Source organism: Pseudomonas sp. OTU5201, assembly GCF_038440135.1.
In the GTDB taxonomy this organism is placed as follows: Bacteria; Pseudomonadota; Gammaproteobacteria; order Pseudomonadales; family Pseudomonadaceae; genus Metapseudomonas; species Metapseudomonas resinovorans.
Genome location: NZ_JASATC010000041.1, coordinates 1 through 50,524 on the forward strand (window position 1 = coordinate 1; position 50,524 = coordinate 50,524).

Annotated in this window: 51 protein-coding genes; 25 read left to right on the forward strand and 26 right to left on the reverse strand. The window is 64.8% G+C overall.

Annotated features, from left to right (window positions below):
* Window positions 1-131: 131 nt before the first annotated feature.
* The 8 genes from AAHM40_RS21705 to AAHM40_RS21740 form a co-directional block, all read right to left on the reverse strand.
* On the reverse strand, window positions 132-1,994 hold the full coding sequence (locus AAHM40_RS21705) for a S9 family peptidase (RefSeq protein ID WP_342246499.1): 1,863 nt from the start codon (window positions 1,992-1,994) through the stop codon (window positions 132-134).
* Entirely contained in the window at window positions 1,960-3,111 is a 1,152-nt protein-coding gene (gene pqqE, locus AAHM40_RS21710; RefSeq protein ID WP_342246500.1) for a pyrroloquinoline quinone biosynthesis protein PqqE, read from the reverse strand. Before pqqE ends, AAHM40_RS21705 begins: the two co-directional genes overlap by 35 nt.
* Entirely contained in the window at window positions 3,080-3,361 is a 282-nt protein-coding gene (gene pqqD, locus AAHM40_RS21715) for a pyrroloquinoline quinone biosynthesis peptide chaperone PqqD (protein WP_342246501.1), read from the reverse strand. The genes pqqE and pqqD overlap by 32 nt, the downstream gene beginning before the upstream one ends.
* The gene (pqqC, locus tag AAHM40_RS21720; protein WP_342246502.1) at window positions 3,358-4,110 is read right to left on the reverse strand and encodes a pyrroloquinoline-quinone synthase PqqC; all 753 of its coding nucleotides are present in this window, start codon (window positions 4,108-4,110) and stop codon (window positions 3,358-3,360) included. The genes pqqD and pqqC overlap by 4 nt, the downstream gene beginning before the upstream one ends.
* An 11-nt stretch (window positions 4,111-4,121) precedes the next feature.
* The gene (gene pqqB / locus AAHM40_RS21725; protein WP_342246503.1) at window positions 4,122-5,036 is read right to left on the reverse strand and encodes a pyrroloquinoline quinone biosynthesis protein PqqB; all 915 of its coding nucleotides are present in this window, start codon (window positions 5,034-5,036) and stop codon (window positions 4,122-4,124) included.
* Between the two features lie 47 nt (window positions 5,037-5,083).
* Window positions 5,084-5,155: a pyrroloquinoline quinone precursor peptide PqqA gene (gene pqqA, locus AAHM40_RS21730; RefSeq protein WP_072432761.1), complete on the reverse strand. Its 72-nt coding sequence runs from the start codon at window positions 5,153-5,155 to the stop codon at window positions 5,084-5,086.
* A gap of 376 nt (window positions 5,156-5,531) precedes the next feature.
* A complete protein-coding gene (gene exaC / locus AAHM40_RS21735) occupies window positions 5,532-7,052 on the reverse strand; it encodes an acetaldehyde dehydrogenase ExaC (protein WP_342246504.1) in 1,521 nt (506 codons plus the stop codon).
* A gap of 240 nt (window positions 7,053-7,292) precedes the next feature.
* Window positions 7,293-9,023, reverse strand: coding sequence for a PQQ-dependent methanol/ethanol family dehydrogenase (locus AAHM40_RS21740; RefSeq protein WP_446731604.1), 1,731 nt, complete (start codon window positions 9,021-9,023; stop codon window positions 7,293-7,295).
* Window positions 9,024-9,305: 282 nt separating this feature from the next.
* Here AAHM40_RS21740 and AAHM40_RS21745 point away from each other — a divergent pair, with 282 nt between their 5' ends.
* Window positions 9,306-10,319 (forward strand): AI-2E family transporter, encoded by a 1,014-nt coding sequence (locus AAHM40_RS21745; RefSeq protein ID WP_342246505.1) that lies wholly within the window; start codon window positions 9,306-9,308, stop codon window positions 10,317-10,319.
* A gap of 209 nt (window positions 10,320-10,528) precedes the next feature.
* Here AAHM40_RS21745 and AAHM40_RS21750 read toward each other — a convergent pair whose 3' ends face one another.
* From AAHM40_RS21750 to AAHM40_RS21760, 3 genes are all read right to left on the reverse strand, one after another.
* The gene (locus tag AAHM40_RS21750) at window positions 10,529-11,407 is read right to left on the reverse strand and encodes a substrate-binding periplasmic protein (protein ID WP_342246506.1); all 879 of its coding nucleotides are present in this window, start codon (window positions 11,405-11,407) and stop codon (window positions 10,529-10,531) included.
* 5 nt (window positions 11,408-11,412) lie between these two features.
* The gene (pedF, locus tag AAHM40_RS21755) at window positions 11,413-11,850 is read right to left on the reverse strand and encodes a cytochrome c-550 PedF (protein ID WP_342246507.1); all 438 of its coding nucleotides are present in this window, start codon (window positions 11,848-11,850) and stop codon (window positions 11,413-11,415) included.
* A gap of 257 nt (window positions 11,851-12,107) precedes the next feature.
* Window positions 12,108-12,263 carry a hypothetical protein gene (locus tag AAHM40_RS21760; RefSeq protein WP_342246508.1) on the reverse strand — a complete coding sequence of 52 codons (156 nt, stop codon included), beginning with the start codon at window positions 12,261-12,263 and terminating at the stop codon, window positions 12,108-12,110.
* A 155-nt stretch (window positions 12,264-12,418) separates the two neighbouring features.
* Here AAHM40_RS21760 and AAHM40_RS21765 point away from each other — a divergent pair, with 155 nt between their 5' ends.
* The 6 genes from AAHM40_RS21765 (at window position 12,419) to AAHM40_RS21790 (ending at window position 18,079) form a co-directional block, all read left to right on the forward strand.
* Window positions 12,419-13,612 (forward strand): ABC transporter substrate-binding protein, encoded by a 1,194-nt coding sequence (locus tag AAHM40_RS21765; protein ID WP_342246509.1) that lies wholly within the window; start codon window positions 12,419-12,421, stop codon window positions 13,610-13,612.
* A gap of 23 nt (window positions 13,613-13,635) precedes the next feature.
* Window positions 13,636-14,604, forward strand: coding sequence for a YVTN family beta-propeller repeat protein (locus tag AAHM40_RS21770; RefSeq protein WP_342246510.1), 969 nt, complete (start codon window positions 13,636-13,638; stop codon window positions 14,602-14,604).
* Window positions 14,601-15,323, forward strand: a complete 723-nt coding sequence (locus AAHM40_RS21775) for an ABC transporter ATP-binding protein (protein ID WP_342246511.1) — start codon at window positions 14,601-14,603, stop codon at window positions 15,321-15,323. Before AAHM40_RS21770 ends, AAHM40_RS21775 begins: the two co-directional genes overlap by 4 nt.
* 34 nt (window positions 15,324-15,357) lie before the next feature.
* The gene (locus AAHM40_RS21780) at window positions 15,358-16,152 is read left to right on the forward strand and encodes an ABC transporter permease (RefSeq protein ID WP_342246512.1); all 795 of its coding nucleotides are present in this window, start codon (window positions 15,358-15,360) and stop codon (window positions 16,150-16,152) included.
* Between the two features lie 378 nt (window positions 16,153-16,530).
* Window positions 16,531-17,193 (forward strand): response regulator transcription factor, encoded by a 663-nt coding sequence (locus AAHM40_RS21785; protein ID WP_028627975.1) that lies wholly within the window; start codon window positions 16,531-16,533, stop codon window positions 17,191-17,193.
* A gap of 28 nt (window positions 17,194-17,221) precedes the next feature.
* Window positions 17,222-18,079 (forward strand): DMT family transporter, encoded by an 858-nt coding sequence (locus tag AAHM40_RS21790; protein ID WP_342246513.1) that lies wholly within the window; start codon window positions 17,222-17,224, stop codon window positions 18,077-18,079.
* Between the two features lie 145 nt (window positions 18,080-18,224).
* Here AAHM40_RS21790 and AAHM40_RS21795 read toward each other — a convergent pair whose 3' ends face one another.
* Window positions 18,225-19,571 carry an MFS transporter gene (locus AAHM40_RS21795; protein ID WP_342246514.1) on the reverse strand — a complete coding sequence of 449 codons (1,347 nt, stop codon included), beginning with the start codon at window positions 19,569-19,571 and terminating at the stop codon, window positions 18,225-18,227.
* A 317-nt stretch (window positions 19,572-19,888) separates the two neighbouring features.
* Between AAHM40_RS21795 and AAHM40_RS21800 the strand changes: the two genes are divergently transcribed.
* Window positions 19,889-21,325, forward strand: coding sequence for an aldehyde dehydrogenase family protein (locus tag AAHM40_RS21800; RefSeq protein ID WP_342246515.1), 1,437 nt, complete (start codon window positions 19,889-19,891; stop codon window positions 21,323-21,325).
* Window positions 21,326-21,524: 199 nt separating this feature from the next.
* On the opposite strand, the gene AAHM40_RS21805 is transcribed toward AAHM40_RS21800, so the two are convergent.
* Complete coding sequence (locus AAHM40_RS21805; RefSeq protein WP_342246516.1) at window positions 21,525-22,805, reverse strand: OprD family porin; 1,281 nt, start codon at window positions 22,803-22,805, stop codon at window positions 21,525-21,527.
* Between the two features lie 160 nt (window positions 22,806-22,965).
* Between AAHM40_RS21805 and gcvA the strand changes: the two genes are divergently transcribed.
* The gene (gcvA, locus tag AAHM40_RS21810) at window positions 22,966-23,877 is read left to right on the forward strand and encodes a transcriptional regulator GcvA (protein ID WP_342246517.1); all 912 of its coding nucleotides are present in this window, start codon (window positions 22,966-22,968) and stop codon (window positions 23,875-23,877) included.
* Between the two features lie 97 nt (window positions 23,878-23,974).
* Here gcvA and AAHM40_RS21815 read toward each other — a convergent pair whose 3' ends face one another.
* From AAHM40_RS21815 to AAHM40_RS21860, 10 genes are all read right to left on the reverse strand, one after another.
* A complete protein-coding gene (locus AAHM40_RS21815; RefSeq protein ID WP_342246518.1) occupies window positions 23,975-25,171 on the reverse strand; it encodes a CaiB/BaiF CoA transferase family protein in 1,197 nt (398 codons plus the stop codon).
* The gene (locus tag AAHM40_RS21820) at window positions 25,161-25,556 is read right to left on the reverse strand and encodes a PaaI family thioesterase (protein WP_342246519.1); all 396 of its coding nucleotides are present in this window, start codon (window positions 25,554-25,556) and stop codon (window positions 25,161-25,163) included. Before AAHM40_RS21820 ends, AAHM40_RS21815 begins: the two co-directional genes overlap by 11 nt.
* Before the next feature lie 17 nt (window positions 25,557-25,573).
* Complete coding sequence (locus AAHM40_RS21825; protein ID WP_342246520.1) at window positions 25,574-26,380, reverse strand: enoyl-CoA hydratase/isomerase family protein; 807 nt, start codon at window positions 26,378-26,380, stop codon at window positions 25,574-25,576.
* A gap of 10 nt (window positions 26,381-26,390) precedes the next feature.
* Window positions 26,391-27,155, reverse strand: coding sequence for an SDR family NAD(P)-dependent oxidoreductase (locus tag AAHM40_RS21830; RefSeq protein WP_342246521.1), 765 nt, complete (start codon window positions 27,153-27,155; stop codon window positions 26,391-26,393).
* Window position 27,156: 1 nt separating this feature from the next.
* On the reverse strand, window positions 27,157-28,305 hold the full coding sequence (locus AAHM40_RS21835; protein WP_342246522.1) for a thiolase family protein: 1,149 nt from the start codon (window positions 28,303-28,305) through the stop codon (window positions 27,157-27,159).
* Entirely contained in the window at window positions 28,302-28,658 is a 357-nt protein-coding gene (locus AAHM40_RS21840; protein ID WP_342246523.1) for an OB-fold domain-containing protein, read from the reverse strand. The genes AAHM40_RS21835 and AAHM40_RS21840 overlap by 4 nt, the downstream gene beginning before the upstream one ends.
* Before the next feature lie 173 nt (window positions 28,659-28,831).
* The gene (locus tag AAHM40_RS21845; protein ID WP_342246524.1) at window positions 28,832-29,563 is read right to left on the reverse strand and encodes an amino acid ABC transporter ATP-binding protein; all 732 of its coding nucleotides are present in this window, start codon (window positions 29,561-29,563) and stop codon (window positions 28,832-28,834) included.
* Window positions 29,550-30,200, reverse strand: coding sequence for an amino acid ABC transporter permease (locus AAHM40_RS21850; protein WP_342246545.1), 651 nt, complete (start codon window positions 30,198-30,200; stop codon window positions 29,550-29,552). Before AAHM40_RS21850 ends, AAHM40_RS21845 begins: the two co-directional genes overlap by 14 nt.
* Complete coding sequence (locus AAHM40_RS21855; RefSeq protein WP_342246525.1) at window positions 30,197-30,862, reverse strand: amino acid ABC transporter permease; 666 nt, start codon at window positions 30,860-30,862, stop codon at window positions 30,197-30,199. The genes AAHM40_RS21850 and AAHM40_RS21855 overlap by 4 nt, the downstream gene beginning before the upstream one ends.
* Before the next feature lie 24 nt (window positions 30,863-30,886).
* Window positions 30,887-31,672, reverse strand: coding sequence for a transporter substrate-binding domain-containing protein (locus AAHM40_RS21860; RefSeq protein ID WP_342246526.1), 786 nt, complete (start codon window positions 31,670-31,672; stop codon window positions 30,887-30,889).
* Between the two features lie 283 nt (window positions 31,673-31,955).
* Here AAHM40_RS21860 and AAHM40_RS21865 point away from each other — a divergent pair, with 283 nt between their 5' ends.
* The gene (locus tag AAHM40_RS21865; protein ID WP_342246527.1) at window positions 31,956-32,657 is read left to right on the forward strand and encodes a FadR/GntR family transcriptional regulator; all 702 of its coding nucleotides are present in this window, start codon (window positions 31,956-31,958) and stop codon (window positions 32,655-32,657) included.
* Window positions 32,658-32,699: 42 nt separating this feature from the next.
* Here AAHM40_RS21865 and AAHM40_RS21870 read toward each other — a convergent pair whose 3' ends face one another.
* Together AAHM40_RS21870 and AAHM40_RS21875 are read right to left on the reverse strand one after the other, a co-directional pair.
* Window positions 32,700-34,868: a xanthine dehydrogenase family protein molybdopterin-binding subunit gene (locus AAHM40_RS21870; protein ID WP_342246528.1), complete on the reverse strand. Its 2,169-nt coding sequence runs from the start codon at window positions 34,866-34,868 to the stop codon at window positions 32,700-32,702.
* Window positions 34,865-35,347: a (2Fe-2S)-binding protein gene (locus AAHM40_RS21875; protein ID WP_342246529.1), complete on the reverse strand. Its 483-nt coding sequence runs from the start codon at window positions 35,345-35,347 to the stop codon at window positions 34,865-34,867. Before AAHM40_RS21875 ends, AAHM40_RS21870 begins: the two co-directional genes overlap by 4 nt.
* 383 nt (window positions 35,348-35,730) lie before the next feature.
* Between AAHM40_RS21875 and AAHM40_RS21880 the strand changes: the two genes are divergently transcribed.
* The 3 genes from AAHM40_RS21880 to AAHM40_RS21890 all read left to right on the forward strand — a co-directional run bounded on the left by AAHM40_RS21880 (window position 35,731) and on the right by AAHM40_RS21890 (window position 38,709).
* Window positions 35,731-37,674 carry an alkaline phosphatase D family protein gene (locus AAHM40_RS21880; RefSeq protein WP_342246530.1) on the forward strand — a complete coding sequence of 648 codons (1,944 nt, stop codon included), beginning with the start codon at window positions 35,731-35,733 and terminating at the stop codon, window positions 37,672-37,674.
* A 29-nt stretch (window positions 37,675-37,703) separates the two neighbouring features.
* Entirely contained in the window at window positions 37,704-38,129 is a 426-nt protein-coding gene (locus AAHM40_RS21885; protein WP_342246531.1) for a group II truncated hemoglobin, read from the forward strand.
* 151 nt (window positions 38,130-38,280) lie between these two features.
* Window positions 38,281-38,709: a MarR family winged helix-turn-helix transcriptional regulator gene (locus AAHM40_RS21890; protein WP_342246532.1), complete on the forward strand. Its 429-nt coding sequence runs from the start codon at window positions 38,281-38,283 to the stop codon at window positions 38,707-38,709.
* A 68-nt stretch (window positions 38,710-38,777) separates the two neighbouring features.
* On the opposite strand, the gene AAHM40_RS21895 is transcribed toward AAHM40_RS21890, so the two are convergent.
* Window positions 38,778-39,749 carry an AraC family transcriptional regulator gene (locus AAHM40_RS21895; protein ID WP_342246533.1) on the reverse strand — a complete coding sequence of 324 codons (972 nt, stop codon included), beginning with the start codon at window positions 39,747-39,749 and terminating at the stop codon, window positions 38,778-38,780.
* A 227-nt stretch (window positions 39,750-39,976) separates the two neighbouring features.
* On the opposite strand from AAHM40_RS21895, the gene AAHM40_RS21900 reads away from it, so the two are divergent.
* The 12 genes from AAHM40_RS21900 (at window position 39,977) to AAHM40_RS21955 (ending at window position 50,465) form a co-directional block, all read left to right on the forward strand.
* On the forward strand, window positions 39,977-40,249 hold the full coding sequence (locus tag AAHM40_RS21900; protein WP_342246534.1) for a DUF4242 domain-containing protein: 273 nt from the start codon (window positions 39,977-39,979) through the stop codon (window positions 40,247-40,249).
* 9 nt (window positions 40,250-40,258) lie between these two features.
* On the forward strand, window positions 40,259-41,071 hold the full coding sequence (locus tag AAHM40_RS21905) for a class I SAM-dependent methyltransferase (RefSeq protein ID WP_342246535.1): 813 nt from the start codon (window positions 40,259-40,261) through the stop codon (window positions 41,069-41,071).
* Between the two features lie 162 nt (window positions 41,072-41,233).
* Window positions 41,234-41,704, forward strand: a complete 471-nt coding sequence (locus AAHM40_RS21910) for an Lrp/AsnC family transcriptional regulator (RefSeq protein WP_342246536.1) — start codon at window positions 41,234-41,236, stop codon at window positions 41,702-41,704.
* A 483-nt stretch (window positions 41,705-42,187) separates the two neighbouring features.
* A complete protein-coding gene (locus tag AAHM40_RS21915) occupies window positions 42,188-43,534 on the forward strand; it encodes an APC family permease (RefSeq protein ID WP_446731602.1) in 1,347 nt (448 codons plus the stop codon).
* 29 nt (window positions 43,535-43,563) lie between these two features.
* Window positions 43,564-44,400, forward strand: coding sequence for a polysaccharide deacetylase family protein (locus tag AAHM40_RS21920; RefSeq protein ID WP_342246538.1), 837 nt, complete (start codon window positions 43,564-43,566; stop codon window positions 44,398-44,400).
* Complete coding sequence (locus AAHM40_RS21925; protein ID WP_342246539.1) at window positions 44,400-45,473, forward strand: C45 family peptidase; 1,074 nt, start codon at window positions 44,400-44,402, stop codon at window positions 45,471-45,473. Before AAHM40_RS21920 ends, AAHM40_RS21925 begins: the two co-directional genes overlap by 1 nt.
* Window positions 45,474-45,508: 35 nt before the next feature.
* Window positions 45,509-45,925 (forward strand): VOC family protein, encoded by a 417-nt coding sequence (locus AAHM40_RS21930; protein WP_342246540.1) that lies wholly within the window; start codon window positions 45,509-45,511, stop codon window positions 45,923-45,925.
* A gap of 26 nt (window positions 45,926-45,951) precedes the next feature.
* Window positions 45,952-46,767 (forward strand): SDR family NAD(P)-dependent oxidoreductase, encoded by an 816-nt coding sequence (locus AAHM40_RS21935; RefSeq protein WP_342246541.1) that lies wholly within the window; start codon window positions 45,952-45,954, stop codon window positions 46,765-46,767.
* Between the two features lie 36 nt (window positions 46,768-46,803).
* A complete protein-coding gene (locus AAHM40_RS21940) occupies window positions 46,804-47,820 on the forward strand; it encodes a Rieske 2Fe-2S domain-containing protein (RefSeq protein ID WP_342246542.1) in 1,017 nt (338 codons plus the stop codon).
* Complete coding sequence (locus tag AAHM40_RS21945) at window positions 47,817-48,779, forward strand: PDR/VanB family oxidoreductase (protein WP_342246543.1); 963 nt, start codon at window positions 47,817-47,819, stop codon at window positions 48,777-48,779. Before AAHM40_RS21940 ends, AAHM40_RS21945 begins: the two co-directional genes overlap by 4 nt.
* 15 nt (window positions 48,780-48,794) lie before the next feature.
* A complete protein-coding gene (locus tag AAHM40_RS21950; RefSeq protein WP_342246544.1) occupies window positions 48,795-49,694 on the forward strand; it encodes a cation diffusion facilitator family transporter in 900 nt (299 codons plus the stop codon).
* A 39-nt stretch (window positions 49,695-49,733) separates the two neighbouring features.
* Window positions 49,734-50,465, forward strand: coding sequence for a TorF family putative porin (locus AAHM40_RS21955; protein WP_446731603.1), 732 nt, complete (start codon window positions 49,734-49,736; stop codon window positions 50,463-50,465).
* Window positions 50,466-50,524 lie beyond the last annotated feature (59 nt).

Genomic DNA, 50,524 nt, shown 5'->3' on the forward strand with positions numbered 1-50,524 from the left:
TGCATTGCCCGTAGCAGCGGGCTTGCCAGCTAATGGCGGCGTTTCGCTGCCAAGCCAGCTCCTACAAGCCTCTTGGCCGAATGGGAAAACGCTCGCAACAGCTAACGCAGACATAGCCAATGAATTCGCCCCTACAGGAGAGCTGCCCGGCTCAACAAGCCTCGATAGAACCCCAGCTCCGCCTCCAGGGCGTGGGCAAGGTTCTCAGCCCGGCGAAAACCGTGTTGTTCTTCGGGATAGACATGGCAATCCGCCTGCCGCCCGGCCGCGCGTAGCAACGTGACCATGGCAGCGGTCTGCTCCGGCACCACCACCGCGTCCCGGCCACCCTGGAAGAAGATCACCGGCGCCCCGATCTCGCCGGCCCGCACTACTGGTGTGCGTTGCCGGTAACGCTCGGCATCCCGTTCGGGGTCACCGCTCAGCCAGTCCAGGTAATCGGCCTCGAACTTGTGGGTCTTCTCCCGCAGTACCAGTGGGTCGCTCACCCCGTAATAGCTGGCGCCGCCACGGAAGGGCGTGTCCCCGACCAGGGAAAGCAAGGTGGTAAAGCCGCCGGCACTGGCTCCCCGGATGAAGGCCCGCTGCCGATCCACCAGGCCCTGCCCGGCCAGATGACCAAGCAGAGCCTTGGCATCCTCCACATCCACTTCGCCCCAGGCACCGGCCAGGCGTTGGCGATAAGCACGGCCGTAACCGCTGCTGCCCCGATAGTCGAGGTCGGCGACGGCGAAGCCACGCTGGGTCCAGAACTGGATACGTGGATCGAACACGGGCTGGCAGGCCGAAGTCGGTCCGCCATGACAGAACACCAGCAGCGGCGGTCGCTGGCCCTCGGGGCCGAGGTAGCGGGTGTTGCAGGGTGAGTAGAAGAATGCGTGAGCCCACTCCCCCGCCCCGACGGCAAAGCGCAATGGCCGGGGTTTGGAGACGTCTTTTTCCGCTAGCCCGCACTCACCGCCGGCCAGCACCTGTACGGCACCGCTACCCCGATCGATGGCCAGCACGGCACTGGCGTTCTGCGCTCCGGCAGCGATGCAGTAGTCATTCCGTTCATCCGCGGCGAGTTGGCGGAAGCGGCTGAAGCGGGTTGCCAGCGGGACGCCGTTCCCGCCAGCCAGGTAGCCCTGACCATCGACCAGCCAGCTCTTCAAGCCGGTCTCCGGCAGATAGCTGCAAGCCCCCAGTTGCCAGGGTGCGGACGCGTGATCGGCCAGCACCGCTGGCAATGGCCGCCACCCCTGCACATCGAGCCTCCAGGGCTGCCACCAGCCATTGCGGTCGCTGAGGCAGTGCAGGCGACCTTCGTCATCGAAGCGCGGTTGTTGCAGGGATTCCCCACCTTCCCCGCCAGCGACGATTTCAGTCGGTCCCCAACCGCCACCCTGACGTTGGCGCAGGCACAGGCGCGTTTGCGTCCAGGGCTGCGCGGGACGGGACCACTCGATCCAGGCGAGGGTCTGGCCATCCGGGCTGATGCGGGGTGCCGCGTAGAAGTCGGCCCCCTCGACGAGTACCTGACGGGGCCCACCCTCCAGGGCGATGGACACCAGCCGGTGAACGCCCCGGTCTTCTTCCACTGCCAGTACGGCCCGCTCCCCTGGCCAGAGATCGCCGTAGCGGCATCCAGGGTTCCCGGTCAGCGCGGCAGGCACGCCGGAGAACGCCTGCCTATACAGCTGCTGGTCTGCCTCGTTGACAAACGCCACGCCCTCGTCGAGCAAGCAGAAAGCGCCGCCACCGTACTCGTAAACCCGGCTGCGCACGGAAAAGGCGGCGGGTGTGAGGCACCGTGCTACGCCTGCCTGCCAGCGCCAGAGCGTGGTACGACCATCAGCGGGGTCGAACAGACTCCAGAACAGCCCCGCAGGCCCCCAGCGCAACTCCGCGAAGTCACGGCTCGCCGCCACGGCACGTTCCGCACTCCAGTCACTGTCCCAGAAACCAAAAGGACGGTTCTCAGGCGCGGCAGATGATCTTGGAGGTGCGCTCATTGCGATAGGTCAGTTGCTCCAGGCCCTTGGCAGCGTGCTCCGCTTCTTCCCGCGCCGCCAGTATCTTGCCGTGGTGTGCCGACTTGGCGCAGACCGGATCGGCGTTGCTGGCATCGCCAGTCAGCATGAAAGCCTGGCAACGGCAGCCGCCGAAGTCCCGCTCCTTCTCGTCGCACGACCGGCAGGGTTCGGGCATCCAGTCGTAGCCACGGAAGCGGTTGAAGCCGAAGGACTCGTACCAGATGTGGCGCAGGCTGTGCTCACGCACATTGGGAAACTGCACCGGCAACTGGCGCGCGCTGTGGCAAGGCAGCGCCGTGCCGTCCGGGGTGATGTCGAGGAACAGGTTGCCCCAGCCGTTCATGCAGGCCTTGGGGCGCTCCTCGTAGTAATCCGGGGTGACGAAGATCAGTTTGCACGGGTGCTTTTCGGCCGCCAGCTTCGCCCGGTATTGATTTGTGATGCGCTCGGCGCGCTGCAGTTGCTCGTGGGTCGGCAGCAGGCCGGCGCGGTTAAGTTCGGCCCAGCCGTAGAACTGGCAGGTGGCGAGCTCGACGAAGTCCGCCTCCAGTTCCAGACATAGCTCGATGATTCGTCCGATGCTGTCGATGTTGTGCCGGTGGGTGACGAAGTTCAGCACCATCGGGTAGCCCTGGGCCTTCACCGCGCGGGCCATGGCCAGCTTCTGGGCGAAGGCCTTGCGCGAGCCGGACAAGAGATTGTTCACCTCTTCGTCGGCGGCCTGGAAGCTGATCTGGATATGGTCCAGCCCGGCGTCTTTGAAGGCGTTGACACGAGCCTCGGTGAGACCGATGCCGGAGGTGATCAAGTTGGTGTAGTAGCCCAGCTCCCGTGCCGCCCGGATCAGCGCCTCCAGGTCCTGGCGCACCAGCGGCTCGCCACCGGAGAAGCCGAGTTGTGCCGCGCCCAGCTCACGGGCCTGGCGGAACACCTCGATCCACTGTGCGGTTGTCAGTTCCTCGCCCTGTTTCGCGAAGTCCAGCGGGTTCGAGCAATACGGGCACTGCAGCGGGCAGCGGTAGGTCAGCTCGGCGAGCAGCCAGAACGGCGGCCCGGGCTGGGTTTCAGGCGTGGAGTTGCAACCAGAACTGGGCATGGGCCACCTCGATGAACGCCAGTATGTCTTCGTCCAGGCCGGGTACGTCAGGGAAGCGCCGACGCAGGTCGAAGACGATCTGCGCCACCGAACGTTGGCCATCCACCAGGCGCAGGATCTCTCCCGCGCTCTCGTTCAGCCGCACCATGCCTTCCGGATACAGCAGCACGTGGCAGCCCTGGGCCGGTTCCCATTGCAGGCGGAAGCCCCGCCGCAGGTTGGGTACCTGATGCATGTCGAAGTCGCTCATAGGGCAATCCCCCGGTGCCAGACCCGGTCACGGGTCACCGTGTGAAACGGAGGACGTTCCAGCTCGAAGGCCATGCTCATGGCGTCGAGCATGCTCCAGAGCACGTCCAGCTTGAATTGCAGGATCTCCAGCATGCGCTGCTGGGCGTCCCACGTGCGGTAGTGGTCGAGGGTGATGCGCAGGCCGTGCTCCACATCGCGGCGCGCCTCCTTCAGACGCTTCCTGAAGTAGTCGTAGCCAGTCGGGTCGATCCAGGGGTAGTGCTGCGGCCAGGCGTCCAGCCGCGACTGGTGGATCTGCGGGGCGAACAACTCGGTCAGCGAGCTGCTGGCCGCTTCCTGCCAGCTGGCGCGGCGGGCGAAGTTGACGTAGGCGTCCACCGCGAAGCGCACGCCGGGCAGCACCAGTTCCTGGGACAGCACCTGCTCGCGGTCCAGGCCGACGGCCTCGGCCAGGCGCAGCCAGGCCTCGATGCCGCCTTCCTCGCCGGGGGCGCCATCGTGATCCTGGATGCGCTGGATCCATTCGCGGCGGGTATCGCGGTCCGGACAGTTGGCCAGGATGGCGGCGTCCTTCAGCGGGATGTTCACCTGGTAGTAGAAGCGGTTGGCCACCCAGCCCTGGATCTGCTCGCGGCTGGCGCGGCCTTCGTACATGGCACGGTGATAGGGATGATGGATGTGGTAGCAGGCGCCCTTGGCGCGCAGGGCCTGCTCGAACTCGGCGGGGCTCATGGCTGGCTGGTTCATCTCGGGCTCCCTTACAACTCGATGCTCATGCCGTCCCAGGCCACTTCGATGCCGTGGCGGCTCAGTTCGGCGCGCTCGCGGGAATCGACGTCGAGGATCGGGTTGGTGTTGTTGATGTGAATGAGCACCTTGCGCGGGCCCGAAATGCCGTCGAGCACCTCAATCATCCCGCCCGGACCGCTCTGCGGCAGATGACCCATCTCGCTGCCGAGCTTGTCGCCGACCTCGCAATGGCGCATTTCGTCGTCACGCCACAGGGTGCCGTCCACCAGCAGGCAGTCTGCGCGGCGCATCCAGTCGCGCAAGGTTTCGTCTATCTGACCAAGGCCGGGGGCGTAGAACAGATTGCCGCCGGTATTCAGGTCTTCCACCAGCAGCCCGATGTTGTCACCGGGGTGCGGGTTGCCCCGGTGCGACGAATACGGCGGCGCACTGCTCAGCAAGGGAACTGCGGTGAAACGCAGGCCAGTGCAGGCGGGAATCTCGAAGCCCGGAGTGGCGAGGTCGATGGGGTTCCATACAAGCCCCCCATTCCAGTGACTGAGCATGGTGAAGAGCGGGAAGCCGGTGCTGAGGTCCTGGTGGACCATCTCAGTGCACCAGACCTGATGCGGACAGCCTTCGCGCAGGCTGAGCAGGCCGGTGACGTGATCGATTTGGCTATCCATCAGGATGATTGCGGCAATGCCCGTGTCGCGCACACGGCGCACCGGCTGCAGTGGCGGGAAGGCCTCCAGCTGGGCACGGATATCAGGCGAGGCGTTGCACAGTACCCAGTCGACGCCGTTGGCGCTGATAGCGATGGAGGACTGGGTGCGCGGCTGGGCGCGGACCTTGCCGCTGCGCACGCCACGGCAGTTGTGGCAGTTGCAGTTCCACTGGGGGAAACCCCCACCGGCGGCCGAGCCGAGAATCTGGATATGCATGGGATTAGCCCTGGGCGGGGGCCCCGGCAGGGCCGGGGCGATGCGGATCAGCGGTTGGCGAAGTACAGGGTCACTTCGAAACCAATGCGCAGATCGGTAAAGGCGGGTTTAGTCCACATGGAGCCATCCTCTTGTTATGGCGCCGGAGGATTCCGGCAAGTCCAGTTAATCACCAGGCCGGAGAGGCCCGAATGGTACTTTCGGAGGAGATACGCTCGTGATTTGGTAGGGCTTTGGGGCCGGCAGGTCGTGGGTCAGGCCGAGCTACCTGTGTAGGAGCGAGCTTGCTCGCGAAGGTCGTGGCACCGTTCGCCAGCGAGCTGGCTCCTACAAGGTGGTAACCCAGGCGCGGTCGCCAAGAAAAAACGCGGCCGAAGCCGCGTTGCGAGTAAACCCTGGCGGGCATGGGATTCGTGTGCGCAGTCCCGCTGGCAGGGCATCATCGGCAAAGGGAGTGTGGCGCCCAAACTTGCGCGCCACGGAGTCAATCGTAGATCAGAAGAAGCCCAGCGGATTGATGTCGTAGCTGATCAGCAGGTTCTTGGTCTGCTGATAGTGGTCGAGCATCATTTTGTGGGTTTCACGGCCGACGCCGGACTTCTTGTAGCCACCGAAGGCGGCGTGGGCCGGGTACAGGTGGTAGCAGTTGGTCCACACACGGCCGGCCTTGATGCCACGGCCCATGCGGTAGGCACGGTTGATGTCGCGGGTCCAGACGCCAGCGCCCAGACCGAACTCGGTGTCGTTGGCAATCGCCAGGGCTTCGGCTTCGTCCTTGAAGGTGGTGACGCCCACCACTGGGCCGAAGATTTCCTCCTGGAACACACGCATCTTGTTGTGCCCCTTCAGCAACGTCGGCTGAATGTAGTAGCCACTGGCGAGGCCGCCCTCCTGTTTTTCGGCCGCACCGCCGGCCAGCAGCTCGGCGCCTTCCTGCTGGGCGATTTCCAGGTAGGAGAGGATCTTCTCGAACTGCTGCTGCGAGGCCTGGGCGCCAACCATGGTGTCGGTGTCCAGCGGGTTGCCGCGTTTGATGGCGTTGACCTTCTTCATCACCTCGGCCATGAACGCCGGGTAGATGGACTCCTGCACCAGCGCGCGGGACGGGCAGGTGCACACCTCACCCTGGTTGAAGAAGGCCAGTACCAGGCCTTCGGCCGCCTTCTCGATGAACTCGGGCTCGGCCTGCATGATGTCTTCGAAGTAGATGTTCGGGCTCTTGCCACCCAGCTCCACGGTGGAGGGGATGATGTTCTCGGCGGCGCACTTGAGGATGTGCGAACCCACCGGAGTCGAGCCGGTGAAGGCGATCTTGGCGATGCGTTTGCTGGTGGCGAGCGCCTGGCCGGCTTCCTTGCCGAAGCCCTGGACGATGTTCAGCACGCCGGGCGGCAGGAGGTCGCCGATGATCTCTGCCAGCACCATGATCGACAGCGGGGTCTGCTCGGCAGGCTTGAGCACCACGCAGTTGCCAGCAGCCAGCGCGGGGGCCAGTTTCCAGGCGGCCATCAGCAGCGGAAAATTCCAGGGGATGATCTGCCCGACCACGCCCAGCGGCTCGTGGAAGTGATAGGCAGCGGTGTGCTCGTTGATCTCGGCGGCGCTGCCTTCCTGCGCGCGAATGCAGCCGGCGAAGTAACGGAAGTGGTCAGCGGCCAGCGGTACGTCGGCGTTCAGGGTCTCGCGTACGGCCTTGCCGTTATCCCAGGTTTCGGTGACGGCCAGCACGTCCAGGTTCTGTTCGATACGGTCGGCAATCTTCAGCAAGATCAGCGCACGGTCCTGCACAGAGGTCTTGCCCCAGGTGTCAGCCACGGCGTGGGCGGCATCCAGCGCCTTCTCGACATCCTCGGCGCCGGAACGGGGGAACTCGGCAATCACCTCGCCATTCACGGGGGAGGTGTTGGTGAAGTACTGGCCACCCACCGGCGGTACGAACTCGCCACCGATGAAGTTGCCGTAGCGCGGCTTGAAGCTGACGACGGCGCCCGGAGTGCCTGGTTGTGCATAGATCATGACGTTGCTCTCTCTGGTCGGTGCCCACCCGGTTGGGCAGGTTGTAGACCGATCTTAGTCAGCGCCCCGCGCCCGCCGGTATGCGCCCATGGCACAGACACCCTCCTCATTTGGTAGTAGTTGGCCCGTCCTCAGGCCCTTGCCAGAGCGCCCTTGCGCGGGGCCGGTGCGGACTCTAACCATCCTGCGGTACTCCTACATGAACAAGACAAAGCCCGCCGGAGCGGGCCTTGCTGCGCATCAGCGCTTGGCGACCACCGCCTCTTTCGGCAGCTTGAAAGTCCACAGCATGCCGCCCTGGTTCAGGTCCTTGATGCGCTTGGCCACCTCGCCGCCCCATAGCGGTACGGCACCGCCCCAGCCGGAGAGCACGGAGACGTACTGCTCGCCGTCCATCTCCCAGGTAATGGGCGAACCGATCACACCGGAGCCGGTATTGAACTCATAGAGTTTCTTACCGGACTTGGCGTCGAAGGCCATCAGGTAACCCTCAGGGTTGCCGGTGAATACCAGATTGCCCTTGGTAGCGAGCACACCGCCCCAGAGCGGCGCGTAGTTCTTGTAGCGCCAGACTTCCTTGCCGCTCTTCGGGTCGATGGCACGCAGCACGCCGATGTAGTCCTCGTTCAGCGGCTTGATGGTGAAGCCGGCGCCCAGGTAGGCCGCACCTTTCTTGTAGGCGATGTTCTCGTTCCACATGTCCATGCCCCACTCGTTGGACGGCACGTAGAACAGGCCGGTGTCCTGGCTGTAGGCCATGGGCATCCAGTTCTTGCCGCCGAGGAAGGACGGTGCCACGAACACCGAGCTGCCGTGCTTGCCATCGGCGCCCGGCGCACCAGGACGCTTGGCGTCGTCGTAGATCGGGCGGCCCTCCTTGTCCAGCCCCTTGGCCCAGGTCACCTGGTCGACGAAAGGGAAACCGCGGATGAACTTGCCGTTGGTGCGGTCCAGTACATAAAAGAAGCCATTGCGGTCGGCGGTGGCGGCGGCCTTCACCGTCTTGCCGCCGTCCTGGTAGTTGAAGGACACCAGCTCGTTCACGCCGTCAAAGTCCCAGCCATCGTGCGGGGTCGTCTGGAAGTGCCACTTGATGGAGCCATCTTCCGGGTTGAGCGCCAGGCGCGAAGACGAGTACAGGTTGTCACCCGGACGCAGGTGGGAGTTCCACGGCGAGGGGTTGCCTGTACCGATCAGCAGGGTATCGGTCTCTGGATCGTAATAGCCGCCCAGCCAGGGAGCGGCGCCGCCGGTCTTCCATAGATCACCCGGCCAGGTCTTGCCGGCTTCGCCGCCAGAAATGCCGTTCTCGACCTGTTTGCCGTCCTTGTAGACGTAGCCCATGTGGCCTTCCACGGTCGGACGGGTCCAGAGCAACTCGCCGTTCTTCGGGTTGTAAGCCTCAATTTTGCCCACCACGCCGAACTCGCCACCGGCGACGCCGGTGATCAACTTGCCCTTGACCACCAGCGGCGCGGCCGAGATCGAGTAGCCCGCCTTGTAGTCGGCGACGGTCTTGCGCCAAACCACTTTGCCCGTGTCCTTGTTCAGGGCCACCAGCTTGGCGTCCAGCGTGCCGAAGATCACCAGGTCGTCGTAGAGCGCCACGCCACGGTTGATCACGTCGCAGCAGGGCATGATGCCGTCGGGCAAGCGGGCATCGTATTGCCAGAGTTTCCTGCCGGTGCGTGCGTCGACTGCAAACACTCGAGAATAGGAACCCGTGACATACATCACACCGTCCTTCACCAACGGCTGGGCTTGCTGGCCACGCTGCTTTTCACCCCCGAAGGACAGCGCCCACACCGGACGCAGTTGCTGCACGTTGTTGCTGTTGAGGTCATCCAGGGTGCTGTAGCGCTGGCCTTGCAAGCCCAGGCCATTGGTCACCACCTGGTCGGTGGACATGGCATCGGCAAGAATGTCTTCGTCGGTGACGCCGGCCAGGGCCAGGCTGCTCGAGAGCATCATGGCGACGCACAACAGCGTCCGGGCGAAAGGCTGGTGGGGTGTGGCGAGCTTCATTTGCGGCTACCTCTGCGGGCTTGTTGTTGTGATCCGGGAAATTTTCCCGGTCTGCCGCAAATTCTTGGTTTGCCACGTGAGGCCAACAATTGGACACAGTGCGGATTTTCCTCGTCCGTTGGTAGCAATACCGCCACGTCCCTGCATACTTCAGCTGCCGATTGTACGGCAGCGCCTCCCACTGGCAGACTGCCGCCCCTGCTTCGTTTTCCAAGGCCCCCGGGACCTATGCAACTCTTCACAGATCGTCAATTGCTCCTGGCCAGCTGGGCCATCGCGCTCATCGGCCTGCTGCTGGTGCTGCCCTTCCACCTGTTGCCTTCCTTGCTGTCCGGCCTGTTGGTCTACGAACTGGTGGTCACTCTGGCTCCCCGCCTGCAACCGGTCATTCCCGGTGGCCGCCGCGCCCACTGGCTCGCAGTGGCCTTGCTAGGCATGCTGGTGGTGAGCCTGCTGACACTCTTCTTCGTGTGGATCGCCGGCGTGGTGACCCAGGAAGTCCACAACCCCGGTCAGTTGCTGGAGAAGTTCATCGTCCTGACCGAGCAGGCGCGGGCGCAGCTACCGGCGTCCATCGAGAACTACCTGCCGGCCAACGCCGATGACCTGCGTCGCGAACTGATGGAATGGCTGCGTGCCCACGTCGGCCAGTTGCAACTGCTGGGCAAGGGCGCGGCACACACCTTCGTGACCATGCTGATCGGCATGATCCTTGGCGCCATCATCGCCCTGCAGCCCATCCCCAATTTCGAGACCCTGCGTCCGCTCAGCCGCCTGCTGCTGGAGCGCATGGCACTGCTGGTCACCGCCTTCCGCAATATCGTTTTCGCGCAGATCAAGATTTCCCTGGTCAACACAACACTTACCGGCATCTTCCTCGCCGTGGTGCTACCGCTGATGGACATCCACCTGCCGCTGACCAAGGTGCTGATCCTGCTGACCTTCATCCTTGGCCTGCTGCCGGTGATCGGCAACCTGATGTCCAACACGCTCATCTTCATCGCCGGATTCTCGGTATCCCTCTGGGTCGCGCTGGGTGCCCTGGGCTACCTGATTGCCATCCACAAACTGGAATACTTCCTCAACGCGCGCATCGTCGGTGGCCAGATCAGCGCCAAGGCCTGGGAACTGCTTCTGGCGATGTTGGCTTTCGAGTCGATCTTCGGCTTGCAAGGACTGGTGGCGGCACCGATCTACTACGCCTACCTGAAGAGCGAGTTGAAGCACGCAGAGCTGGTGTAGCCTCCCACACCCGGCCCTCTCCCAGAGGGAGAGGGCGCTGTCCGCGCGGAGCCGCTTCCAGGCGGCGGGATGTCATTCCATTGCGCGATCAACCCTCGGTAGGCGCTCTATTTCATACTACGGGTAGCGGTGGCTGGCACTGGGGATCAGTTCGTAGCGGCTGAGGCTCGCCGAGGCGAAACGAACACCTGGGCATCCCGCACCTCCGGCTATTGAACGTCCTGATAGAGCCCCGGCAACTCGTAGCGCAGGCCGTAGGCCGCATAGAGCTTCTCCATGCGACCGTCGCGCACCATGCCGTCGAGGGTTTCCTCCAGGGCATTGGCCAACTGGCGGTTGCTCTCGTGGACCGCCATGCCGATGTCCCAGTCCGGCTGGCCGAGGTTGGGGTAGGCGTTGTCGGCGTCCTTGATTCGCGGATCGTGGGCCTGATGCTCCAGCCAGTCCAGTTCACCGCGCAACGCCATCACCGCATCCACCTCGCCCTTGCGCATGGCCTCGAAAGCTGCGGCAGGCCCCGGATAGTGATGGGTGTTGCGCGACAGCCGACCCGCGAGCACCGAGGTAAGGTAGAACGACGGTACGCTCTCCAGTTCCACGCCAATCGGGTGGAACTGGAACACGCCGATGCTTGGCACCTCGGGTAGACGGCGGCTGTCGTAGACCACCTGCCAGCGCTCACGCTGGTAGGGACCGAACATCACCACCTGCTCGTTGGCCAGTTCGCCCACGTCATTGCGCTTCTGCGAGAAATCACGGTCATAGGGCACCCGCAACATCACGTCAGCGAACACGCCGGGGCGCATGTAGTGGCCCTTCCAGATGACGTTGCGCAGGTCGTCATCCAACTTTTCGCCGGGGGTGACCCAGAGCAGCTCCAGCTTCAGGCCGAGGCCGGCGGCCAACGCGCGGGCCAGGTCGACGTCCACGCCACGTGCCTGCTCGCCTTCCTTGAAGCTATAGGGCGCGAAGCGCTCGTAGACAGCCACCCGGAGCACGCCGGAGTCGACGATGTCGTCATAGGGCCGCACCTGTGCCTGCGCCAGCGGCAGGCACAGCAGCCAGCACAATAAGACCAGCAGGCGCATGGCGATCACTCGTCCACATGCACGCTTTCCAGGTAGGTGCGGATGGCCCACAGGGCTTCCTGGCTGAGGAAGTCGGCCATCTTCGGCATGTACACCGCGCCGTCGCGCACTGCGCCGTTGATCACCCGCTCCTTGAACCATTCGTCACCGCTGGCATCGGTTTCCAGGTAGCGCAAGTCGGGTGCGATACCGCCGGATTTGGCTTCAAGGCCATGGCAGCGGGCGCAGTTCTGGTTGTAGGCCGAAGCGCCAATCTCGACGGCAAGGTCATGCTGGGGATAGGGCGCGCGGTAGGGGTTCTCGTCGCGCCACTCCTTGCCCAGTGCCTCCAGGCCTTCGGTGTTCACGGCCTGGGGCACTACGTCGCCATGGGCCAGGACCATTGCGCTGAGAGTCAGGCCGGCCAGGAATGCGAGGCCGCGCAGTGCGCTGTTGTTGTTCATCACGTACATCCTCATTGAGCTGCTGGGCAAGGCGGCGTCCCGTGGGGAGCGCTGTGGAGACATGTTAGGAAGCTCCCGGGGACGCCCCCATCCTGCTTTGGTGGCCTGACACTCCTCCCTTGGTAGTAGTGCGGGCGGAGGCCGGTGAAGGGATTGCCCGACAATGTCGATCAAACAGGCGCCAACGCGCCGGCGAACGGCGGGAAGCTGTTCGCCAGCACGCTGGCACTTAGGCGATTGGGAAGCAGGTCGGCGGCTCAGTTGGCCAGGGGGCAAGAGGTCGGGAAAGAGTGGGTAATGTCCGGCAGATGGATAGCATGCCGGGAGAGGTCGCTCGAAGCCCTGGCCAGCTCGAACTCGAGCAGGCAGCAGACGACCAGCAGTGGCAAAAGCAGATGTTTGATTACGGCCATGACGGAATCCTCTTGCAGGTTCCCCTGGATCCCAGGCTAGAGCCGGGGGCCACGCCTGGCTCTACTACCTTGGTACCGCCCGACCGGTACTTTCTGCATATTTTCCGCGCGCCTCCCGCTTCCTATGCTGGCTCCACGTTTGAAGGAGCCCTGCAATGCGCCACTACCTGCTCCATGGCCTGGCCTATCTACTGGCCCTGTCCAGCGCCGCCCTGCTTGCCACCGAGATCCGCGCCGATGAAGGCCTGGAGGTGCGCATCGGCTACCTGGCCTGGGAGCCGGAGCGCGGCCCGCTGTTGTCCAACGTGATTCCCGAGCCGGAAGATGCGGGCCTGCGCGGCGCCGAACTGGCCATCACCGACAGTAACAGCACCGGACGCTTCCTCAAGCACCACTATCAACTGGACGCGAACCCCAGCCCGACGCCCGAGGCGCTGCTGGCCAGGGCTCGGGCACTGCATGAACAGGGCCTGCGGCTGTTCGTGGTCAACGCCCCGGCCGAGCAGGTGCTGCAACTGGCGGACGCCCTCCCCGACAGCCTGCTGTTAAACGCCGGCAGTCCAGCGGACGAGCTGCGCGGCGAGCAGTGCCGCGCCAACCTGCTGCACAGCCTGCCCAACCGCGCGATGCTGGCCGATGCCCTGGCACAGTTCCTCGCCATGCGCCGCTGGCAGCGCTGGTTGCTGGTGACCGGCCACACGCCCGACGACCTGGCCTATGCCGCCGCCCTGCGCCGTGCCGCCGGGCGTTTCGGCGCGAAGATAGTGGAAGAGAAACCCTGGACTTTCGATAACGACCAGCGTCGCAGCGCCCAGGCAGAGATGCCGCTATTCACCCAGGCCAGCGAATACGACGTGGTACTGGTGGCCGACGAGCGCGGTGATTTCGGTGAATACCTGCCTTACAACACCTGGTACCCGCGCCCAGTGGCCGGGACCCAGGGTCTGACTCCGACAGGCTGGCACAAGACAGTCGAAACCTACGGTGCCGCCCAGTTGCAGAAGCGCTTTGAGGCACTGGCGGGACGCTGGATGAACGACCGTGATTTCGCCGCCTGGCTTGCCGTGCGCAGCATCGCCAGCGCCGTGACCCGCCTCAAAAGTGTCGATGCCGGGGCGATCCGCACCCTCGCCCTGTCTTCCGAGCTGCCCCTCGACGGTTTCAAGGGGCGCAAGCTGAGCTACCGCGACTGGGATGGCCAATTGCGCCAACCCATTCCCCTCGTCCACCCCCGCGCCCTGGTGAGCACCTCGCCCCAGGACGGCTTTCTGCACCCGGTCAGCGAACTGGACAGCCTCGGCTTCGACCGCCCCGAAAGCACGTGCCGCCGGTTCGCCACAACCGACTGACAACAACAAGAAGGACAACCACCATGCCCGCCCCCCTTGCCATTGCCATCGGCTCCGCCGTGTTGCTGCTCGCAGGCCACACCCTGGCCGCCACTGCCTATGTATCCAATGAGAAAGACAACAACGTCAGCGTTATCGATCTGGACAACCTGGAGGTCACCGCCCACCTCGATGTCGGCGAACGCCCACGCGGCCTCGCACTGTCCAGCGACAACAAGCTGCTCTACATCTGCGCCAGCGATTCGGACACGGTGCAGGTCATGGACCTGGCCACTCGCACGATCATCAAGGAACTGCCCTCCGGCGCCGACCCCGAGCAGTTCGCTCTGCACCCCAATGACCGCTGGCTGTACATCTCCAATGAGGACGACGCCCTGGTGACAGTGGTGGACACTCAGAGCGAGCAGGTGCTGGCGCAGATCCAGGTCGGCGTGGAGCCCGAAGGTATGGCCGTGAGCCCCGACGGCAAGTGGGCGGTGAACACCAGCGAAACCACCAATATGTTGCACTGGATCGACACCACCACCCAGCAACTGGTGGACAACACACTGGTAGACCAGCGCCCGCGCCATGTGGAGTTCAGCCCGGACGGCAAGCTGCTCTGGGCCTCCGCCGAGATCGGCGGCACGGTCACGGTCGTCGACGTGGCCAGCCGTCAGGTGCAGAAGGTGCTGAAGTTCCAGGTAAAGGGCGTGCATTCGGACAAGGTGCAGCCAGTTGGGGTCAAGCTGACGCGCGACGGCAAGTACGCTTTCGTCGCCCTGGGCCCAGCCAACCATGTGGCCGTGCTGGACGCGAAGACCTATGAAGTACTCGATTACCTGCTGGTGGGCAGGCGCGTGTGGCACCTTGCGTTCACCCCCGATGAGAAGCGCTTGCTGGCCACCAACGGCATCAGCGGCGACGTTTCGGTGATCGATGTCGGCAGCCTCAAGGTGGCCAAATCGATCAAGGTCGGCCGCTACCCCTGGGGCGTGGTGGTGACCCCATGAGCGCCCTGGAACTGGCCGGAGTGGGGTTCTCTTACGGCCCTCGACGTGCCCTGGAGCAGGTAGCGTTCGAGTTGGACGCAGGCAGCTTCACCGCGCTGCTTGGCCCCAACGGCGCCGGCAAGTCCACCCTGATCGCCCTGCTCACCCGCCTGTACGACCTGCAACAGGGCGAGGTCGCCGTCTGCGGCCATTCCCTGCGCCGAGAACCACGCAAGGCCCTGGCGAAACTGGGTGTAGTGTTTCAGCAGAGCACCCTGGACCTGGACCTCAGCATCGAGCAGAACCTGCGCTACCACGCCGCCCTCCATGGCCTGCCCGGCAGACTGGCCAATGCGCGCATCGAGCGCGAACTGGAGCGCCAGCAATTGAGCCCACGCCGGAAAGACAAGGTGCGTTTGCTCAACGGAGGCCACCGGCGACGGGTGGAAATCGCTCGCGCCCTGCTCCACGAACCGCGTCTGCTCTTGCTGGATGAAGCCAGCGCCGGCCTGGACCCCGCCAGCCGCGACGGGCTGAACCTGCATGTACGCCAACTCTGCCGGGAGCAGGCAGTAGCCGTGCTCTGGACCACTCACCTGCTGGATGAAATCCAACCTGAGGATCGACTGCTTGTGTTGCACCAGGGCCGGATCATAGCCAACGGCTGTGCCGCCAGCCTGAGTGAACGGCAGGTTGGCGGGCTGGCTGGTACCTTCGCGCGGCTGACGACCTGTGCCTGACGACCCTCCCCATCGCCATTCCGGAGCCCTGCCCATGCCGACTCTCTACTGGCAATGCCTGCGCGGCATACTGCTGCGCGAATGGCTGCGTTTCGTGCTGCAACGCACACGCTTTCTCAGCGCCCTGGTACGCCCGCTGCTCTGGCTGCTGGTGTTCGCTGCGGGTTTCCGCGCGGCGCTCGGGATTGCCATCATCGAGCCTTACGACACTTACATCACCTACGAGACCTACATAGTCCCGGGCCTGGCCTGCATGATCCTGCTGTTCAACGGCATGCAGGGCTCGTTATCCATGGTCTACGACCGCGAGATGGGCAGCATGCGACTGCTGCTCACCAGCCCCCTGCCCCGCCCCTTCCTCCTGGCGTCCCGCTTGCTGGCCACATCGTTGGTGTCGTTGCTGCAGGTCTATGCGTTCCTCGCCATCGCCTGGCTCTACGGCGTACAGCCGCCGGCCTTCGGCCTGCTGGCGGCGCTCCCGGCATTGCTGCTGGCGGCCCTGCTGCTCAGTGCCCTTGGGCTACTGCTGTCCAACGGCATCCGCAAATTGGAGAACTTCGCCGGGGTCATGAACTTCGTGATCTTCCCACTGTTCTTCCTGTCCTCGGCGCTCTACCCGTTGTGGAAGATGCGCGAGGCCAGCGAGTGGCTGTACTGGCTCTGCGCGTTGAACCCTTTCAGCCACGCCGTGGAGATGGTGCGTTTCGCGCTGTACGAGCGCCTCAACGGGTTGGCGATCGGCGTGTGTCTGGGGCTGACACTTCTCTTCGCCCTGGCTGCGCTGCTGAGCTTCAACCCTCAACATGCGGCCCTTCGCAAGGCGGGGTAAACGCACTTGAGGCGAGCCACTACCACACGACCATGAGCAGCCAGTGGTTCCAAGACTGCCCTGCCGGTCCGGGCCACCTTCCAGCTGTCCTTCGATGTGAACAGTGGCGTGCTGCGTTCGGCCAGAGCCGGCCAGTCCACGCCCGACTTCCAGGTTCTCTGCGCCCATGCCGGCACTGCACCGGCATGGGCCATCTACTACTTTGGTACTGCTTCCCCCCTCTCAACGTCGAATTCCAAAAGCAGCGGCACTGGCCTGTAATAGCTGCCTATAAAAGTACAGCGCGTCCGCGATGAAGCCCGCCCGTCCCGTGCCCTTCCCCTGACCGGGCACACACGGGCCTGCCGCACCATAATGAAAACAACGAGGTGAAAGGCCGTGTACAAAATTCTGATTGCCGATGACCACCCGCTCTTCCGCGAAGCCATCCACAACGTCATCAGCGATGGCTTTCCGGAAAGCGAAGTGATGGAGACCGCCGACCTGGACAGCGCCCTGGCCCTGACCCAGGAGCACGACGACCTGGACCTGATCCTCCTCGACCTGAACATGCCCGGCATGCATGGGCTGAACGGGCTGATCAACCTGCGCAACGAAGCCCCCACCGTGCCGGTGGTCATTGTCTCCGCCGAGCAGGACAAGCAGGTGGTGTTGCAGGCCATCACCTACGGCGCGGTGGGTTTCATCACCAAATCCTCGCCTCGCGCGCAAATGACCGACGCCATCGAGCAGATTCTCAACGGCAATGTCTATCTGCCGTCCGACATCATCCGTACCCAAAAGACCTCGCCTCGCCGCCACCATGAAGATGCCGGCATCCCGCCGGAGCTGTTGCAGGCGCTGACCCGCAAGCAACTCCTGGTGCTGGAACGCATGACCAAAGGCGAGTCGAACAAGCAGATCGCCTATAACCTGGACATCGCCGAAACCACGGTGAAGGCCCACGTCTCGGCCATCCTGCGCAAGCTCAACGTACACAACCGTGTACAGGCCATTCTCTCGGCCAGCGATATCGACTTCACCGCCTATCTGCGCCGTTGAACCAACGGGTATCCCCCTAAGGACAGCCATGCCCGCCGCCCGTACGTTGTTGCTGACCGCACTGGCCATGCTGGCCTTTGCCGGCAACTCGCTGCTCTGCCGACTCGCCCTGAAGGAAACCGCCATCGACGCGGCGAGCTTCACGGCCATCCGCATCGCCTCCGGCGCGCTGATGCTCTGGCTGTTGCTGCGCCTACGTCGCAGCCCCCTGACCAGCACCGGAAACTGGCGTGCCGCGTTGGCACTGTTCGTCTATGCCGCAGCGTTCTCCTACGCCTACGTGCAGCTGGACGCCGGGGCCGGCGCGCTGCTGCTGTTCGGCGCGGTGCAGCTCTGCATGGTGGTTTTCGGCCTGTTGCGCGGCGAGCGCCTGAATCCTCAACAGGCCCTGGGTTTCGCCCTGGCCACGGGCGGCCTGGTGGTGCTGCTGCTACCTGGCGCCACTGCGCCGCCCCTGGTGGGCGGGCTGCTGATGCTGCTCGCGGGCCTGGCCTGGGGCGCCTACACCTTGCTGGGTCGCCAGGCCGGCGTGCCGCTGGCGGCGACCGCCGGCAACTTCATCCGTGCCCTGCCCTTCGCCGCCCTGCTCTTGCTGCCCTTCATCGGCCAGCTGACCCTGGACCTGCCAGGCCTAATCTACGCCCTGCTCTCCGGCGCATTGACCTCTGGCATCGGCTACGCCATCTGGTACAGCGCCCTGCCCGGCCTTGGCGCCCTGCAGGCCGCCAGTGTGCAACTCAGTGTCCCCGTCCTCGCGGCTTTTGGCGGCGCGCTGCTGCTGGGCGAAACCATCAGCCTGCGCCTGGCGCTGGTTTCGCTGGCGGTGCTGGGCGGCATTGCGCTGGTGCTGCGCGCGAAGTTGCAGGGGGTGCCGCAGAAGGCGTAAGGCGTACTCGATTTCCCACGTTCGCAGGACGTGGACTTGCCTATGGCCCCGATAAGGGGGCATCGCGGATTTCATCCGGGCTACTGCAGATAATCCGGCTTAAGGCCGAGCCCATCGGGCCCGGCCTTTCTGTGCGTCAACGCGATCAGCGCAGCGGCTGCCCCTTCATCTCCGGCATACGGATGTAGACCACCAGGCTCACCAGGCACACCGCGGCGACGTAGACCCAGAACAGATGGCCATAACCCGCGCCCGCTGCCGCCGTCATGATGTAGGGCGAAGTCCCGCCGAACAGGGTGACCGACAGCGCATAGGGCAAGGCGATGCCCGTGACCCGCACCTCGGCCGGGAACTGCTCGGCCATGGTCACGGCCGAGGCAGCGCCGAAGCCGGTGAGGATGACCATGGAGACGGTTTGTAGCAGCACCACCTCAACCAGGCTGATGCCCTGGTAAAGCAGCCCGAAGCTTGGCCAGGCCCAGAGGACGGACGCGGCGGCAAAGGCAATCAACACCGGGCGGCGGCCAATACGATCAGCCAGCATGCCGACCAGCGGCATCAGCAGCAGCGACACGCTCACGGCGATGGCCCCAGCCAGCAACGTCTCGCGGATCGACATGCCGGTCACCAGGTGAACCTGGGACGGGTAGCTCACCATCCACACGTAGTTCAGCAGGTTGCCCGCCATGGCGACGCCGATGACCCGCAGCACGTCCTTGCGGTGTTTAGTGAAAATGTCGCGGATCGGGCGCTTCTCGACAGCCTTCTTGGCCACGCGGGACTTGAACACCTCCGTTTCCTTCACCGACAGCCGGATCCACAGGGTGAGCACGCCCATCAGCGCGGCGATGATAAACGCCACACGCCAGCCCCAGTCTTCCAGGGCCGTGTCGCTACCGACCGAGGCCAGCACGAAGCCGAGCAGAAAAGACACCAGCGTGCCAGCGTTGATCGCGAACCACTGCCAGGAGCCGGCGAAGGCACGCCGATCGGACGGTGCCGATTCGATCAGGAAGGCCGAGGCGGAACCGAATTCCCCACCGGCGGAGAAGCCCTGGGTAAGGCGTGCCAGCACCAGGATGATGGGGGCGGCGATGCCGATGCTCTCGTAGTTGGGGCAGATGCCGATCACCAGCGAGGCCAGCGACATCAGCAGGATCGACAGGGTCAAGCCCTTCTTGCGGCCATAGCGGTCGGCGAACACACCGAGCACCGCACCGCCGATGGGGCGCATGAGGAAGCCCACGGCGAACACCGCCAGTACCGAGAGCAGCGCGGTAAGGCTGTTGCCGGCCGGGAAGAACTGCTTCGCGAGGATGGAGGAGAAGGTGGCGTAGATCACCCAGTCGGTGTACTCGACTATGGTGCCCAGGGTCGCGGCCACGATGGCCTTTTTCTCGGTCCGGTTCAGCTTGCGGCCGATATCGGCCTGGCCAGTGGCAGACATGGAATCAGGCATGAGGCCGCCAATCGCACTATTGTCGTTAGTCATTGCATCGCTCCCGTGAGCACACTTTTTGTTGTTGATCGCCCGAAGGCGTTCTCTTCTGGTTAGCGAGCAAGATGCAGTGTCACGCAGGGGCGGTGAAGCGAGATTTACGCCCAGTACGCTTGACTTGAAATCAAGCGAAAGCCCAGGCAAAGCCTGCGCTCCAGGCAATCTGACGCTTGAGGTTTTCTCAAGTCTTGATGGCTGAAAATTCCTTTGAAGGCACACAGCCGAAGGCCGAACCTGCCCCTGCGCCCGGGTCGACGAACAAGAATGGCACCCGATCATGATCCGGGCCTTGAATTGAGGAGTCTCGAAGCATGTTCTTGAAAGTTGAGAGCTACATCGGCGGACGCAGCCTGGCGCCTGTCGAAGGCCGCTATGTCGACAAGTTCGACCCGCGCACCGGCGAAAAGCTCGGCGAGGTCGCCAACAGCGGCCCGCAGGAAGTGGAGTTCGCCATCCAGTCCGCCCAGGACGCCCTGCCGGCCTGGCGTGACATGCGGCCTTCCGAGCGTGGCCGCATCCTGGTGGAGCTGGCGCGTATCGTGCGCCGCAGCGAAGACCGCCTGGGCAAGCTGGAAAGCGCCGAAACCGGCAAGCCCGGCCGCGAGATGGCCACGCTGATGGACCTCACCGCCCAGTACTTCGAGTTCTACGCCGGCCTGGTCAACGTGATGGACGGCGAAGTGATCAACCAGGGCCCCAACTACCACGTCTACACCCGCCGCGATCCCTTCGGCGTGATCGGCGCCATCCTGCCCTGGAATGCCCCGCTGCATCAGGCCGCCCGCGCCATCGCACCGGCCCTGGCCACCGGCAACACGGTCGTTGCCAAACCTTCCGAGCACACCTCCGCCTCGCTGGTGGAACTGGCCCGCATTGCCGTTGAAGAAGCCGGCCTGCCTGCCGGTGTGTTCAACGTGATCGTCGGCAAGGGCAGCGTCATCGGCCCGGTGATGGCGCGCCATCCGCTGATGCGCAAGATTTCCTTCACCGGTGGCATTACCGCGGGTCAGGAACTGGGCCGCATCGCTGCCGAGCGCATCCTGCCGCTGACCCTGGAGCTGGGCGGCAAGTCGGCCAATATCGTCTTCGATGACGCCGACCTCGACGCCGCCGCCAAGGGCGCGACCGCGGCCTTCACTTGGAACAGCGGTCAGTGGTGCTGCGCAGGCACCCGTCTGCTGGTGCAGGAGAACGTCCACGACCGCTTCGTCGAGAAGCTGGTGGCCGAGGTCGCAGCCTTGCGCGTCGGCCCGGACTTCGACTCCACCTCCGGCCCCATCACCACCCAGGCACAGTTCGAGAAGATCCAGAGTTACTTCGTGATCGCCGAGCGCGAAGGCCTCAAACCGGCCATCGGCGGCAAGGTGGCCAGCGGCGAGCATCTCGGCAATGGCTGGTACATCGAACCCACCGTCTACACCGGCGTCACCAATGACATGACCCTGGCCCGGGAAGAGATCTTCGGCCCCATCCTCTGCGTCATTCCCTTCAAGGACGAAGCCGATGCCCTACGCATCGCCAACGACAGCGAGTTCGGCCTGGGAGCCGGCATTTGGAGCCGTGATATCGGCCGCGTGCACCGCGTGGCCGCCGGCCTGGAAGCCGGGCGCATTGTGGTCAACGAGTACAGCGGCGGCTTCGTCCAGACGCCGTGCGGTGGCTTCAAGCAGAGCGGCTACGGTCGCGAGCAAGGCATCGACGCCCTCTCCCACTACACCCAGCTGAAGTCGGTGATCATCCGCCTCTGACCCCGCGCCAGGGATTGCCCATGCAGGATGTGGCAGGCGGCGTCCCGCTGGAGCGCAATGATACCCAGCACCTCGTATCGATGGGTATCGCAAGCTCCACCCATCCAATTACGGCCTCGGATTGAGAGCGACGCTCTTCCCCTTTCAAAACGCAACAAACCGGCCCCTTCTGGGGCCGGTTGCTTTGCGCTGATACGGATTACCAAAGCGGCAGGGTGTAGGTGACGATCAAGCGGTTCTCATCGATATCGGGACCGAAGTTGCTGCGCACGCTCGCATTGCGCCATTTGATGCCGAGATTCTTCAGTGGCCCGTCCGGCACCACATACGCGATGTCGGTATCCCGCTCCCACTCCTCGCCTTCCTCCGCCCGGCCCGTGACTTGCACGTTGTCGCCCGACAGGTAGCGCGTCATGAAGGTCAGGCCGGGAATGCCCAGCGCGGCGAAATCGAGGTCGTAGCGCGCCTGCCAGGAGCGTTCGTCCGCATTGCCGAAGTCGTTGATCTGCACCAGGTTCACCAGGTAGCCATCCGCCCCGCTGACATAGGCGAAGCCGGTATCGCCGGCCATGCGCTGGTAGCCGATTCCGAGGGCATGGGGGCCGCGCTTGTAGGTGAACATCGCCCCCAGTGCGCGGTTATCGACATTGCTGCCGCCATCGTCGAGGCTCCGCGCCCAGCGCAGGTCGGACTTGATGGAGCCGGCATCGCCCAGGTCCAGGCTGTGGCCCAGGGTGAGGTAGTGCTGGCGGTAGATTCCGTCCAGTCCGCCGTAGTGGTACGCGGTGGTCAGGGCCGGCGTCCACGTGTAGCTGGCACCGGCGAAGTCCAGCGCATCGCTGGTCTTGTTGCGGCCCAGAACGATGTTGCGCGCCCCACCGTTAAACACCTGCATTGCCTCGTTATCCGAAGAGTTGCGCAGGTTCACCCGGTCGAAGCGCCCCAGGTCCAGGGTCAGGTCTTTCACCTCGGCACTGCTGAGCCAGGCACCGCGAAAGGTCTGCGGCAGCAGCCGACTGTCGTTGGACAGGGCAACGGGCAGCTTGGGCTGCAGGGTGCCGATCTTCAGCAGGCTGCTGGAGGCTCGCAGCTTGGCAGTGAGCCCCAGTTCGCCGTACTCATCCTGGGCACGATTGGGCTTCTCTCGATCCGATTGCAGCAGGCCCGTTCCGGTGCGATCCGGGCTGGAATCCAGCTTCACCCCGAGCAGGCCAAGGGCATCGACGCCGACGCCGATCGGCCCATCGGTAAAACCCGACTCGTAACGCAGCAGAAAACCCTGGGCCCACTCCTCGGCCTTGCTCTGTGCAGCGCCGTCCTGGCGGAAATCGCGGTTGAAGTAGAAGTTACGCATTTCCAGGCTGGCCCTGGAGTCATCGACGAAATCGGCACTGGCCGTACCGCTGGCACCGCAGGTCAGGCCGAAGAGCGCAAACAGCGTGTGCGGGCCAAAGCAACAGGCCCGGTTGGGAGTGGTCATGGAGCGGCTCTCTCTTGTTGTTGTGATACGTCCGGAGCCGATCCTAGGAACCCGCCAGAGGCCGCGACAAACGATTAAAACAGGGCTTTCGCTTGAGATTTACTCAACCAGAACTAGAGTAAGATTCCGCGCAATTCCACGCGTCCAAGAAGAAGAACCGATGATGGACAGACTGCCGCCGCTCAACGCCGTAAGGGCTTTCGAAGCCGTTGCCCGGCACCTCAGCATCACCCTCGCCGCTGATGAACTGAACGTCACGCCAGGGGCTGTCTCCCGGCAGATCCGCGCCCTGGAGGACTACATGGAACAGCCGCTGTTCCTCCGCGGGCACCGGCAGATCACCCTCACCCCGGCCGGCGAGCAGTACTTCAAGGCAGTGGCACGCATCATCGAAGAACTTCGCAGCGCCACCCGCAAGCTCAAGCGCCCCGCCAAGCGCCGGCAGATCAAGGTACGCGCCTACACCACCTTCGCCATGCAATGGCTGATTCCGCGACTGGCCAGCTTCCATCAGGAGAACCCCAAGATCGAGGTGCTGCTGACCGCCTCGCTGGACCCGGTGGACTTTCAGAAGGATGACCTGGACGCAGCGATCCGCCTCGGCTCGGGAGACTGGCCCAACTGCAACTGCTACGTGCTCAGCGACAACGTGTTGGCCCCCGTGTGCAGCCCCAGCCTGCTCGATATCGGACCGGGCCTGCACGAGCCGGCGGACGTGGCCGAGTACACCATGCTGCACTCCATCGCCCGGCCGGACGACTGGAGCCATTGGCTGCAGGCCGCAGGCGTGGGCAGCGCCGTGGACGCCCGCGCCGGCATGACCTACCAGAGTTCGTCCATGGCCTATGCGGCAGCTTCCGGCGGGCAGGGCATCGCCATCGCCCAGTTGTTCCTGGTGGAAAAGGAGTTGCGTGAAGGCATCTTGGTGCGCCCGTTCCCGCAGACCGTGGACATGGGCGCCTACACCTATTACCTGCTCACCCCCAGGCACCGGGCGGAGAGCGAGGACATGAGCATCTTCCGCCAATGGCTGCTGGAACAGGCGCGCCAGACACGGCATGGCCCTTCATAGATTGGCGCTGAGCGCAGCCGAGTGGATCACACTCCATCGATCCACCATCGAGGCTCACCCTGGCCCCGAATGGTGGAAATGAGGCGCGATTTCCACCCTACGCGTTGACCACCGCTCCGGCCTCGAGCATCTGTGCTACTTCCAGCTCGCTGAAGCCCATCTCGACCAGCAGCTCGCGAGAGTGCTCGCCCTTGTCCGGCGCTGGCCTGTAGGGCTGCTTGGCGGCTTCGGCGCTGTTCACCGGGAAGCCGGGCACCCGCAGCACGCCGTGCCTGGGATGCTCAATGGTGGCGAGCATGCCGTTCTGTGCCAGCTGAGGATGGTTCAGCAGGTCGCTGTAGTCGGCCACCTTGGCGCAAAGGATGTCCGCCGCACGCAGGCGCTCCAGCCAGTATCCGGTGTCCTGGGTGCGGAACACGCCATTGAGCGCGTCCTGCATTTCGGCCCGGTGCATGACGCGTTGGGCGGAGCTGAGGAAGCGTGGATCGGTGGCCCATTCCGGGTGACCGAGCACCGTGCACAGCCGCTCCCAGCGGTTGCCGTTGTAGGCGGCGACCATCATCCAGCCGTCCGCGGTCTTGAAGGCTTCGTTGGGTGCCGAGTAAGGCGCGGCGCTGCCGATGGGGGTGGGCAGCTCGCCGTCACGCAGGTAGCTGCTGATGGAGGACTGCTGCAACGCCAGGGCGGAGTTCATCAGGCTCACATCCAGGTGCCCGCCCTGCCCGTCCTGGTGTCGAGCCTGCAGCTTGGCGAGGATGGCCATGCAGGCCATATAGCCGGTGACCACATCCACCACGGGCGCCTGCACCTTGCAGGGCGGCGCGCCGGGAATACCGATCAGGCTCATGAGCCCCGAGTCCGCCTGAAGGATGCCATCCACGCCGGCACGGTCCGCATAGGGCCCCTGCTGGCCATAAGCAGAAATGGAGCAGTAGATCAACGTTGGATCGAGCGCCGACAGCGCTTCGAACCCCAACCCGAGCCGCGCCATCACACCGGGGCGCATGCTCTCGATCACCACATCCGCTTCAGCCACCAGGCGCATGGCGACGGCCAATCCCTGGGGGTTCTTCAGGTCGAGGCAGAGGCCTTGCTTGCCCCGGTTGAAGCCGTGGTAGAGGGCACTGGAATCCCCCACCCAGGCCGGCCCCAACGTGCGGCCGAGGTCGCCTTCCGGCGGTTCGATCTTGATCACCCGCGCGCCCATGTCGGCGAGCAGCATGGTGCAGGTGGGGCCGGCGGCGATCTGGGTGAAGTCCAGCACCGTCAGGCCTTGCAAGGCATTACGCAGCATGACGGCGGTCTCCCTGCTTGAAGGTGCCCTGGGCCGTGGCGAGCACCTCGCCCTCTTCGTCCACCAGGTATGCCTCGGCGAAGTAGAGACTGCGGCCACTGCGGCTGACCTTGCCCCGGGCGATCACACGGTCGGAGCGGGCCGCTTTCAGGTAGGCAATGTTCAGCATCACCGTGACGCCGTGGACCTCTTCCTCGCCCTCGGCGGAGTGCAGGCCCGCGTAGCCACAGGCGGCATCCAGCAAGGTGGCGATCAGCCCGCCGTGCAACATGCCCTGGCGGTTCAGGTGACGCGCCTCGATGGGCATGTGGAACTCGGCCTCGCCAACGGCCCAGTGGACCAGTTCGACACCGAGGCTCTGCAAGAACGGATTGCTCAGTTGCATGAAGGCTCTCCCCGGGCCTAACGGCCCTTGTACTGAGGTGCGCGCTTCTCGGCGAACGCCGTGCGCCCTTCCAGGCGGTCCTCGGTATCCCGCAGCACGCCCCAGTACAGCTCGGTGAGACGCTGGGCGTCGGCATCGGACAGGTGCGCCGTCTGCCGCGCCAGGGATTGCAGCGCCTGAACCGCCAGAGGCGCCTGGGCGGCGATGCGCTCGGCCAGGGCGAAGGCCCGTTCCAGCAGTGCTGCCGGACTTGCCGAAACCTCGGACACCAGACCGATGGCCAACGCCTGGGCGGCCTCGATGCGCTGGCCGGTCAGTGCCATCTGCATGGCATGGGCCGGCGGCACGGCCTTGAGCAGACGATGCAGACCGGACACCGCTGGAATCGACCCCACCACCGCTTCAGGCAGGCCGAAACTGGCGTTGGCGGAGGCGATGCGCAGGTCGCATTGCAGCGCCAGTTCCAGGCCTCCGCCAAGGCAGTGCCCATTAATGGCGGCGATCAGCGGCTTGCGCAGGTCGAGGTCGGCCAGGTCCATCAAGCGGATGTACACGCCAGCATCGGCCGCCGGCTCCTTATCGAGAAACAGCGCCTCGGCATAGGACGCGTTGGACGCCCGCGTGCTCTTCAGGTCGGCGCCGACGCAGAAGGCGCGCTCACCGGAGCCGGCGAGAATCGCCGCACGAATTTCACGGCGGTCACGGACTTCCGCCAGGTGCGCACGCAGGGTGCGCAGGGATTCGATATCCAGCGCGTTGAGGGCGTCCGGGCGGTCGAGGCTGATCAACCCCACCGCGCCCTGGATCTGCAGATGTACAGGCATGGCGGTCTCCTCAGACGCTGGCCGACGACAGGCTGCGCCCGCCGCAGACATAGAGGGTCTGTCCGGTGATGTAGGCACTTGCGGGGTCGAGGAAGAACTCCACGGCATTGGCGATATCCTCCGGCGTGCCGATGCGTTTGACCGGTACCGTGTCCTTCAGGCGCGCCTGCACCTCGGGCTCGAAGGCCTGGAACAGCGGTGTGTCGACGATGCCGGGAGCAATGGTGTTGACCGTGATGCCCTTGGCCGCGAACTCGATGGCCAGGCTGCGGGTCAGGCTCACCACCCCGCCCTTGGCGGCGGAGTAGTTGGCCTGGCCGAAACCGCCCAGCCAGGCGCGCGACGACAGGTTGACGATGCGTCCGAAGCTGCGCTCCAGCATCAGCGGCAGCGCTGCCTTGCAGCAAAGGAACTGCGCCCGCAGGTTGGTATCCACCACCAGGTCCCAGTCGTCCTCGGTCATCTTCAGGAAGCGCTTGTCGCGGACCACGCCGGCATTGTTCACGAGGAAGTCCAGGCCGGCGCCGGCTTCGGCGATACGGCCGAAAGCGCGCTCCACCGCAGCACCCTCGGTGAGGTCCAGGGCCAGGCCATGGACGTTCATGCCCTCGCTGCGCAACTGAGCGACCACTTCGGTCAGCACAGCCTCATCGCGGTCCAGCAGGTAGACGGTCACGCCCTGGCGCGCCAGGCGCGTGGCGATACCGAGGCCTATGCCGCGGGCGGCGCCGGTCACGGCCGCCACCTGCCCTTCATGGAAGCGTTGTGCGCTCATCTCACACTCCCAGTACGTGAACGGAAGACGCGGCGTGGTCGACGCCGGCGATGCCGCCACCGGTGCACTGGGCAACGCCGATGGTGGGCTTGTTGTCCGCCTGACGGCCTGTTGCGCGGCCCTGCAGTTGCCACATCAGCTCGACCATCTGTGCCACACCGGTAGCGCCCAGCGGGTGCCCCTTGGCGAGCAGACCGCCGCTGGGGTTCACCGGCACCCGGCCGCCCAGACGGGTAGCTCCGGAATGCAGCAATGCGACGGCTTCGCCGTGCGGCGCCAGACCCAGGGCCTCGTAGTAAAGGAGCTCAGCGATGGTGAAGGCGTCGTGCAGCTCAACCACGCCCACCTCACGCGGGTCGACGCCCGCCTGCTCATAGGCCAGGCGCGCGGCGCGGGCGGTGATCTCGGCATCGAGGATGTCGTCGCGGGCACCTTCGCGCAGGCCGGAAACCACGATCGAACCCAGTACGCGGACATCCTTCGCGTGGGGGCCGGGCTTGGTACCCAGCACCAGGGCAGCGGCGCCATCCACCTGGGACGGGCAGCACTGCAGCAGGGTCAGTGGGTCGGCGATCATGCGCGAACCCAGCACCTCTTCCAGGGTCACTTCGGTGCGCTGCTGGGCGTACTCGTTCAAGGAGCCGTGATAGCGGTTTTTCACTGCGATACCGGCCAGGTCAGCCGGGCTGGCACCGCGCTCGTGAATGAAGCGGGTCGCGCGCATGGCATACACCGCTGGCAACACCATGCCGGCCTTGGCGAACAGGTCGGTCTTTTCGTCGTTACGCTGCATCGGGATGGTGCCGCCGCCCAGTTGGGTCAGTTGCTCGATACCGAACACCAGCACCCGCTCGTACTGCCCGGCGAGCAGCGCGTGGCGCGCCAGGTGCACCGCAGTGGCGCCGCTGGCGCACGCATTTTCGATGTTGTAGACGGGAATCCCGTCCAGGCCGAGGTCACGCAGGATCACCTGGCCGAGGATCATGCCGCCGAGGACGTTGGCGCAGTAGATCGCCTGGATGTCCTTCAGCGCGAGGCCCGAGTCGGCCACGGCTTTAACGATCGCCTGCTGCGCCAGTTCCGGCGCCATCACGCCCTGGTGGCGGCCGAAGCGGGTCATGGCGCCGCCCATTACATGCATCTGGCTCATGGGCGGGTCTCCACGGATTCGAACACATAGCCATAGGTTTCATCAGGCATGACGCGGTAGCTGCCACCGATCACCGGGCGCTCGTTGCCGGTGATCCGGCCGAACAGGCGCACTGGCCCTTCCAGGTCCAGGTAACCCAAGGCGAAAGGCTCCAGGCCACTCTTCGGGCTCGGGTTGATGATGGTGAAGCTGTACAGGCTGCCCTCATTGGCCAGCAGCTCGACTCGGTAGTGATCGGCCAGTGGCGAGTGGCTGGGCAGCATCGGGAACACCAGTTCACCGGTGGCGATATGGCGGGAGCCAAGCAGGCGCGAGGGGCTATCGGCCCCCCAGAGGGATGGCAGCGGGTTCATGTCGACCTCCTGTTGTTTTCAGCCGTGTGAACGGCTCTGGACAGGCGCTATGGTCGACATCGGGCGCAGGCCCGACAAACGATATAAAGACCACCTTTGATTGAGTTTTTATCAAGCCAAATGAGCCAGCAGCCCGGCTGGCGCAGCAGCCGGTATGCCGGATGGGTGAGGCGCTACTGCTCCACCATGCCGATGAAGTTGGCCAGCTCCGGCGTCTGCGGGGCGCTGAACAGGGTTCGCGGATCACCCACCTCATGCACTTTCCCGTGGTGCATGAACACCAGCTTGTCGCCGACTTCACGGGCGAAGCGCATTTCGTGGGTCACCATGATCAGGGTCATGCCTTCGCTGGCCAGTTGACGAACCACGCCCAGCACCTCATTGACCAATTCCGGGTCCAGGGCTGAGGTGATCTCGTCGCAAAGCAGCACCTTGGGCGACATCGCCAGCGCACGAGCAATCGCCACCCGCTGTTGCTGGCCACCAGACAGACGATCCGGGTAGGCGTCGACCTTTTCCGCCAGGCCGACCCGGGCCAGCATCTCTTCGGCGAGGGCGCGTGCCTGTGCCTTGCCGAGTTTTTTCACCACCTGGGGCGCGAGCATCACGTTCTCGCCTACCGTCAGGTGGGGAAAGAGATTGAACTGCTGGAACACCATACCGACCTTCTGGCGCAGCGAGCGAAGGTCCGCCCTGCCGGCATCCAGGTATTCGCCGTCCACCTCGATCACACCGTCGTTGATGGACTCCAGGCCATTGAGCGTGCGCAGCAGCGTGCTCTTGCCCGAACCGCTGCGGCCGATGATGGCGACCACCTCGCCCTCTTCGATGCTGAGGTCGATACCCTTCAGCACGTGGTTGTCGCCGTAGTACTTGTGCAGTGCGGAAACTCTAAGCAGGGACATGCAGCCTCCTTTCCAGGTGACGTGCGCTCAGCGAGAGCGGATAGCAGAGGATGAAATAACCCAGGGAGACCAGGCCGTAGATCAGGAAGGGTTCGAAGGTGGCGTTGGCGAGCATGCCGCCGGTCTTGGTCAGTTCGGTGAACCCGATGACGGAGGTCACCGCCGTGCCTTTCACTACCTGCACCGAGAAACCCACGGTCGGTGCGATGGCAATGCGCAGCGCCTGGGGCAGCACCACATGACGCAATTGCTCCAGCCGACTCATGGCCAGGCTTGCGGACGCCTCCCACTGGCCACGCGGAATGGACTCGACACAGCCACGCCAGATTTCGGCGAGGAAGGCGCTGGTGAACAGCGTCAGTGCCACCGCCGCCGCCGCCCAGGCGGACACGTCTATGCCGAACAAGGCGATTCCGAAGAACACCATGAACAGCTGCATCAGCAGCGGCGTGCCCTGGAACAACTCGATGTAGCCGCGCGCCAGGGTGCGCAACGTGAAATTCCCGGAAATGCGCGCCAACAGAATCAGCAGGCCAGCGATACCGCCGCAGACAAAGGCCACCAGCGACAGCAGCAGGGTCCACTGCAACCCTGTGACCAGGTTGCGGACGATGTCCCAAAGGGTGAAATCCATCAGCGCCTCCCCATGATCAGGCGGTTGCCGGCCCAGGCCAGCACCTGGCGCAACAGGATGGCCATGACCAGGTACAGGACCGTGGTCAGCAGGTAGGTTTCGAACGCGCGGAAGTTGCGCGACTGGATGAAGTTGGCAGCGAAGGACAGTTCCTCCGTGGCGATCTGCGAGCACACCGCCGAGCCCAGCATCACGATCACGATCTGGCTGGACAGCGCTGGCCAGACCTTGCCCAGCGCGGGCTGGATGACCACATAGCGAAACGCCTCGAAGCGGCTCATGGCGAGGGCTGCCGCGGCCTCCAGCTGACCCTTGGGGATCGCCTGGATGCCGGCGCGAATGATCTCCGTCGAATAGGCGCCGAGGTTGATCACCATCGCCAACACGGCCGCCTGCCACTCACTGAGACGAATGCCCAGTGAAGGCAGGCCGAAGAAGATGAAGAACAACTGCACGATGAAAGGCGTGTTGCGGATCAGCTCCACATAGGCACCGAACACCCAGTCGAACGGTCGCAGGCGCCAGGCCCGCACCGCGGCCCCGACCACACCGATGGCGACGCCGAGCAACGTACCGATGACAGTCAGCTCCAGGGTGAAGATTGCGCCCTTGAGCAGCAGGTCACCCTGCTGCAGCACCGGCAAGAAATCGAATTGATAAGCCATGGATGGCCCCCCGGCAGCAATGGCTCAGAGATCGGCAGGCAGCGGCTGCTTCAGCCACTTCTCGGCGTTGCGATTGAGGCTGCCATCGGCCTTGGCTTCGGTGATGATCGCGTTGACCTTCTGCAGCAGCGCCGGCTCGTTCTTGGCCAGGCCGATGTAAACCGGAGAGTCCTTCAGCTTGACCTTCAGCACCGGGACCTTGGCCGGGTTCTTCGCGGCGATGGCCGCCATCACCACACTGCCGCTGGCGATCAGATCAACCTGTCCGGACAAGTAGGCAGCGATGGTGGAGTTGTTGTCCTCGAAGCGTTTGATGGTGGCGTCCTTGGGTGCCACGGCGCTCAACTCCATGTCCTCGATCGAACCCCGGGTAACGCTGATGGTCTTGCCCGAGAGTGCATCGAGCGCGGTGATGGCAACGTCCTCGGGGCCGAACACCGCCAGGTAGAAAGGCGCGTAAGGCGTGGAGAAATCGATCACCGCTTCACGCTCGGGGTTCTTGCCCAGGCTGGAGATCACCAGGTCCACCTTGCCGGTGGTGAGGAACGGAATGCGGTTGGTGCTGTTGACGGGTGTCAGCGCCAGCTTCACTCCCAGCTTGTCGGCCAGCAGTTGCGCGGTGTCGATATCCAGGCCGCGCGGCTTGAGGTCAGGCCCGACGGAACCGAAGGGCGGGAAGTCCTGGGGCACCGCCACCTTCAGTACGCCGCGCTCGCTGATATCGCTCAGCGCATCCGCCTGGGCGATGGGCTGGGCCAGCGCGCCGCCGCAAAGAAGAGTCGCCAGCAGAAGGTTCCGGAATTTACTCATGGGGCTTACCTCGGGGTAGATGGCAGGACAATTTTCCTGTCAGGCCCCAGTGCACAGCCCATGCCAGCAAGCGCTCGGAAACCTGGCTGAATCGTTAAATCCAGCAGGCACAAGGTCTTACTGGTCTGAACAGTTGAAGTTGCTGACCACTTGGTCAACCGAGCCCGTGCACCCCTTCCGTGCAGCGGCTTTCAGCCGTGCGCCAGGCCGGAGCAACGCTTGCAAAGTGCACCTGTCCGGCCGTAAAAGATGTCCATTCGACGAACCAACTGGTCTGAACAGCATGCTCGACACCATCCCTCGCGCAGTCCCCGAAATTGCCCTGCAGGCCATCCAGAAACTGATTCGCGATGGGGGTTATCAGGCGGGCGACGCCCTGCCCTCGCAACGCGACCTGGCCGAGCAGCTTGGCGTCAGCCGCGCGTCCCTGCGCGAAGCGCTCTCTTCCCTCAGCGCCCTGGGGCTGATCAGCGTGCAGCCCGGCAAGGGCGTGTTCGTACAGACGCCTTCTCCGACCCTGCGCACAGCGCCCCAGGGGTTCTCCTGGCCTTATTCCGAGCAGGTTTCGGCCGCGGATACCTTCCAGCTGCGCTATGTGCTGGAAGGCTTCTCCGCCGGCCAGGCCGCCATTTCCCTGACCGCCGAAGACATCGACCAACTGGAGGCCAATGTGGCGGCCATGCGCCAGGAACTCCGTGCCGCCGATTTCGAGGCGGCCGCACGCCTCGATTTCGAGTTTCACAGACGTTTGCTGGAAGCCAGCGGCAACCGCGCCATGCTCCAGATCATCACCGCCAGCCAGGACATTTTCCTGGAGAGTCAGAAGCTCCCCTTCATCCGTCCCGAGCGGGCCATGGAAACCTGGCAGGAGCACCGCAAGATCCTCCGCCACCTCGCCCGCCATGCCTGCGGTCCGGCACAGAAAGCGATGCAGGAACACATCCGCAACGCAGCGTCGCGCACGGGCATTCTCTTCCCTGTCTGATGACGGGCTCACCAATCCAGAGGCATCGGTGAGCCCTACTCCTCAGGCCTGCTTCAATTGCGCCGGGTCGATCGGCAGGCTGCGCAAGCGCTTGCCGGTCGCGGCGTAAATGGCATTCACCACCGCCGGGGCGATGATCACGGTGGACACTTCGCCCAGGCCACCGGGGGACTCGCCGCTGTTGATGATGTGGGTCTCGATGGGTGGGACCTCGTTGATACGCAGCAGTCGGTAGCTGTCGAAGTTGCCCTGCTCGACCCGGCCGTCCTTGAAGGTGATGTTGCCGAATAGCGCAGCCGTCAGGCCGAAGACGGTGCCGCTTTGCATCTGCGCCACCACCGAGTTGGGGTTGATCGGAATGCCGCAATCCACCACGCCGGTGACCTTGTTCACCTTCACCGCACCGCTGGCATCCACGCTGACTTCCGCTACTTGCGCCGCGTAGGTGCCAAAGCAATAGGTCAGCGCGACGCCACGGCCGTGCCCGGCTGGCAGAGGTGAATCCCAGCCGGATTTCTCGCGCAGTGTTTCCAGCACCTTCAGCGCCCGTGGGTGTTTCTCCAGCAGCGGGTAGCGATACGTGAACGGATCGGCCTTATTCATCACCGCCAGCTCATCCATGAAGCCTTCCACCATGAAGGCGTTCTGGGTGTGCCCCACGCCGCGCCAGAAGGCGGGGACAATGCCTTTCGGGGGCTCATGGCGCACGTAGTGCACCGCCAGGTTGGGAAAACCGTAGGGCCCGCAGGCGTCGCGCACCGCGTCACGGTCAACGCCATCTTTGAACAAGGCCGGTGCCCAACGCGCCAGGATCGAACCCCCGGTGACCTTGTGGGTCCAGGCCACCGGCCGGCCCTGCTCGTCGAGACCGGCGGACAGGTGGTTGTAGTGGAAAGGCCGCAAGGTACTGTGGCGGGTATCTTCCTCGCGGGAGTAGATGACCTTAACCGGGTAATCCACCTGCTTGGCGACTTCCACCGCATGGCCGACGAAGTCGGTTTCCAGGCGTCGACCGAAGCCGCCACCAAGCAATTGGTTGTGCACCTGCACCGACTCCTCGGGCAATCCGGTGAGCTGCGCCGCGAGGGTCTTGGCCCGGGTCGGCACCTGGATGCCGAGCCAGAGGTCGCAACGGTCCTTGCGCACGTGGGCCGTGCAGTTGACCGGTTCCATGCAGGCGTGGGCGAGGAACGGCACCTGGTAGGTCACCTCGACTTTCTTAGCCGCCTTGCTCATCGCCTCCTGCACATTACCCTCGGCACGGGCCTGCACGCCCTCTGCCTTGGACGCCTCCGCAATGTTCTTCAGCAGATCGGCACTGGAAACCTTGGCGTTCTCACCCTCGTTCCACTTGATCTGCAGCGCTGCCAGGCCCTTGCGTGCCGCGCCGGTGTGATCGGCAATCACCGCGACCGCATTGTTCGTCCGCACCACCTTGTGTACGCCCTTGACCGCCATGGCCGGCGCTTCGTCCACCTCGGCCAGGGTGCCGCCTATGACGGGGCAGATGGTCAGCGCCGCGACCTTCACACCCTCGGGACGGGCGTCGATGCCGTACATGGCCTTTCCCCGGACCTTGTCCGGGCCATCGGTGCGTTTGGCCGGCGTGCCGATCAGCTTGAACTGGGCTGGCTCCTTCAGGGCAACCTCGCCCGGCATCGGCAGTTTCGCGGCGGCGTCCACCAGTTCGCCATAGCCCAGCTTGCGCCCGCTTTCCGCGTGCACCACGACGCCGTTCTCAGCCTTGCAGCTCTCGACCGGCACCGACCACTGCTGCGCTGCCGCCGTCACCAGCAGGGTGCGTGCAGTGGCGCCAGCCTGGCGCAAGGGGATCCAGTTGGCCGGTACCGATGTCGAGCCACCCGTGACCTGGAAGCCCAGCATCGGGTTGGCGTAGCGCTTGTCGTCGGCCGGAGCGTGCTCGATCACCACCTGGTCGAGGGCCACTTCCAGCTCTTCGGCGATCAGCGCGGGCATCGAGGTGTACGTGGCCTGGCCCATTTCCACAGGCTGGATGATGAAGAACACCTTGCCGCTGCGATCGATACGGATGTAGGCGTTCGGACTGAATTCACCCCCTGCGGCCCGTGCATCGCCCATCAGGCCCGGCACGGTGAAGCTGATCAGCAGGCCGCCACCCACCGCGGCGCTGGCCTTGAGAAAGCCCCGACGGCTGAGGCCGAGGTCGGCGATTGCGCTGATGTCGTTCATGCTGCGCCCTCCCCTTTGGCCGGCTTCGGCCCAGCCGCTACCTTGATGGCCTCGCGGATGCGCAGGTAGGTGCCGCAGCGGCAGATGTTGCCGGACATGGCGGCGTCGATTTCCGCGTCACCGGGATTGGGGTTGGTCGCCAGCAACGCTGCGGCGGACATGATCTGCCCCGATTGGCAGTAGCCACACTGCACCACCTCCTGGGCCAGCCAGGCGTCCTGCACACGCTGGCCTACTTCGGTGTCGCCGATACCTTCGATGGTGGTGATTTCCGCGCCCGCCATACTGCTCACCGGCATCAGGCAGGAGCGCACCGCCGCACCATTCATATGCACGGTGCAGGCACCGCACAGGGCCATGCCACAGCCGAACTTGGTGCCGGTCATACCCAGCACGTCACGCAGCACCCACAGCAACGGCGTATCAGGATCGACGTCGACGCTGTGCTCAGCGCCGTTGATCTTCAAGGTGAGGGCCATATCGCCTCCTGTTGGTTTTCATCAGGAGCCCGTCTGCACGGGCATTGCACGGTTCGCCAGGGCAATACGGCGGCCCCGGAAGCAAAGGCAGGGTAAGGGATTGATCAAGGAGCGCCTGAGTGGGCTTCGGGTGGCGTGCCTGGGTAGCCGACAAGCAGAACCTGAAGCATGGGTGCCTCCGTAGGTAGGCCGTTCCATCAGGGCTGGGTGGCTGGCGGCTCCGAGGCGCCAGCGTGGGGTATCCGAAGCATGCTAGAAGCGCAGGCGGAAACTGCCAAACGATTTAAACGCACCACTCGGGTGAGTTTTTTTCAAGCCTTTTCGAAGCCCGGATGCCACTCGCGGTATCCTGTTGCGCTCGCTCGCACAGGCCCGATGTTCCGATGTCCGCTGCCCTCTCCCAGGAAAACCTCCCTCCCGTTCTCGCCGGCCCCATGCTGCGCCGGATCGAAGCCCGCCGCCTGGTGTTCTGGCTGGTCGGCTCGCGCAGGTTGACGCCAACGCTGCGCCTCTCCCTGGAGGGGGGCGTCGAGTACCCGCTGGGCGCGGACTGCTGCCGGGTGATCCCCTTCGGGCGGCATGCCTACTTGCACTTGATCGACCTGCGACTGGAGACCTCCCTGCCCCTGGACCAGCAAATCGACTACGACCTGTTGATCGACGGCGCCGGCATTGCCCAGTGGGCTCCTCACCTGATTTACGGCGAGGCGAGCCAGCCCGGTTTCGTCCTGCGCTCACGCATCGACCAACTGCTTCATGGCTCTTGCCGCAAGCCGCATTATCCGGCGGATGACGGTCTGCGCTGCGCTGATCGCCTGCTGGCATCCGGCCCCGCGCCTGAACAGCGACCCGCCCTGCTGATGCTGAGCGGCGACCAGGTTTACACCGACGATGTCGCCGGCCCCATGCTGCGGGCCATCCATCAGTTGATCGCACGACTCGGGCTGTTCGATGAACGCCTGGACGGCGCCGTGGTGAACGACAGCACGGCCCTGTATGCGCACCCTGCCGGTTACTACCACCGGGCCGACCTGCTGCCGGCGCTGGAAAGCAACGAAACCCTGCGCGAGCGGTTCTTTGGCGGCGCACGCAAACCCATCTTCACCAGCAGCAACGCCGAAAACCATCTGGTGACCCTGGCCGAAGTGCTGGCCATGTACCTGCTGTCCTGGTCGCCGGTGCCCTGGACGCTGATAGATCCGCAGATTCCCGTCCTGGCGCCCAAGGAGGCCGAGCGCTACCGCCTGGAAGAATCGCGCCTGGAAGGATTCCGAGCGGCGCTTCCCGCTGCCGCGCGTGTGTTCGCCCACCTGCCGACGCTGATGATCTTCGACGATCATGACATCACCGACGACTGGAACCTTTCGGCCCAGTGGGAGCAGACCGCTTACGGCCATCCGTTCTCCAAGCGCATCATCGGCAATGCGCTGCTGGCCTATATGCTCTGCCAGGGCTGGGGCAACGATCCGGCCACCTTCGCCGAACTGCTGGACCGAACCGAGTCGCTGGCCGCCACGGCCGCTGATGACAACACCCTGAACAGCACGACCCTGGACGGACTGATTGACCGCCTGATTAGCTTCAACCGCTGGCAATACGTGCTGCCCACTACGCCGGCGCTGGTGGTGCTGGACACGCGCACCCGCCGCTGGCGCAGCGAAATCGACCTCAAGCGCCCCTCCGGCCTGCTGGACTGGGAAGCACTGAGCGAATTGCAACAGGAACTGCTGGACCACCCTTCGGCCATCATCGTGTCACCGGCACCGGTTTTCGGGGTCAAGCTGATCGAGACGGTACAGCGGGTGTTCAGTTGGCTGGGCTACCCGCTGCTGGTGGACGCGGAGAACTGGATGGCCCATCGCGGCGCGGCCCAGGTGATCCTCAACATCTTCCGCCACTCGCGCACGCCGGGCTCCTACGTGATTCTCTCCGGCGACGTGCACTACTCCTTCGTCTACGATGTGCTGATCCGCCATCGCCAGCAGGGGCCGAAGATCTGGCAGATCACCAGCAGCGGCATCAAGAACGAATTCCCGCGCCGCCTGCTGGATGTGTTCGACCGCCTCAACCGCTGGCTCTACTCGCCGCGCTCGCCGCTGAACTGGTTCACCAAGCGCCGCCCGATGAAGGTGATGCCGCGTACGCCCGAGCACAGCAAGGCCGGCGAGCGACTATGGAACTCCGCCGGCCTCGGCCAGGTGTTCTTCGATGACCAGGGGCGACCATCGCGCATCTTCCAGCTCAACGCCGATGGCACCGAGCCCACCGAATTCCTCGAAGACCGCGACGACGAGGCGGATGAACAACCCGTGGCCCGGCGGGTATGATGCCTCCTCGCTCTTCTGACGGCCCTTCCATGAGTACGACTCCCCCCTTCGGCACCGGCGACGCCTCCTACCAGGCCGCCGGTGGCATCGACGGCCTGCGCCGGCTGGTCGACGACTTTTACCGCCTGATGGACGAACTGCCCGAAGCCGCCGACCTGCGCCGCCTGCATCCGGAAAGCCTGGAACTGTCCCGCGACAAGCTGGCCTGCTTCCTCAGCGGCTGGCTCGGCGGGCCGAAGCTGTTCAGCGAGAAGTACGGTTCCATCTCCATTCCGTCCTTTCACGCCCAATGGCCAATCGACGAATCCCTCAGCGCTGCCTGGCTGGGCTGCATGGAACGCGCCATCGCCCTGCAGCCCTTCTCACCGGCGTTCGCCGACTACCTACTGGCGCAGTTGCGCGTACCCGCCCATCGCGCAGTGCAGGCCAGCCGCGCACGGCATTCAGGGACGTAATCCAACCACGTCGTTCGCGGTGTTTCCTGTGGGGATGATTTCAATCGCCCCCACAGTACCCTGACCTCCCGCCTGACCACCCATCGGACTTTTGACGGCCTCGCGAGCACGCCCCTATAGTCAGCACCGCTTATCGTATGGAGACCTTCCAATGCCCCCTCGTGAAGAGAACTTCGGCTTTCTACTCGCCGATGTCTCCCGGCTGATGCGCAGGTCCTTCGAGAGGCGCCTCACCGGCAGCACGCTGACGCTCAGCCAGGCCCGCGCCCTGGCCCATATTTCGCGCAACGAGGGCTGCCGCCAGGTGGAGTTGGCCGACCAGCTGGAGGTCAAGCCCATCACCCTCGCCCGGCTGCTCGACCAGTTGGAACAGGCCGGACTCGTGGAGCGCCGGCCCGATCCCGAGGACCGCCGCGCCTACCGCCTCTACCTGAGGGAAAAGGCCGAGCAGGCCCTGCTGGATATCCGCGAGGTCGCCGCCGCCACGCATGCCGAGGCCCTGCGCAATCTCTCCGGGGCTGAAGCCGATGCACTCGCGATGGCGCTGCGCAAGATGCGCGAGAACCTGTCCTCCCGTTGATTCCCTGAGGTTCCCCAAGCCGTCGCAAGCGTTCGCCAAGCCGGGCACCCAGGTGGTGGTTGAGTGAGCTAACCCGCAGGCTGGCGGCGTAGCTGATTGCGCCGCCAGGCCGCGGGTGGCGCGCCGAACTCGCGGCGGAACGCACGGCTGAACGCTGTGTCGGTCTGGTAGCCAACATCCTCGGCGATGCGCGCCAAGGGGGCGTTGCTGCGGCGCAGCAAGTTGGCGGCCAGCAGCATTCGCCATTGGGTCAGGTACTGCATCGGCGAGCTGCCCACCATCTGCTGGAAGCGCTCGGCCAGGACCGAACGCGACGTGCCGGCAGTGCGCGCCAGATCTTCCAGGGTCCAGGCCTGGGCCGGGCACCTGTGCAGGGCATTGAGCGCCGTGCCGACGATGCGGTCGCCCAGTCCCACCAACCAACCGGTGCGCCCTTCCGCCTGTTCGTTCATGTACAGGCGCAACACCTCGATGAACAACACCTCCGCCAGTTTGGCCAGGACCCCCTCGCCGCCCGGCCGCGGCGACTTCGCCTCGGACAGGGCATAGCGCACCGAAGCCTCCAGCCAGGGGCCGGCACTGGATTCCCGTACATTCACGCGCACCAGCGGGGGTAGCCCGGCCAGCAGCATGTCCGCCAGCCGTGCATCGCACGCCAGGTAGCCACACACCAGACGAGTGATCGCACCACCCCCGCCATAGGCCAGTTGTCGCGGCCGGCGAGCCAGCACCTGGTCCAGGCGCCCACCCGTGGCCGGCGGCAATCCGGGCTGTGACGTCATGCGATGGGCGTGCCCCTGGGGGAAAATCACCACATCACCCGCCACCAGGTGCACGGGGGAGGCGTGGCCAAGCTCGACGAAGCATTCACCCGAGGTAATCAGATGGAAGATCACCACCCGCTCGGCGCCGGGCTCCAGCAAAGGCGCTACCGAGTCGGCACGCGGCGACTGGTAGCACCAGGGCGCACTGAACCTGGCGTTGATGAAAATGGCGCCGACCAGGCGGACGACGCGCAGGGTTTCCGATAGAGCGTCCATCAGCCCTCACCTCCGGCGGCATTCCTCAAATTCTGGGCGTCCACAGGCGTTTGCAGAGCCCGGCCGGATAAATGGCCATGCTCAGGCGGACGATTGGATAGGCCTTGCCGACGCTCGGGCAGGACGACGCCGCTACAGAGGCGGATAGTTCGCCTGCACGCCCCTTGCTGCCCCATCCACTAAAGGCGTGTTTGCAACACCCGAGAAGCCAAGAAAACGAGGTCACCATGCCCAAGTTCCTCATCGAAAGAGAGATACCGGAAGCTGGAAAACTCACGGAACGAGACCTCAAAGCCATATCACAGAAGTCCTGCCGAGTACTCCGAGAACTCGGTCCAGAGGTGCAATGGGTCCAGAGCTACGTCACCGACGACAAGCTGTACTGCGTCTACATAGCCGCCAGCGAGGAGCTGGTGAGAGAGCACGCCCAGCAGGGCGGCTTTCCCGCCAATCGCATTGCCCGCATCAGCTCGATCATCGACCCGACCACAGCCGAATGAGTCCCGAAAATGACCACCGCAACTGATCTCACTGCTCTGAAAAGCCGTCAGATGGCCTCCTGGGCCAGCGGCGACTACGCCGTGATCGGCACCACCCTGCAACTGGTCGGCGAGCTGCTGGCCGAAGCCTGCGACCTTCGCCATGGTGAATCGGTATTGGACGTCGCTGCCGGCAACGGCAACGCGACCCTGGCCGCCGCGCGCCGCGGCGCCCGGGTAACCTCCACCGACTACGTCCCGGCGCTGCTGGAGCGTGGCAGGGAGCGTGCCCAGGCGGATCATCTGGAAGTAAGTTTCCAACCAGCCGACGCCGAGAACCTGCCGTTCGCCAACGCCAGCTTCGACGTGGTGATGTCGACCTTCGGGGTGATGTTCACCCCCGACCAGGCCAAGGCTGCCGCCGAACTGGCGCGCGTCTGCCGCCCGGGCGGGCGCATAGGCCTGGCGAGCTGGACGCCGGAAGGCTTCATCGGCCAGATGTTCAAGACCCTCGGTCGTCATCTACCACCACCGCCAGACGTGCAGCCGCCATCGCGCTGGGGCGTTGAAAGCCACCTGCGTGAACTGTTCGACGACAGTGCACGGGAGATCTCGGTGGCGCGCCGCCTGTTCAACTTCCGCTATCAGTCCGCCGCACACTTCATCGAAGTCTTCCGTACCTGGTACGGCCCGGTGCACAAGGCATTCGCCGCACTCCCAGCCGATGGCGCAGTCGCACTCGAGCGCGACCTGACCGAACTGCTGGAGCGCTATAACCGCGCGGGGCCGGAGTCGCTGATTGTGCCGAGCGAGTACCTGGAGGTGGTGATCACTCGCCGTTGACGGGTGAATCACTTGTAGCTCGGATGCGATCCGGGAAGCTCGTGCAGCGATCCACGGATTTCATCCGGGCTACAGGCCCCCCGTGAGACATCCTGAATTTCCACAAATCTGGTAGCCTCGGGCTTTCCGCCGTACCGGCCCAGCCAGGGAAGCCCAGGACCCATGCCCACTTCGATTCTCGACCCACTGGACTATGAAATCGTTCGCGAACTGCAGGAGGATGGACGCCGTGCCTTCCGCGAAGTCGCGCGCAACCTGTCGGTCCCTGAAGCCACGGTGCGTACACGGGTAAAGCGCTTGCAGGACCAGGGCATCCTGCAGATCCTCGCCTTCACCAACCCATCCAAGCTGGGCCAGGCCAAACTCGCGCTCTTCTTCGTTTCGGTCGCTCCGCAGGATCACGATCGGGTGGTCGACACGCTCGGACGCTGGAGTGAAGTCAGCTATCTCTCCACGACCCTCGGAACTGCCGATATCTGCGTGCAGGTCCTCTGCCGCGACGACGAGACGCTATGGGGCCTGCAACAGAAAGTACGCAGCCTTCCCGGCGTACAGGACGTGCGGATGATGCAGGAAGTGAAGGTGCACAAGATCCGTTTCACCATTCCATCGGCACAGCCTGCCGAAGAATGAGCGACAAGGGCCGGGCGGCGCTCCGCCTGAGCCCATGCTCACCGCCCCTGGTGAGCTGAACCCACCCTGCACACAGCACTCTGCCCCCTTTCCCCCCGTTCATCCACACCCTGCGCATTTTCTTCTCTTCATCTCCGCGCATTGCGCAATTCTGCACACGCTCTTGTCGCGCACAGCGTCTGCCTTGCCTACCGGCCGGAAGCCTGAACCCCCTCAAGCACGGGCCTTGCAGCGTGGGTGCCGTGTTGGTGCGCCAGGTGCGCCACTCAAGCGCAATGCGTATTTTTATTACGCACACATTGCGCAATGCGTATTTTCAATCGATCTATACGTATACATGCGCAATTAATCGGCATAGCATCCACTCATCGCGCGACCTTCCTACAAAACACAGCACAAGATGAGGGCGATGCAATGCACCAGGCCAATTCAGGCGCCGAGCCATCGGCAGTACTTGCAAAATCCATTCGCTGGTGGGATGGGGTGGCCATCACCCTGAGCCTGCCCGCAGCCCTGTTCGTCGGCCTTGGCTACTCCATTGGCGCCATCGGTGCCTGGGCGGCACTGGCGCTCTGGGCGGCGATTGCCGCTGTCGCCGTCCTGCATAACTGGGTCTATTCGGAAATGGGCGCCATGTTTACCGAGAAATCGGGCGGCATCGCGCTTTACGCCAACGAGGCCTGGAGCCAACGCATCCCCTGCCTCGGTCCGCTGGCCACTTACGCTTACTGGTTCGCCTGGGCCACGGCGCCGGCAATCTGGGGCCTGGCGGTGGCGCAGATTCTCACCGAGCAGTTCTTCCCCAACGCCAGCTACAGCCTGGACCTGGGGGTGATGCAGCTGGACCTGCCGCAAATGATCGCCCTTGGCGTGGCGCTGTTTTCCTGGGCCCTAAGCATGGTCAACCTGCGTTTCACCATGGTCATCATCACCGCCGCCGGCGTGCTGCTGATGATCCCGGTGCTGCTCTTCAGCGGCAGTTTCCTGGCCAGCGGCTGGAGCACCAGCAGCTTCACCTGGCGTATCAGCGCTGACGCCGTAGGTGTGCGCACCGTGCTCGCCTGGCTGTTCGTGATGGCCTGGTCGGCCTACGCCGTGGAAGCCGCCGCCTCCTTCATTCCCGAATTCCGTGACACCGTGCGTGACACCCGCAAGGCGTTGCGCATCTCCGCGCTGATCCTGCTGCTGGTGTTCACCCTGACGCCGCTGGGCCTGGCGGGCCTGCTGGGTGAGCAGACCCTGTCCGAGCATCCCTACGGTTTCCTCCAGGTAGGTTCCCAGGTGCTGCTGGGAGGTGGCGCAGCGCTGATCACCCTGGTGTTGATCGCCGGCATTCTGGTGCTCTCGGTCATGGGCACCGCCGATGCTGGTCGCGCCCTTTACCAGAGTTCGCTGGATGGTCTGACCGTCCGCCAGTTCGGCACCCTGAACCGCTCCGGGGTGCCGGCCCGCGCCGTCACCGTGCAGCTGCTGATCAACATTGCCCTGGTGTTGTTCGTCGGCAATGCCCTGGCCGTGATCGTCGCCGGCAACGTCGGTTACGTGCTGGCCCATCTGCTGGCGGTGACCGGTTTCGTGGTGCTGCGAAAGGACCGTCCGGACGCCGCCCGCCCGATTCGCCTGGGTCGTGGTTGGGTCGCCATTGCCATCGGCCTCGCCCTGTTCGATGGGCTGATCCTGGTGGTCGGCACCACCAGCGCCTCCATCACCGGCTACGGCGGTTTGAAGGAAGTGGGCATCGCCGTCGCCGTGCTCGCCATCTCCCAGGTGCTCTTCCGCCTGCGTCGCTTGCAAGACCGCGCCCAACCCGCGCCCGCCCCCTTTCACTGATCCAGATAACGCCAGAAGGAACCACCCTGATGAGCACCGATAACAAGGCCCGCCTTGCGTGGCCGAACAAGAGCCCTGTTGCCGTTTCACTGACCTTCGACGTGGACGCGGAAGCTGGCCTGCTGGGCGAAAGCCCGACCTTCGCCCGCCGCCTGACCAGCCTGTCCGAGGGTCGCTTCGGCGTCACCCGTGGCGTGCCGCGCATCCTCGAACTGCTGCGTCGCCACAAGATTCCGGCGTCTTTCTTCGTTCCCGGCCATACCGCAAACCTGCACCCCGGTCTGATCGAGCAACTGCTCGAAGACGGCCACGAAGTGGGCCATCACGGCCACATGCACCTGCGCAGCGACCGCATTTCCGTCGCCGAGCAGGAAGACGAAATGGAGCGTGGGCTGGAGGCCCTGACCCGCGCCGGCGCGCCGAAACCCGCAGGCTACCGGTCCTCGTCATGGGAACTGACCCCGGAAACCTTCGAGCTGGTCCTGGCCAAGGGCTTCGCCTACGACTCCAGCTGCATGGGCGACGACCGCCCCTACTACGAGACCTGGAACGGCGCTTCCATCCTCGAACTGCCGGTGCACTGGTCCCTGGACGACTGGCCCATGTTCGGCTGGGGCATCGATAACGGTGGCAACTTCACCCACCCGCGCACCCTCGCTGACACCTGGCTTGCCGAGTACGAATCGGCCCGCCGCGACGGCCGCCACACCACCTTTACCATGCACCCGGAGGTAATCGGCCGCGCTGCGCGCTTCGAGCAACTGGAGCGCTTCGTCGAGCGACTGGTGAGCGATGGCGATGTCTGGTTCGCACGCCTGGACGACGTGGCGAAGCAGGTCGCTCCGCAACTGAAGAAGGTGGCCTGATGAGCATTCGTTTCCGCTCCACTGCCGTCGAGCCGGCCGCCCGAGGCCTGGAATTCGGCCGCGTACATGCCGGGAAAATCCACGCGACGGTCGAGCGCTACAGCGCCCTGTTCCAGCGTGTGGCAACCCGGCCCTACGACATGCTCGCCCTGGGCAGCCAGTCGCTGGCGCGCATCGCCTCCTTCGCTCCGCCGCTGTATGACGAAATCCTCGCCATGGCCGAAGGCGCCGCCATCGAGCCCTCGTACCTCGGCGCCATCAACGCGCGGACCGAAATCCTCGCCTTCCTCGGCGCGCAGTTGCGTGGCGAGTGCTCCACCGTGGTCCGCCTGGAACCCTTCAGCGGCACGCCCGCTACCGCGCAGACCTGGGATTGGTACGCGGAATTCGCTGACCACTGGCTGACCTGGGAAATCCCCCATGCCGACGGCAGCCTGACCACCACCGTCACCGAGTTCGGCATCGTCGGCAAGGCGGGGGTCAACAGCCGGGGACTGGGCGTGCACTTCAACATCCTCCACCACGCCCACGACGGCCAGGGCATCGGCGTGCCGGTTCACGTGGCCTCGCGCTGGATGCTGGACAGCTGCAACGACATCAACCAGGCGCTGCAATTGCTGGGCTCGGCCAAGGTGTCCGCCTCCAGCTCGTTGACCCTGATCGCAGCGAAGGAGAACTCCAGCGCCGCCGTTTCCGTGGAACTGCACCCCGGCGGACCGGGCCTGGTGTTCCCCGACGCCGATGGCCTGCTGGTGCACACCAACCATTTCCTTTCCAGCCCGGCGCGGGAGTTCGACACCGAGCCCGCCGCCTACCCGGACACCCTGGTGCGCCATGACCTGCTGGTGCGCCGCCTGTCCGGCCGCGAGGGGCTGACGCCGCAGAAGCTGCTGACCGCGCTGAACAGCCACCTCGGTGGCGGCGCCGCGCTCTGCTGCCACCCGGCCCCGGCCCAGCCTGCGGCAGGCCAGTACGCCACCCTGGCCAGCATCGTCATCGATGTTGCCAACGGCACCCTCACCGCCCTGCCCGGCGGCCCTTGCGGCCATCCGGAATGGCTCGACAACAACTGATCGATTTCACCCCAAGGCAACCAAGGAGCCATCCCATGCTCACGCTCAAACGCCTCGACAACATGGACATCCTCACCAACGACGTCCAGCGCCTGGTGGACTTCTACCACGGCACGCTCGGCCTCGGTTTCTTCCTGCCCTACGTGGCCGAAGAGAAGTGGGCCGCCATCGAGATGGGCAACGTCACCCTGTACATCTTCCACACCACCGATACCACACCGGTTGAACGCCGCACTGCGGTGAACCTGGAAGACAAGCCCGGATTCGACTCCTTCGCCTTCGAGGTGGAGAACCTCGACGCCGCCATCGACTACCTCGACGGCAAAGTGGAATGGGTGACCGCCGAGCCCATCGAGTGGCAGCACCCCAATGGCACCCATTACCGCTACCGCCCGATGTTCGACCCGGACGGCAACATGTTCTACGTCACCGAGCCGCACAAGACCGTCTGACCGCACCACCCCATCGGAGAAACCCCATGACTGCTGCAACCCAAGGGGCCCTGGCTACCCAGGCGCCCGAGGCGGTGCTCGCCCTGTCGCCGGCCGCCCAACGCCTGGAGGGCCGCGTCGCCCTCGTTACCGGAGCCGGCCGTGGCGCCGGCCGTGCCCACGCTCGCCTGCTGGCATCCCGTGGCGCGGCGGTGGCCATCGTCGACATCGATGAAGACGTGGCCCGCGCCACTGCCACCGAGATCGAAGCCGCCGGTGGCCGCGCCATCGCCCTGGTCGCCGACGTCACCGACCGTCCGCTGGCCGAGCGCCTGGTGGCCGAGGTGGCGAAAACCCTTGGCGGGATCGACATCCTCGTGCACAACGCCGGGATGATGTATTCGCTCAAGGGGCTCGCCGAAACCGACGACGCCAACTTCGACCGCCTGCTGGCGATCAACGTCCACGCCCCGCTCTACCTCACCCGCGCCGCCTTGCCGCACCTGCGCAAGAGCCGCGCCCCGCGCGTGATCTTCATCAATTCGCAATGGGGCCAGGTACCCGACGGCCACTCCTACGGCTACATGGTCGGCAAGGCGGCCCAGTTGGGCCTGATGAAAACCATGGCCAAGGAATTCGTCAGCGAAGGAATCCTGGTCAACGCCATCACCCCCGGCGCCATCCTCACCCGCATGGTTCCGGAGGAATACGTGGAAGGCGAGAAGGCCAACATCCCGCTGGGTCGCCTGGTCCACCCCGAGGAAATCGCCGCCGCCGTGGCCTTCCTCGCATCCGACGAAGCCGCGTTCATCGCCGGCCAGGCCCTGCCGGTGAACGGCGGTGCCCTGGTCGTCGGCATCTGAACCCGAGAACAAGAAATACGCCGTGAGGAACTACCCATGAACACCCCCCTTCCGCAACGCCAGCGCGCCGAACAGGCCATGCGCCGCCAATGGTTCCCGGTCGCCCGTTCGGCGGACCTGGCCACCCCGCAATCCGCCACCTTGCTGGGCCAGCGCCTGGTGGTGTATCGCACAGAATCCGGCAAGGCCGTGGTACAGGACGCCCGCTGCCCGCACCGCGGCGCCGACTTCGCCCTGGGCAAGGTGCACGGCGAGAACATCGCCTGCCCCTACCACGGCTGGCAGTTCAGCGCCGAAAGCGGCAAGTGCAGCCACATCCCATCCCTGGAAGACCCGTGCAAGATCCCACCGCAGGCGGCCATTCGCACCTACCCGGCCGTCGAGCGTTTCGCCCATGTCTGGACCGTACTGGAAGAACCGGCCACCGAGCTCTACAACCCCGCGCAATGGCGGGGACCGGAGCTGGACTGGCTGGCCGCCACGCCGCTGGAATCGCCCACCGGCGTTGCCGTGGCCATCGAGAACTTCCGCGACGTCGCGCACTTCCCCTTCGTCCATGAAGTGTCCATGGGGCCGAGCAAGCACATCGTCGAACCGCTGAACGTCAAGCGCGAAGGCCTGGACATCTGGATGCAGCGACCGCTGGACGCCGGTGACGGCGACTGGGCCAACGATGGCGACTGCATGATGTTCTATCACTGCGTCGCACCGGGCCTGGCGAGCATCACTTATGACTACGAGCGCCTGGGCAAGCGCATTGTCGCCGGCTTCCCCAGCCCGGTGGCCTACGACGAGGTGAAGATCTTCTGGGGCGTAGCCAACGAGCGTGCCTACAAGGGCCTGTCCCTCGAGGAATGCCTGCGCATCGAGGAAATGGTCTACCTGGAAGACATGCCCATCGCCGCCGGCATCTGGCCGCGCGAGATCGACTGGGACGGCTTTTTCGTCGAGCACTCGGTGCCGGCCGACCTCTTCACCCTCAACTACCGCCGTGCCTTCCGCGAATTCATCGAGCGCGCGAACCAGCCGGTGGCGCCGCAGGTGGTGTCGTGAGCGCCCTGGCTGCGCAGGTCGAGGTACAGATCACTGGCATGCGGCTGGAAGCCGAAGGCGTGATCTCCCTCGAGCTGCAAGCGGCCGACCGCGCTCCGCTGCCGGAGTGGAATCCGGGGGCGCACATCGACCTGCTGTTGCCCTCGGGGCTGGTGCGCCAGTACTCCCTGTATGGCGACCCGCAAGACCGCTCACGCCTCTCCATCGGCGTGCTACTCGATGCCAAGGGCCGGGGCGGCTCGCGGGAAGTCCATGAGGGGCTGCGGGTCGGTCAGCGCATCGGCATCCGTGGTCCGCGCAATGCCTTCCCGCTCGCCGCTGGCCAGCGTTATCTCTTCGTTGCCGGGGGGATCGGCATCACGCCGATCCTCGCCATGGCCCGCGAGGCCCAACGCGCCGGTGCCGACTGGCAGTTGATCTACGGGGGCCGCTCGCGCAATTCCATGGCCTTCATCGATGAGCTGCTGGCCCTGGGCGGAGATCGCGTGTCCATCCAGCCGGCCGATGAAACCGGCCTGCTCGACCTGGAAGAGATCGCCGCCCGTGCCGCCGATGGCCGCCACGTGTACAGCTGCGGCCCGGCTCCCCTGCTGGATGCGTTGACCGAACGCTTCAAGGTGGACGGCCTCGCCGAGCGCCTGCACCTGGAACGCTTCGCCCCGTCGGCGCCCGCGCCCTGCACCGATAACGGCCAGGGCCTGACGGTAATCCTCGCCCGCAGCGGCCGCGAGGTGGCGGTGCCGGACGACCTCACGATCATGCAGGCCCTGCGCGAAGCCGGCTGCAACGTGTCGTCCTCTTGCGAGCAGGGCGTATGCGGCATGTGCGAGACCCGCGTACTGGCCGGCGAAGTCGATCACCGCGACATGCTGCTGACCGACGCCGAACGCGAGCGCAACAACGTCATGATGGTCTGCGTGTCCCGCGCGCGGACCCCGACCCTCACCCTGGATCTGTAAAGGAGGCATCTCGGGATGGCCGGGATTGAACAGCGCATCCTCAAGGTGTCGATCCTGGCCACCGCCCTGGTGGCCTGTGGCGGCATCGCCTTCGGCCTCTGGGCCGGCTCGCAGTCCATCGTTTTCGACGGGCTGTTCAACGCCATCGATTCCTGCATGGCAGTGCTTTCGCTGATGGTGTCGCAGCTTCTGGTGAAGCAGCCAGGCCGGCATTTCCAGCAGGGTTACTGGCATTTCGAGCCGCTGGTGCTGGCGCTCAATGGCAGCATACTCGTGCTGCTCTGCGTCTATGCACTGATCAACTCGGTCAGCGGCCTGATGCGCGGTGGACACGCCCTGGCGTTCGACACGGCGCTGATCTACGCACTGGTCACCCTGGCCTGTTCAGCGCTGATGCTCGGCTATCAGCGACGCCGCAACCGCAGCCTGAAGTCCGAACTGATCCAGCTGGATATCCAGAGCTGGCTGATCTCCACCCTGATAACCGCCGCCCTGTTGCTGGCCTTCGTTGCCGGTTTCCTCTTACAGGGAACACGCTGGCAATGGCTCGCGCCCTACATCGACCCGGCCATCCTCGCCCTGCTTTCGCTGCTGCTGATACCCGGCCCACTGCGAACGGTGATCAAAGCGCTGAAGCAGGTCCTACGCATCACCCCCGAAGCGCTGGACCACGATATCAGCGGGCTGATGACGGACATGACCCGGCGCTATGGCTTCGAGTGCAGTTCCCACTCGGTGGCCCAGATTGGCCGGGGTCTGTTCGTCGAAATCCAGATCGTGCTGCCCGAAGCCATGGACCGCTGGCGGGTTTCCGAGCTGGACGCCGTACGCGCGGAAATCGCCGCCGCCATTGGCCGCGAAGGGCCCAATCGCTGGCTGGCGATCGCCTTCACCCGTGATCGCCGCTGGATCTGAACCACCCCACCGCAAGAAGAAGAAAAAGGAGAAAGTCCCTTGAACCACGCCCTGAAAATGGCCGTGGCCGGCACCCTGCTGGCCAACTGCAACCTCAGTCAGGCCATTACCCTCAACGATGATTTCAGTGTGGCCCTGGAGGCGAGCCTGCTCAGCGACTACCGCATGCGCGGCCTGTCCCAGACCCTCGGCGACCCGGCGATCCAGGGCTCAGCCACCCTGCTCCACAGTAGCGGCCTCTATGTCGGAGCCTGGAGTTCGAACGTCGACTTCGGAGGACCCAGCAAGACCCGCCAGGAACTGGACGGCTACGCCGGCTACTACTGGCAGGCCACCGACGACGTGAGCCTGGATGTCGCCTGGTACAAGTACGCCTACCCCAAGGAAGGTGGCCTCAACTACAGCGAGTACTTCGCCGAACTGAAGGCCTATGGCGCCAAGGTGGGCGGCTACTACTCCGACGACCTCTACGGCGACCAGAGCATGCTCTACAGCTACGTCGGCTATGGCTTCACCCTGCCTGCCGACGTGGGCCTGGAAGCCCGCTATGGCCGGGTGGACTACAAGGACCCGGTGTGGATCTCGGCCAGCGGCAGCGCCCGTGACAGCTACAACGAGTGGGAGCTGAAGCTCGGCAAGAGCCTGTTCGGCTTCGATTGGTCCCTGAGCTACATCGACACCGACCTGTCGCAGGCCGAGTGCGCCAACTACCTCGGCTTCGACAACCTCTGCTCCGCCACGCTGGTGGCCGGAGTCGGCAAGACCTTCTGAGTGAAGGGGGGGGGGCCCCCCCCGGCGCCCCCCGCGGGGGGGCCAAGAGGGTGTGTAAA

What these genes read in the sequence shown, in the direction of transcription:
- pqqB (WP_342246503.1), bottom strand. Translation starts at nt 5,036, where the DNA reads ATGCATATCCAGATTCTCGGCTCGGCCGCCGGTGGGGGTTTCCCCCAG.
- AAHM40_RS21855 (WP_342246525.1), bottom strand. Translation starts at nt 30,862, where the DNA reads ATGGCTTATCAATTCGATTTCTTGCCGGTGCTGCAGCAGGGTGACCTG.
- AAHM40_RS21790 (WP_342246513.1), top strand. Translation starts at nt 17,222, where the DNA reads ATGCCCGCCGCCCGTACGTTGTTGCTGACCGCACTGGCCATGCTGGCC.
- AAHM40_RS21865 (WP_342246527.1), top strand. Translation starts at nt 31,956, where the DNA reads ATGCTCGACACCATCCCTCGCGCAGTCCCCGAAATTGCCCTGCAGGCC.
- AAHM40_RS21885 (WP_342246531.1), top strand. Translation starts at nt 37,704, where the DNA reads ATGAGTACGACTCCCCCCTTCGGCACCGGCGACGCCTCCTACCAGGCC.
- AAHM40_RS21925 (WP_342246539.1), top strand. Translation starts at nt 44,400, where the DNA reads ATGAGCATTCGTTTCCGCTCCACTGCCGTCGAGCCGGCCGCCCGAGGC.
- AAHM40_RS21750 (WP_342246506.1), bottom strand. Translation starts at nt 11,407, where the DNA reads ATGCGCCTGCTGGTCTTATTGTGCTGGCTGCTGTGCCTGCCGCTGGCG.
- AAHM40_RS21940 (WP_342246542.1), top strand. Translation starts at nt 46,804, where the DNA reads ATGAACACCCCCCTTCCGCAACGCCAGCGCGCCGAACAGGCCATGCGC.
- pqqD (WP_342246501.1), bottom strand. Translation starts at nt 3,361, where the DNA reads ATGAGCGACTTCGACATGCATCAGGTACCCAACCTGCGGCGGGGCTTC.
- AAHM40_RS21770 (WP_342246510.1), top strand. Translation starts at nt 13,636, where the DNA reads ATGCCCGCCCCCCTTGCCATTGCCATCGGCTCCGCCGTGTTGCTGCTC.
- AAHM40_RS21860 (WP_342246526.1), bottom strand. Translation starts at nt 31,672, where the DNA reads ATGAGTAAATTCCGGAACCTTCTGCTGGCGACTCTTCTTTGCGGCGGC.
- AAHM40_RS21845 (WP_342246524.1), bottom strand. Translation starts at nt 29,563, where the DNA reads ATGTCCCTGCTTAGAGTTTCCGCACTGCACAAGTACTACGGCGACAAC.
- AAHM40_RS21935 (WP_342246541.1), top strand. Translation starts at nt 45,952, where the DNA reads ATGACTGCTGCAACCCAAGGGGCCCTGGCTACCCAGGCGCCCGAGGCG.
- AAHM40_RS21840 (WP_342246523.1), bottom strand. Translation starts at nt 28,658, where the DNA reads ATGAACCCGCTGCCATCCCTCTGGGGGGCCGATAGCCCCTCGCGCCTG.
- AAHM40_RS21760 (WP_342246508.1), bottom strand. Translation starts at nt 12,263, where the DNA reads ATGGCCGTAATCAAACATCTGCTTTTGCCACTGCTGGTCGTCTGCTGC.
- AAHM40_RS21875 (WP_342246529.1), bottom strand. Translation starts at nt 35,347, where the DNA reads ATGGCCCTCACCTTGAAGATCAACGGCGCTGAGCACAGCGTCGACGTC.
- AAHM40_RS21870 (WP_342246528.1), bottom strand. Translation starts at nt 34,868, where the DNA reads ATGAACGACATCAGCGCAATCGCCGACCTCGGCCTCAGCCGTCGGGGC.
- pqqE (WP_342246500.1), bottom strand. Translation starts at nt 3,111, where the DNA reads ATGCCCAGTTCTGGTTGCAACTCCACGCCTGAAACCCAGCCCGGGCCG.
- AAHM40_RS21775 (WP_342246511.1), top strand. Translation starts at nt 14,601, where the DNA reads ATGAGCGCCCTGGAACTGGCCGGAGTGGGGTTCTCTTACGGCCCTCGA.
- AAHM40_RS21905 (WP_342246535.1), top strand. Translation starts at nt 40,259, where the DNA reads ATGACCACCGCAACTGATCTCACTGCTCTGAAAAGCCGTCAGATGGCC.
- AAHM40_RS21805 (WP_342246516.1), bottom strand. Translation starts at nt 22,805, where the DNA reads ATGACCACTCCCAACCGGGCCTGTTGCTTTGGCCCGCACACGCTGTTT.
- AAHM40_RS21830 (WP_342246521.1), bottom strand. Translation starts at nt 27,155, where the DNA reads ATGAGCGCACAACGCTTCCATGAAGGGCAGGTGGCGGCCGTGACCGGC.
- AAHM40_RS21765 (WP_342246509.1), top strand. Translation starts at nt 12,419, where the DNA reads ATGCGCCACTACCTGCTCCATGGCCTGGCCTATCTACTGGCCCTGTCC.
- AAHM40_RS21835 (WP_342246522.1), bottom strand. Translation starts at nt 28,305, where the DNA reads ATGAGCCAGATGCATGTAATGGGCGGCGCCATGACCCGCTTCGGCCGC.
- exaC (WP_342246504.1), bottom strand. Translation starts at nt 7,052, where the DNA reads ATGATCTATGCACAACCAGGCACTCCGGGCGCCGTCGTCAGCTTCAAG.
- AAHM40_RS21890 (WP_342246532.1), top strand. Translation starts at nt 38,281, where the DNA reads ATGCCCCCTCGTGAAGAGAACTTCGGCTTTCTACTCGCCGATGTCTCC.
- pedF (WP_342246507.1), bottom strand. Translation starts at nt 11,850, where the DNA reads ATGAACAACAACAGCGCACTGCGCGGCCTCGCATTCCTGGCCGGCCTG.
- AAHM40_RS21745 (WP_342246505.1), top strand. Translation starts at nt 9,306, where the DNA reads ATGCAACTCTTCACAGATCGTCAATTGCTCCTGGCCAGCTGGGCCATC.
- AAHM40_RS21880 (WP_342246530.1), top strand. Translation starts at nt 35,731, where the DNA reads ATGTCCGCTGCCCTCTCCCAGGAAAACCTCCCTCCCGTTCTCGCCGGC.
- AAHM40_RS21920 (WP_342246538.1), top strand. Translation starts at nt 43,564, where the DNA reads ATGAGCACCGATAACAAGGCCCGCCTTGCGTGGCCGAACAAGAGCCCT.
- AAHM40_RS21780 (WP_342246512.1), top strand. Translation starts at nt 15,358, where the DNA reads ATGCCGACTCTCTACTGGCAATGCCTGCGCGGCATACTGCTGCGCGAA.
- AAHM40_RS21825 (WP_342246520.1), bottom strand. Translation starts at nt 26,380, where the DNA reads ATGCCTGTACATCTGCAGATCCAGGGCGCGGTGGGGTTGATCAGCCTC.
- AAHM40_RS21815 (WP_342246518.1), bottom strand. Translation starts at nt 25,171, where the DNA reads ATGCTGCGTAATGCCTTGCAAGGCCTGACGGTGCTGGACTTCACCCAG.
- pqqC (WP_342246502.1), bottom strand. Translation starts at nt 4,110, where the DNA reads ATGAACCAGCCAGCCATGAGCCCCGCCGAGTTCGAGCAGGCCCTGCGC.
- AAHM40_RS21950 (WP_342246544.1), top strand. Translation starts at nt 48,795, where the DNA reads ATGGCCGGGATTGAACAGCGCATCCTCAAGGTGTCGATCCTGGCCACC.
- AAHM40_RS21800 (WP_342246515.1), top strand. Translation starts at nt 19,889, where the DNA reads ATGTTCTTGAAAGTTGAGAGCTACATCGGCGGACGCAGCCTGGCGCCT.
- AAHM40_RS21900 (WP_342246534.1), top strand. Translation starts at nt 39,977, where the DNA reads ATGCCCAAGTTCCTCATCGAAAGAGAGATACCGGAAGCTGGAAAACTC.
- AAHM40_RS21895 (WP_342246533.1), bottom strand. Translation starts at nt 39,749, where the DNA reads ATGGACGCTCTATCGGAAACCCTGCGCGTCGTCCGCCTGGTCGGCGCC.
- AAHM40_RS21930 (WP_342246540.1), top strand. Translation starts at nt 45,509, where the DNA reads ATGCTCACGCTCAAACGCCTCGACAACATGGACATCCTCACCAACGAC.
- AAHM40_RS21740 (WP_446731604.1), bottom strand. Translation starts at nt 9,023, where the DNA reads ATGATGCTCTCGAGCAGCCTGGCCCTGGCCGGCGTCACCGACGAAGAC.
- AAHM40_RS21705 (WP_342246499.1), bottom strand. Translation starts at nt 1,994, where the DNA reads ATGAGCGCACCTCCAAGATCATCTGCCGCGCCTGAGAACCGTCCTTTT.
- AAHM40_RS21910 (WP_342246536.1), top strand. Translation starts at nt 41,234, where the DNA reads ATGCCCACTTCGATTCTCGACCCACTGGACTATGAAATCGTTCGCGAA.
- AAHM40_RS21795 (WP_342246514.1), bottom strand. Translation starts at nt 19,571, where the DNA reads ATGACTAACGACAATAGTGCGATTGGCGGCCTCATGCCTGATTCCATG.
- AAHM40_RS21820 (WP_342246519.1), bottom strand. Translation starts at nt 25,556, where the DNA reads ATGCAACTGAGCAATCCGTTCTTGCAGAGCCTCGGTGTCGAACTGGTC.
- gcvA (WP_342246517.1), top strand. Translation starts at nt 22,966, where the DNA reads ATGATGGACAGACTGCCGCCGCTCAACGCCGTAAGGGCTTTCGAAGCC.